Raw genomic sequence first — 57671 nt, forward strand, 5'->3', positions numbered from 1 at the left:
CCTGTCCGGCCTGCTGGCCCTGCCCGGGCTCTCGGCAGCGCAGCTTGTCGTCACCACCCCGGAGGACGTCGGCCCCGGCAGCCTTCGCGAGGCCCTGCAGGCGGCCAACGCCCATCCCGATCTCTCGACGATCCGCTTCGACATCGACCGCGCCCGTTTCGGGCCGGGGCCATGGACGATCCAGCTCGCGACCGAGCTGCCCGAGATCCGCACGCCCACGCGCGTGCTCGGCTTCACCCAGCCGGGCAGCGTCGCCGGCCCCACGCCGCTCGATGGCGATTACCGAGTCCAGATCGACGACTCGGCGGTGGCCGATAGCGTGGACAACCTGGGCGCGGCGCTGGCTGTGGTGCGCGGCGGCGAAGGCAGTGAGATCAGCGGCCTGGTCTTCCTGGGTGGGCGTGCGGGCAAAACCAGCGTGCTGCTGGCCGCCGATGAGGCTGCGGTGGTGCTCTGCCGGGTCGGCGTTGATGCCGCCCGCCGGGCCGAGCCGGTCGCGGGCGCGGCGATCTCGGCGATCCACGCCGACCGCATGCGGGTCGAGCGCAACCTGATCGGCGGCTCCGGCAGTTCAGCGATCCAGCTCACCGGCACGGGCCACAGGATCAGCGGCAACTGGGTGGGCTACGACGGCTACGGCAGCTCCAGCCTGGCCAACTTCGTGGCCGGCTCCGGCATCGTCGGCGGGTTGATCGCCTTCAACCCGCCACCGCGGCTGCTTACGGCGTATTCGGTCGCGGTGCAACAGGGCTACCTGGGCTTGCGTGACAGCACGATCAGCGACAACTGGGTCTCGCAGACGCAGGGCAGCGCCATTGGCCTGAGCGGCAGCGCGGTCGGCACCCGCGGCAACCGCGTGCAGGGCAATCGTATCGGCATCGACCTGTGGAACGGCGCGGGCGCCTGGGTCGACGCCGGAGTCCGCATCAGTTCCGGGGCCGACAACAACCGGGTGATCGACAACCGCATCGGTCGCGCCAACGCCGGCATCCTGCTCGGCGACAACCGCGGCGCCACTCCTCAGCTCGCAGGCGAACGCAACACCTTGAGCGGCAATCTGTTCACTGAAATCGCCCAGCGCAGCATCGGGCTGGATCCGGCCCGCGCCTTTGCTCCGCCCGCCAATGACCCGGGCGATGCCGACAGCGGTCCCAACCGCCTGCAGAACCACCCCGTACTCAGCTTCGCCAGCAGCCGCGGTGGCGTCGAGGGACAGCTGGATTCGGCCGCCCATGCCAGCTACCGCATCGATCTCTACAGTGCGCGTCGCTGCCATCCCAGTGGGCGCGACAGCGCCGAGTTCCACTTGGGCTTCGGCACGGTGCAGACCGATGCCGCAGGACGCGCGCGCTTCGTCCTGCAGGCCCAGGTCCTGCCCGGCGGTGGTCTGCGCGCGGGGGATGTGATCTCGGCCACCGCCACCGATGCCGATGGCAACACCTCGGAGCTTTCGCCCTGCCTTCCGGCAACCGCCGCACCGACGCCGCAGGTGCAGGCGCCGGCCTTGCCCTCGCCGCTGCCAGCGCATGGCGGTCCCCGCCAGCTCGCGGTGGAGCTGCGTTCGAGCTTGGCGAGACTGCCGGAGGGCCGCGTCGAACTGCGTGCGGTGAGCGCCACCGGCGAGGCGATCCTCGGCAGTGGCCTGCTGAGCGCGGGGCGACTGCGGATCGATGCGCCGCTCAGCGGATTCTTTCCCTTCGCAGGGCGCTATGCGATCGAACTCGACTACGCGGGCGACGGCTTCCATGCGCCGCTGCGGACCTCGCTGGGCGACGTGGTGGTGTTCCGTCCCGCGCTGGCGCTGGAGTCGATCGAGGCCAGCAGCCTGGTGCGACGCGATGTCTCCAGCGGCGACTACGAGTACCTCTCGGTCGCTTCGGCAAGCTGGATCAAACTGCCGCTGGATTCGCGCCTGCCCTGGATCGACGGCGAACGCATCGCCAACGCTGCGGGCGATCCCCTGGATCGGGCGCTTGCGGGTGAACGCAGCCAGTATCAGGTGGGCGACGGACGCGGCGGCGTCGCGGCGATCGGCAGCGCCCTGCTGGGCCCCGATGTCGAGGTGCTGGATCTCGTGCAGATCGATGCCGATCCGCGCGCCGATGCCGTGGTGCGCGACCGCGGCACGGGGCGCTACGGCACGGTGCTGTGTGTCTTTGTCAGCGAGGGCTGCGAGCGCAGCGGCGAACTCGACGTGCCGGCGGAGCATCGCTACGTGCTGAGCGGGGACTTCAACGGCGATGGCCAGCAGGATCTGGTGTTCCGCGACCCCGCCAACGGCAAGCTGCTGCTGCTGTTCATGCAGTTCGGCAAGCCCCTGTCCGTCGACAGCCTGGCGCCGCTGGCCGACGAGCAGCCGGTCGCGGCGGTCGACCTCGATGGCGATGGCTACGAGGACCTGGTCTGGCTGGATGCCCCCGGCAACTCGCTGCTCGTGTCGATGATGAAGGCCGGGCGCGTCGTCGACCTCGTCCGCGAACCGCTGCCTGCGGGCGACTGGACCAGCCCCGGCAGCGCACATCTGGCCAAGCCCACGGACCCGGACTATGGGCACGGCCACCTGCTGCTTGCCGAGCGCAACACCGGCGAGGTGATCGCGTGGCGCGAGGTCAGCGTCGGCGGCGGCCGGATCCGCGCGCGCATCGATGGCGTGCTGTTCGACCCCGGCTACGCGGTCCAGCGCACGCGTTGAAGCGGCGGGCGAGGGAGTCGAGTCGCCGCAGCGGCGCAGTGAGCCCTCGCGGCTTCAGTCGCGTTCCGCGGCGGCAGTCGCGTCTGTCGTCGCGGTCTGGCTGCGCTCGCGCTGCTGCAGCCGCCACATCTGCGCGTAGTGCCCGTCGGCCGCCAGCAGTTCGGCATGCGTGCCCTGCTCGATGATGTGGCCGGCGTCCATCACCAGGATGCGGTCGGCATTCATGATGGTCGACAGCCTATGCGCGATCACCAGCGTGGTGCGGCCCTGCTGGATGCGGTCGAGCTCGGCCTGGATGGCGCGCTCGGATTTCGAATCGAGCGCCGAGGTGGCTTCGTCGAAGATCAGGATGGCGGGGTTCTTGAGCAGCGCGCGGGCAATCGCCACGCGCTGCTTCTCGCCGCCGCTGAGCTTCAGGCCACGCTCGCCGACCGGGCTGTCGTAGCCTTCCGGCAGGGCGGCGATGAAGTCGTGGATGTGCGCTGCGCGGGCAGCGTCCTCGACCTCGGCATCGCTGGCGTCGACGCGGCCGTAGCGGATGTTGTAGCGGATGCTGTCATTGAACAGCACGGTATCCTGCGGAACGATGCCGATCGCTGCGCGCAGGCTGTCTTGGGTGTAGTCGCGCAGGTCGAGTCCGTCGATGCGGATATGGCCGGATCCCACGTCGTAGAAGCGGTAGAGCAGGCGCGCCAGCGTGCTCTTGCCGCTGCCCGAATGGCCGACCACCGCGACCGTGCCGCCGGCCGGGATCCGGAAAGAGATCCCGTGCAGGATCTCGCGGCGCTCGTCGTAGGCGAAGCGCACGTCCTCGAACTCGAGCACCGGCCGCGTCGCCTGCAGCACGCGGGCGTCGGCGCGGTCCTGCACCTCGCGGTTCTCGTCGAGCAGGTTCCACAGCTTCTCGATATTGGTCAGCGCCTGCTTGACCTCGCGGTACATCATGCCGAGGAAGTTCAGCGGCGCCGCCAGCTGCAGTAGATAGGCGTTGACCAGCACCAGATCACCGACCGTGAGCTCGCCGGACACCACGCCCGAAGCGGCGCGCCACATGAGCGCAGTGACGCCGAGCGAGATGATCGCGTTCTGGCCGATGTTGAGCACGGCCAGGGTCTTGTAGCTGCGCACCTCGGCCTCTTCCTTGGTGCGCAGGCTTGTATCGAAGCGCTGGGCTTCGTGTTCCTCGTTGTTGAAGTACTTGACCGTCTCGTAGTTCAACAGGGAATCCACGGCCGAAGCGCTGGCCGCTGTGTCGGCTTCGACGGACGCGCGGTAGAACTTGGTGCGCCACTCGGTGACGCGGATGGTCCAGACGATGTAGGCGACCAGTGTCAGCCCGGTGATGACCGCGAATCCGGTGTCGTAGAGCACCACCAGAACGATGGTGACGAGCGTGACTTCGATGATCGTCGGGAAGATCGTGTACAGCGTCCAGTCGAGCAGGTCGGAGATCGAACTGCCGCCGCGCTCGACGTCGCGGCTGACGCCGCCGGTCTTGCGGTTCAGATGGAAGCGCAGGCTGAGCGCATGCAGGTGGCGAAACACCTTCAGCATCACCGTGCGTGCGCTGCGCGCCATCACCCGCGCGAACACGATCTGCCGCAGCTCGGTGAACACCCGCTCGGACAGGCGTGCGGCGCCGTAGGCCAGCAGCAGGCCGACCGGCAGCACCAGCATCAGGCTGGTGGCGTCGGAGGGCAGATTCAGTCCGTCGACCAGGTTCTTCAGGATCATCGGCACGGTCAGGCCGGCCAGCTTGGCCGCCATCAGGCAGGCGAGCGCCAGGGCGATGCGGCCGCGGTAGGGCTTCAAAAAGGGCAGCAGGGTGGCCACCACCGCGCGGGTGGTGCGGCGGTGGTCGACGGCGGGGGCAGGGCTATTCATGGCGGCAAGGTGAGGGCGTTGTGCATCGCACGCAAGCCATGAACGCGAAACGGGCGCCTCAAGGCGCCCGTTTCGTCGGGATCAGCGCGGGCGCCGGACGCCCGGGCCGGCTTCAGGCCTCGAGCGCGGCGAGGATCGATTCGGCCGAGGACACCTTGAACTCGCCCGGGGCTTCGACGTGCAGCAGCTTGACCACGCCGTCTTCGGCATACAGGGCGAAGCGCTTGCTGCGCAGGCCCATGCCGAAGGCGGTGGCGTCGAGTTCAAGGCCCAGCGCCTGGGTGAAGGCACCGTTGCCGTCGGCCAGCATCATCAGACCGTCAGGGGTGTTCTGGCTCTTGCCCCAGGCACCCATCACGAAGGCGTCATTGACCGCCATGCAGGCGACGTCGATGCCGCGGCGCTGGAACTCTTCGAATTTCTCGACGTAGCCCGGCAAGTGCTTGGCCGAGCAGGTCGGGGTGAATGCGCCCGGCACCGAGAACAGCACCACCTTCTTGCCCTTGAAGATGTCCGACGTGGTCACGGCCTGTACGCCGTCGCGCAGCAGGTTCAAGGTGGCTTCGGGGATGGAGTCGCCGATCTGGATGCTCATGGGCTGCGCCTGTGCGGGGTGGAAAGGGCGCACAGGTTAGCCGGAAAACGTGAAGACCCGGCGAGGAGGCCGCGCGGAGGGCGCGTGGGCTACCCTTGGCGCCCTCGTCCAGCCCGGAAGCTGCCCATGATCGTCGTCCATCATCTGGAAAAGTCGCGCTCCCAGCGCGTGCTATGGCTGCTGGAGGAGCTGGGCCAGCCCTACGAGGTCAAGGTCTACAAGCGCGATCCCAAGACGATCCTGGCGCCGAAGTCGCTGATGAAGGTGCATCCCCTCGGCAAATCGCCGGTGATCACCGATGGCGAGGTCACGGTCGCCGAGTCCGGGGCGATCCTCGAGTATCTGGTGGAGCGCTACGACAGCGCCGGCCGCTTCAAGCCCAAAGCCGGCGCGCAGGCGGCGCTCGACTACCGCTACTGGCTGCACTACGCCGAAGGCTCGCTGATGACCCCGCTGATCCTGGCCCTGGTGTTCTCGCGCTTGCCGACCCAGCCCATGCCCTTCTTCGTCAGGCCCGTTGTGAAGGGCTTGTCTGCGAAAGTGATCGCCAACTACATCCGCCCCCAGCTGCAGACCCACTTCCGCTTTGTCGAGCAGCAACTCGCCAAGTCCGATTGGTTCGCCGGCGATGCCTTCTCCGCCGCCGACATCCAGATGAGCTACCCGCTGATGGCCGCGGTGGAGCGCAGCGGTTTGGAGCTGCCGCGTGTGCGTGATTTCGTGGCCCGGGTCAAGGCGCGGCCGGCCTGGCAGCGCGCCGAATCCGCCCATGGGCCCTTCGAACTGCCGGGGAGCGACTGATGTCCTTCGACTTTCCCTTCACGCTCGGTTTCATCCTGCTCACCGGCCTGGTCAGCTGGCAGTGTTTTGAACGGCCCGGCCTGCTGGATCGCCTGCTGCTGTGGACGCCGGCGGTGCAGCGCGGCCAGTACGAGCGCCTGTTCACCTATGGGCTGGTGCATGCCGATGTCGGCCACCTGCTGTTCAACATGATCACGCTGTTCTTCTTCGGGCGATTGATCGAGGGTTTCATGGCCGAGCGCTTCGGCCTGTGGGCGTTTCCCTTCTTCTATCTCTCCGCGCTGCTGGTGTCGGTGTTGCCGGGCTACTTCCGCCACGCCCGCGACCCGCACTACCGCACGCTGGGCGCCTCGGGCGCGGTCTCGGCGGTCCTGTTCGCCTTCATCCTGCTGGCGCCCTGGAACCTGATCTTCGTGTTCTTCCTGCCGGTGCCTGCAGTGATCTACGGCGCGCTCTACATCGGCTACAGCGTCTATATGGACCGCAGGGGCGATGACCGCATCAACCACAGCGCGCACCTCTGGGGTGCGGTCTATGGCCTGGTCTTCATGCTGATCGCCGAGCCGCGGGTGCTGGGGCATTTCCTTGCCCAGCTGCTCAGTCCGATGGGTTAGAAGCCGGGATTCGGGAGTGGGGATTCGGGATTCGTTGAAGAGCGCGAAGCATTGCGCCAGTTCCGGGGTTTTCCAGTTGTGAGCTCTTCGTGAGGGCGGTGCTGCGGTGTGGCGCAGGCCTCACGGCCGCAAGTGCCGGCTCAACGAATCCCGAATCCCCACTCCCGAATCCCGGCCTGCGGCTGGCCGCGGGCTATAATGCCCGGTCATTTCGCCCAGACCGAGGCGGGCCGCGCGGCCCCACGCATGCAGCACATCCGCAATTTCTCCATCATCGCCCACGTCGACCACGGCAAGTCCACGCTCGCTGACCGCATCATCCAGATCTGCGGTGGCCTGGCCGAACGCGAGATGGAAGCCCAGGTGCTTGACTCGAATCCGATCGAGCGCGAGCGCGGCATCACCATCAAGGCGCAGTCGGTCTCGCTGCCGTATACGGCGCTCGATGGCAAGACCTACCAGCTCAATTTCATCGATACCCCGGGTCACGTCGATTTCAGCTACGAGGTGAGCCGCTCGCTGTCGGCCTGCGAAGGCGCTCTGCTGGTCGTGGATGCGGCCCAGGGTGTGGAGGCGCAGTCGGTCGCCAACTGCTACACCGCGGTCGAGCAGGGTCTGGAAGTGATTCCCGTGCTGAACAAGATCGATCTGCCCACCGCCGACTGCGAGCGGGTGAAGGCCGAGATCGAGGCGGTGATCGGGCTGGACGCCACCGACGCCCTGCAGGTCAGCGCCAAGACGGGCCTGAACGTGCGCGATGTGCTCGAAGCCATCGTCCAGCGCATCCCGCCGCCCAAGGTCGGCGACACCGATCGCCTGCAGGCGCTGATCATCGACTCCTGGTTCGACAACTACCTGGGCGTGGTCTCGCTGGTGCGCGTGGTGCAGGGCGACCTCATCCCCGGCGAGAAGATCCAGGTGATGTCGACCGGCCGCGTGCACCAGATCGACCAGGTCGGCGTGTTCACGCCCAAGCGCCTGGTGAAGAACAAGCTGGGTCCGGGCGAGGTTGGCTGGATGTGCGCGTCCATCAAAGACGTCCACGGCGCGCCCGTCGGCGACACCATCACGCTCGCGGCCAAGCCCGCGGCGCAGCCGCTGCCGGGCTTCCAGGAAATGCAGCCGCGCGTGTTCGCCGGCCTGTTCCCGGTCGATGCCGAGGATTTCCCGGCCCTGCGCGAGGCGCTGGAGAAGCTGCGCCTGAACGACGCCGCCCTGCGCTTCGAGCCGGAAAGCTCCGAGGCCATGGGCTTCGGCTTCCGCTGCGGCTTCCTTGGCATGCTGCACCTCGAAATCGTGCAGGAACGCCTGGAGCGCGAGTACAACCTAGATCTGGTCACCACGGCACCCACGGTGGTCTACGAGGTCCTGACCACCGACGGCGAGACGCTGACCCTCGACAACCCGGCCAAGCTGCCGCCGGTCAACAAGATCGACGAGATCCGCGAGCCGATCATCCTCGCCAATGTGCTGACGCCGCCCGACTACGTCGGCAACGTCATCAAGCTGTGCGAAGAGAAGCGCGGCGTGCAGAAGAATATCCACTACATGGGCAGCCAGGTGCAGATCAGCTACGAGCTGCCGATGGCCGAGGTGGTCCTGGACTTCTTCGACCGCCTGAAGTCGGTGAGCCGCGGCTATGCCTCGCTCGACTACCACTTCCAGCGCTTCGAGCCGGGCCCCTTCGTGCGCCTCGACGTGCTGATCAACGGCGACCGCGTCGACGCGCTCTCGATGATCTGTCACCGCATGCATGCCGACCGGCGCGGCCGCGACATCTGCGAGCGCATGCGCGAGCTGATTCCGCGGCAGATGTTCGATGTCGCCATCCAGGCCGCGATCGGCGCGCAGATCATCTCGCGCTCCACGGTCAAGGCCCTGCGCAAGAACGTGCTGGCCAAGTGCTACGGCGGTGACGTCAGCCGCAAGCGCAAGCTGTTGGAGAAGCAGAAGGAAGGCAAGAAGCGCATGAAGCAGGTCGGCAGCGTGGACATTCCGCAGGAAGCCTTCCTCGCGGTGCTTCAGGTCGACAACAAGTAAGACCCGGTTTCCGCTTCGATCCCACTCTCAATCTCCTGGAACGCCCCCACGTGAACTTCGACTTCGCTGCCCTGCTGGTTGGTCTGGCCGCATTCACCGGCATCGTCTGGGGCATTGACGCCCTGTTCTTCGCCAAGGCCCGCGCCGAGCGCGCGCAGGCGGGGTCGAGCCTGGGCACCGAGGTGGTGCGCGAGCCGGTGATCGTCGAGTACTCCCGCTCGTTCTTCCCGGTCATCCTGATCGTGCTGATCGTGCGCAGCTTCCTGGCCGAGCCCTTCCGCATTCCTTCAAGTTCGATGATGCCGAACCTGCAGGACGGCGATTTCATCCTCGTCAACAAGTTCACCTATGGGCTGCGTCTGCCGGTGCTGGACACCAAGATCGTCGAGCTCGGCGAGCCGCAGCGCGGCGATGTGGTGGTGTTCCGCTACCCGGTGAACCCCAAGGAGAACTACATCAAGCGCGTGATCGGCCTGCCGGGCGACGAGGTCGTCTACCGCAACAAGACTCTGTTCATCAATGGCGAGCCGCAGCCGCAGGAGCGCATCGGCCGCTACATCGGCGTGGGGGCCGGGCGCGAGATGGATGGGGCGGACCACCTTCGCGAAACCCTCGGTGAGCGCGAGCACGAGATCCTGATGCGTCCGACCCAACTTGGACGTCAGGGCGAGGGCCGCTGGGTGGTGCCAGAGGGCCATTACTTCGTGATGGGTGACAACCGCGACAACAGTCTCGACAGCCGCGCCTGGGGCTTCGTGCCCGAGCGCAACCTGGTCGGCCGCGCCTTTCTGATCTGGTTCAACAGCGACTTCGAGTTCGGCCGCATCGGCCAGGGCATCGAGTAAGGCCGGTGCATTCGGACTGGCGCCCCGGTGCCGGCATCGAGGCCCTGCGCCTGCGGGCGCGACTGAACCACTGCATCCGTGCCTTCTTCGCGGCGCGCGGCGTGCTCGAAGTGGAGACGCCGCTGATGTCGGCGGCCGGCAACACCGAGCCGAATATCCGCAGCTTCGCGCTGGACTACAGCGGCCCGAACGCCGGCGCCTCGCGCCGACGCTATCTGCGCACCTCCCCCGAGTTCCCCCTGAAACGTCTGTTGTCGGCCGGCGTGGGCGATTGCTACGAGCTGGGGCGGGTGTTCCGCGATGGCGAGTGCGGCGGCCGCCACAATCCCGAGTTCACGATGCTCGAGTGGTACCGGCTGGGCATCGACCACTACCGGCTGATGGACGAGGTCGCCGAGCTGCTGCTGTCGGCCTTCGCCCTTGTGGGCCGCACGCTGGAAGTTCGGCGTTCGAGCTACCGTGCGCTGTTCCGCGAGCACACGGGAATCGACCCGGCCCTGGCCAGCGAAGCTGAATTGCGCGTGGCGCTGGCCGGCCATGACATCGACGCCGACGGCCTGGAGCGCGATGACTGGCTGGACCTGCTGCTGACCCATCGCATCGAGCCGGTACTGCCGCGCGACGAGCTGTTGTTGCTCTACGACTTTCCGGCCAGCCAGTGCGCGCTGGCGCGGGTGGCGGGCGCGGGCGCCGAGGCGCATGCCTGCCGCTTCGAGGTCTACGTCGGCGGGGTCGAGCTGGCCAACGGCTACCACGAGCTGAGCGACGCGGGTGAGCAGCGTGCGCGCTTCGAACGCGACAACCAGCGTCGCCGCGCGCGCGGGGATGCCGAGCTGCCGATCGACGAGCACCTGCTGGCGGCCCTGCAGCATGGCCTGCCTGACTGTGCCGGCGTGGCGTTGGGCGTGGATCGGCTGATGATGTTGCTCACCGGCAGCGAGCGGATCGATCAGGTCATCGCCTTTGCCGGGCCGCGCGCCTGATCCGATCTCCCGCTTGGCCTCAGAGCGTCCTGCAGCCCAGCGCTTCCAACACACCATGCACTGCCGGGATCTGCGCCAGCCAGGGCGCGGCCAGGGTCAGCAGGCCCGAGGCGATGACGAGTGCGGCGGCGGCGCGGCGGGCGCCGGGGCGCTGCAGCCAGCGCAGGGCGCGGGCGCCGCTGTAGGTCAGCGGCAGCATCAGCGGCAGGGTGCCGAGGCCGAAGCTGGCCATGATCAGTGCCCCCTGCAGGGCATCGGCGCTCAGCCAGGCGGCCGACAGCAGGGTCAGGCTGAGACCGCAGGGCAGCCAGCCCCAAAGCAGGCCCATCGCGAACTGTCGCGCCGCGGTGTTGGCCGGCAGCAGGCGCTGCTGCAGCGGCGCCAGTCGCGCCCACAGCGCAGCGCCGGGTCTGGCGAACAGGTTGAAGCCGGCGCCGGGAAACAGCATGCGCAGGCCGACCAGCACCAGCACCGCACCCACCGCCATGCGCGCGCCCAGCAGCAGGGCATCGCTGCGCGCGAGTGCGATCAGACCCGCGCCGAAGCCACCTACGAGCAGACCCGCCAGCGTGTAGCCGGTGATACGCCCGAGGTTGCTGCGCCAGGCCATGCGCCAGGCCTCGCCCGGCGTCTGCGCGCGCGCGCTGACCGCGATGCCGGCGGCGACGCCGCCGCACATGGCCACGCAGTGCACGCCACCGAGCAGTCCGGCGATCAGTGCGGCGCCCAGGCTCAGCCAGTCGATCGGCATGGGGTGTCGAGCCCTTTCACGGCTGCTCGCGCTCGGCCTGCGCGCGCGCTTCGGCGGTGTTCTTCAGATCGCGGTCCTTGCTGTCCTCGGCGAGGATGTCGATGGCCGGGGTGTCGAGGTCGTCGAACTGGCCGCGCTTGACCGCCCACCAGAAGGCCCAGACCGCGAGCCCCAGCAGCACCAGGCTGACCGGCACCAGATAGATCAGCACGCTCATCGAGGGGACTCGGGCAAGGTCGGAGGCGACATTCTGGCCGTATCCGGAAGCGTCCACGCAGCGCTGCGCCCGAGCCGCAGGGCATTGAGCGTCACCAGCAGGGACGAGCCCGCCATGCCCAGCGCAGCGATCCAGGGGGTGACCCAGCCGGCGGCGGCAAAGGGCAGGGCGATGGCGTTGTAGACCAGCGCCCAGGCCAGGTTCTCACGGATCATCCGGCGCGTGCGCCGGGCCAGCTGCACCACCTGCGGCAGGCGCATCAGGCGTTCGCCCGAGAGCACGATGTCGGCCGCACGATGCGCCATCGGCGCGCCGCAGGCCAGCGCGAACGAGACATCGGCGCCGCCCAGCACCGGCGCGTCGTTGATGCCGTCGCCCAGCATCAGCACGCGATGGCCCTGCGCCTGCAGTTCGCGCAGGCGGGCCAGCTTCGATTCTGGCGTGGCCCGCGCCGACCAGCGCTCGATGCCGAGCGTGCGCGCCGTGGCCTCGACCGCCTCGGGCGCATCGCCGCTCAGCACCTCGACGCGCAGGCCCTGGGTACGGAGCGCGGCGATCGCTTCATGCGCATCGCTGCGCGGGGCATCGACCAACTCGAACCGGGCGATGGCGCGAGCGCCGTCGCCCAGCCAGATGCCCGGCAAATCGTGGTCGAGACCGGCGGCGAAGCCGGCGTGGCCGATGCGCCAGCGCCGGCCTTCGACCTCGCCCGCAACGCCCGCGCCGGCGCTGACTTCGATCGCTTCTGCGCGCGGTGCCGCGATGCCCGCGAAAGCGCGCGCCAACGGGTGGCCAGCGTCGCGTTCGAGCGCCGCGGCAATGCGGGTGACGGCCTCGGCATCTAGTTCGGCCAGCGCCTCGACGCGCGCGATCTGAGGGCTGCCGGTGGTGAGCGTGCCGGTCTTGTCCAGCAGCACGGTGTCGACGTCGGCCAGATCACTCAGCGCATCGCCGCGCAGGGGCAGGGCACCGAGCTTGGTCAGGGTGTTGCCGGCGGTGGCGAGTGCGGCCGGAATCGCCAGCGACAGGGCGCAGGGACAGCTCACCACCAGCACCGCCAGCATCACCTCGAAGGCGCGCTCAGGGTTGAATTGCCACCACACCGCGAAGGTCAGCGCCGCCGACACCATCAGCGCGGCAACAAAGTGGCCGGCCACGCGATCGGCGATCTGCGCCACCCGCGGCCGCGCGTTCTGCGCGCGTTCGACCAGCTGGGTCAGATGCGAGAGGCGGGTGTCCTGGCCGGTGCGGGTGATGCGCAGGCGCAGCGGCTGCAGGCGGGCGACGCTGCCGGCATAGACCTCGTCGCCGGCGCGCTTGGTCACTGGCGTCGATTCGCCGCTGAGCAGGGCTTCGTCGACTTCGGCGGCAGGCATGTCGAGCACACCATCGGCCGGCAGCGCCTCGCCCACCGGCACCCGCACGCGGTCGCCCACCGCCAGCGCGGCCACCGGCACCTGTACGGCTTCGTCGCTGGCATCCAGCCTCCAGGCCAGCGCCGGCCGCGCCTGCGCCAGCGCATCCACTGCGGCATTCGCGCGCTGCCGCGCCATGCGTTCGAGATAGCGCGCCACCAGCAGGAAGAACACGAACATCACCGCCGCGTCGAACCAGACGTGAGCGCCGCCGCGCAGGGTTTCGACGAGGCTTGCGAAGTACGCCAGCAATACCGAGCTGCCGATCAGCGTGTCCATGCCCAGGCGACGCTGGCGGAGCTCCTTGACCATGCCGGCGAGGAAGGGCCAGCCGGCGTAGAACACCACCGGCGCCGACACCGCGAAGGTGATCCAGCGGAAAAAGTCACGCGTGGCCGGCGCCATCTGGTTGGCGAAGTCGAGGTACAGCGCCTCGGCGAACATCATCGCCTGCAGGCTGCCCAGGCCCGCCACGCCGAGACGCAGCAGCAGCTGCCGGCGTTCGGCGGCGCGCGCGCGCTCCAGCCCTTCGCCCGGCGACAGGTGAGCGGCATAGCCCAGCCCCGCGAGGCGTTCGAGTGCCGATGACAGGCGCAGCCGCGCCGGTCGCCAGCGCAGGCGCACGCGCCCGCTGATCGCGTTCGACTGCACGTCCTCCACGCCGTCCAGCGAGCCCAGCGCACGGTCGATCAGCCAGGAACAGGCCGCGCAGCGCATGCCGTCGACGATCAGGGTCAACTCGCGGCAGTCCGGCGCCTCGGCCGGCACGCGGCTGTGCTCGGCCAGCACGTCCTCGCGATCGAAGGCGCTGTAGTCCTGCGCGTCCTCGCCGACGCGGCGGCCCTGCTCCTCGCGCAGCTTGTAGTAGTCGCCGAGACCCGCCTGCTCGATGAAGCGCGCGGCGCCCGCGCAGCCGCCGCAGCAGAACGCGCGCTGCGCGCCCTTGAACTCGGTTAGCACGGGGGCGGCCGGCAGCGGCTCGCCGCAGTGGTGGCAGGCGGGGCTGCGCATGTCCATGGCCGGGTTCAACCGCCCGACAGCATGGGCATCAGTTCGCTGCGGGTCGCGCCGGGGTCCAGCCGGCCGCCGACGCGCCAGCTGTGGTCCGGCGAAGAAAGCTCGATGTTCCAGGCCTGGCCGGCGGCGCCGTCGACACGGCCGTGCCAAGCCTCGCCCGACTGGATCAGGCGGATCTCCAGATCGCGGCTGGCGCGGCCGGCATGCAGCAGGCGCAAGGTGAGAGACGGCACGCCGTCGCTCAGACCCTGCATCCGCGCGGCGATGGCGCCCGTCTCCAGGTCGATGCTCAGCTCGCCGCGCAGGCCCAGCTCGATGGCGCGGCGGTCAGCGGCGATGTCGGCGTCCTGGATCTGCAGGGTGCGGCGCACCACATCGGGCACCGCGTCGTTGCTGCCGGAGCGGATGGCGATCGCCAGGGTGCTGAGTCCAGCGACGACGGCGGTCAGGGGCAGGGCGATGACCAGCCAGACCATGGGTTCGCGGAACCAGGGACGGGCGTTGATGCTGGAGCTCATGGGGCGGATCGACAGCGGGGCGGGCAGGGCCGCGAAGTCGACAGGGTAATCGCCGGGGGCAGGCCGGGCTTGAGATCGATCAATCCGCGGCGCGGGTTGCCGTCGGCCCAGAACAAACACACCGCGGCGCCATCCTTGGCGGCCACGGTGCTCCGGGGGGACACGGGGTTTGCAGCAGATCGACAGTTCGATGAAACCTGTCGATCGGGGAGATCCGCAGCGGACGGGGAGGACCGCTGCGGAGGCCGGACCGTCTCCCGCCGCTTGCGCATGCGGGAGCCGGGAAAGGTCCGGCTTCAAGCACTTCTCGAAAAACGGCGCTCGGATCGATCACCGAGCGTGCCGCGATCCTCAGGCCGCGGCGGCGGTCGTGCGGCCGATGGCGGCATGCGCCGCCGCCAGGCCCTGCTGGCGATTCTCAGGCGAGAGGTTCAGCCCTTCGGCGCGCAGGACCTCGATGCTCGAAATGCCTAGGAAGGCGAACACCTGGCGCAGGTAGGCCTCCTGGAAGTCGGCCGGGCTGGCGTCGCCGTAGATGCCGCCGCGGGTGCTGGCGACGATCACGCGCTTGCTGCCGGCCAGGCCCTCGGGGCCGTTGGCGGTGTAGCGGAAGGTGACGCCGGCGACCGCGATGCGGTCGATCCAGGCCTTCAGCGTCGAGGGCAGGCTGAAGTTGTACATCGGCGCGCCGATCACCACGACGTCGGCGGCGAGGAACTCCTCCAGAACGGTCTTGGCCAGCTCGGCTTCGGCGGGATCGCTCTTCGCCAGGGTGGCACCGGTGAAGTGCGGCAGCGGCTGGGCGTCGAGGTCGCGATAGCTCACTTCCACATGCGGGCTGTCGGCGCGCAGCTGGCGCACCACCGCGGCGGTGAGTTCACGGCTGGCTGAGGCGCTGCCAAGCGCGCTCGAATCGATATGCAGGACCTTCATGGCGGTGCTCCGTGGGTGGACGACGGTGCACAGCTTGATTGCCAACGCTGTTGCGATAAATCCAGCGCAGGAGCACGCTGCGTTGCGCTGCTGGAACGAACGCTCCGGGAGCCTCGACAGCCCAGCGACCTCAGTGCTGCCGCCGCCCGCTCTTCCGATTCCCCATTCCCGTTTCCCGATTCCCGGCTCCCAAATGCACGACCTCAACGATCTGCAGTACTTCGCCCTGGTCGTCGAACACGGCGGCTTCTCCAAGGCCGAGCGCGCCAGCGGCATGCCGAAGTCGCGCCTGTCACGGCGCATCACCGCGCTCGAGGACTCGCTGGGCGCGCGCCTGCTGCAGCGCTCGACGCGGCGTTTCGCGGTCACCGATCTCGGTCAGAGCGTGTATCGCCATGCCCGCGCCATGCTCGACGAGGCCCAGGCCGCGCGCGAGGTGGTGGAGCGTCAGTCGGCGGTGCCGCGCGGGCTGGTGCGGCTCAGCGCGCCGGTGGCGATCGCGCAGCGCCAGCTGGCCCTGCTGCTCCCCGAGTTCCTGGAGCGCTACCCGGAGGTGCGGGTGCAGCTGCACGTCAGCAACCGCCGGGTCGACCTCATCAACGAGGGCATCGATGTCGCCCTGCGCGTGCGCACTCGGCTCAACGACGATGGCAGCCTGATCCTGCGCAGCTTCGCCCAGATCAACGAGTTCCTGGTCGCCAGCCCGCGCTACCTCGACCGCAGCGGCCGCCCGCGTCATCCGGTCGATCTGGCCGCCCACGCTTGTCTGTCGATGAGCGAGGAGCCTGGCCAGCAGCGCTGGGAACTGCATGGCCCGGAGGGCGCGATCGAGCGCGTCGACTTCCAGCCGCGCTTGATGGCGCATGACTTCCCGGTGCTGCGCGAGGTGGCCGCGGCCGGCCACGGCATCGCCCTGCTGCCGGAGACGGTCTGCGCCGATCTGCTGGGCAACGGTGCGCTGGAACGCGTGCTGCCCGACTGGAGCCTGCCGCAGGGCATCTTCCACGCGGTCTTCCCCTCCCGCAGCGGCCTGCTGCCCTCGATCCGCGCGCTGATCGACTTCCTGGCCGAGCGCCTGCCGCAGCTGATCGACGACCAGCGCCGGCACAGCGGCAGCGCGCGCGCCGACGACGTCGAAGCCGCGGGCAGCGCCTCCGTTCCCGCACGGTCGCGCTTGCGGGGGCGCGCAGCACGATAGGGATCGCGCTTGAAATCGGCCTGCGTGCCTCAACATGGCGGGATCCGTCGCAGATTCCGCAGGCAGCGACGGCAGTCCCCGCCACCCGAGGTCCTCCCGTGAGTCTTCTGATGTTTGCTGCAGGCCTGGTCCTGCTCGTGCTTGGTGCCGACGTCCTGGTGCGTGGCGCCAGCCGGCTTTCGCTGTCGCTGGGGATCTCGCCGCTGGTGGTTGGGCTGACCGTGGTCGCCTTCGGCACCAGCGCGCCCGAGCTCGCCGTTTCCCTGCAGGGGGCGGTCAGTGGCCAGGGTGACATCGCCGTGGGCAACGTGGTCGGCAGCAACATCTTCAATGTGCTGGTCATCCTTGGCCTGTCAGCAATGATCACGCCTTTGGTGGTGCACCGTCAGATCGTGCGCAAGGAAGTGCCAATCATGATCGGTGCCTGCCTGTTGATGTGGGTTCTGTCCTTGGACGGCGCCTTGGGCCGTCTGGATGGTCTGCTGCTGACGTCCCTGCTTGTCGTCTACGTGGGCACCCTCTACTGGCAGAGCCGCGGCGCGCCCGCTGAAGAGCAGGGCGGTGAGCTTCCCGAGGGCGGGCCTTGGCTGGACCGGACGTGGGTGCAATTGCTGATGATTGCCGTGGGGCTGGCGCTGCTTGTGCTGGGCTCGCGTTGGCTGGTCGCCGCAGCCATCGATTTCGCGCAGCGTCTTGGCATCAGCGAGCTGGTGGTTGGATTGACCATCGTTGCCGCGGGGACCTCGTTGCCGGAAGTCGCCACGTCCGTCATCGCCGCACTCAAGGGGCAGCGAGATATCGCGGTCGGCAACGTGGTCGGCAGCAGCATCTTCAATATCCTTGCGGTGCTCGGACTCACTGTGCTGGTGGCGCCCGGCGATATCACTGTTGCCGCTTCCGCCTTGCGCTTCGACATCCCGATCATGATTGCGGTCGCCGCGGCCTGCCTGCCGGTGATGTTCCACGGTTACCGGATCGAGCGCTGGGAAGGCGTTTTCTTCTTCCTGTTCTATGTGGCCTACACCGCCTGGCTGGTGATGTACGCGCAGGAGCACGCGCTGCTCGATGAGTACCGCACCGCCATGGTCTACGGCGTGTTGCCACTGACCGCGCTGACCTTGTTCGTGATGGCTTGGCGCGGCTGGCAGCTGCGCCACACCCGCTGAGGACCCCGTAAAGGTCCACGAGCGCGAGGGGGCTTCACGCCGCGCGGGCATGCGCGGCCTCGGGGAATCGTAGAATCGGGGGCTTTCCACCGCCCGGAGCCCCCATCATGAAAACCCGCGCCGCCGTCGCCTTCGAAGCCGGCAAGCCGCTCAGCATCGAAACCGTCGATCTCGAGGGCCCGCGCGCCGGTGAGGTGCTGGTCGAGATCAAGGCCACGGGTGTCTGCCACACCGACGAATTCACGCTGTCCGGCGCCGACCCCGAGGGCCTGTTCCCGGCCATCCTCGGCCACGAGGGCGCGGGCGTGGTGGTCGAAGTCGGCGCGGGCGTGAAGTCGCTCAAGCCCGGCGACCACGTGATTCCGCTGTACACGCCCGAATGTCGCGAGTGCGAGTACTGCCTGAACCCCAAGACCAACCTCTGCCAGGCGATCCGCAGCACCCAGGGGCAGGGCCTGATGCCCGACGGCAGCAGCCGCTTCTCGCTGGACGGCCGGCCGATCCGCCACTACATGGGCACCTCGACCTTCTCGAACTTCACGGTCGCGCCCGAGATCGCGCTCGCCAAGATCCGCGAGGACGCGCCCTTCGACAAGGTCTGCTACATCGGCTGCGGCGTCACCACCGGCATCGGCGCGGTGATCTACACCGCCAAGGTCGAGGTCGGCTCGAAGGCGGTGGTGTTTGGCCTCGGCGGCATCGGCCTGAACGTGATCCAGGGCCTGCGTCTGGCCGGCGCCGACATGATCGTCGGCGTGGATCTGAACCCTGCGCGCGAGGCCATGGCGAGGAAGTTCGGCATGACCCACTTCGTCAATCCGAAGGAGGTCGAGGGCGATCTTGTCCCCTATCTGGTGTCGCTCACCAAGGGTGGCGCGGACTATACGTTCGAGTGCATCGGCAATGTCCAGGTGATGCGCCAGGCCCTGGAGTGCGCGCACAAGGGCTGGGGCACCAGCGTCATCATCGGCGTCGCACCTGCCGGAGCTGAGATCAGCACGCGGCCCTTCCAGCTGGTCACCGGTCGCAACTGGCGCGGCAGCGCCTTCGGCGGTGCGCGCGGCCGTACCGACGTGCCGAAGATCGTCGACTGGTACATGGAGGGCAAGATCGACATCGACTCGCTGATCACCCACACGCTGCCGCTGGAGCGGATCAACGACGCCTTCGACCTGATGCATCGCGGCGAGTCGATCCGCTCGGTGGTGGTGTACTGATGGGCCTCGAAACGCTCTCGGCCCAGCGCTGCTTCGGCGGCGTGCAGGGCTTCTACCGGCATGAGTCGACGGCCTGCGGCGGGCCGATGCAGTTCGGTGTCTACACCCCACCGCAGCCGGGCCCGTGGCCGGTGCTGTTTTACCTGGCCGGGCTGACCTGCTCGCCCGAGACCTTCGCGATCAAGGCCGGCGCCCAGCGCGTCGCCGCCGAGCTGGGGCTGGTGCTGGTGATGCCCGACACCAGCCCGCGCGACACCGGCATCGAAGGCGCCACCGGAGACTGGGAGTTCGGCGAGGCGGCCGGCTTCTACCTCGACGCCACGCGGGCGCCATGGAGCGCGTGCTTCAACATGCAGCGCTATCTGCTCGACGAGCTGCTGCCTGCGGTGGCCGCGAATTTTGCGGTCGACCTGCAGCGCTGCGGCGTGTTCGGACATTCAATGGGCGGGCATGGCGCGCTGACGCTCGCGCTGAAGAATCCAACCCGCTTCCGCAGCTGCTCGGCCTTCGCGCCGATCGTCGCGCCGAGCCAGGTGCCCTGGGGGCAGAAGGCGTTTCCGCGCTACCTCGGCGAGGATCGCGCCGCCTGGCGCGCCTATGACGCCACGGCGCTGGTCGAGGATGGTCATCGTTTCGAGGGTGAACTTCTGATCGATCAGGGTCTCGATGACAAGTTCCTCGAGTCCCAGCTCAAGCCCGAGCTGTTCGAGGCCGCCTGCGCACAGGCTGGCCAGGCACTGCGGGTGCGCCGGCACGCCGGCTACGACCACAGCTACTGGTTCATCCAGAGCTTTGTCGAGGACCACCTGCGGCACCATGCGGCGACCTTGAGCTCGAAGGCTTGATCCTGCTTTCGCGGGGTTTTCCTCGATTTCGCAGGGCGGGGCTCGATGTGGTCCGCGCATGCGGCGCTTGCGAAAGATTGCAGGCGTCGTCGCGTGACAGCCTGATGGCGTGGGGACGTGAGAGCGGGGCGGCGTTCAGGCCATGGTGGGCCAGGGCCCACCCTATAAATGCATGTGCCTCGCAAGTCACAGGCCGGCCGCGGTGCGTGACACGCGCTCTCTCACAGGGTGGGCCCTGGCCCACCATGGCCTTGAGGCTTGCCCTGCGCCCGGATCCCTTGCCTTTCCCGCGAACGCGGACCTGGCTTCGCTCCACGCCCGTCTGATGCAGAGTGGCGCTGGCCTGCGACGCCGTGATCGGCCTTCGGTAAGGTTTGGCCAGATGAGCACCAACGGGCACTGCGAGTGCGGCATTCAAGCGCCCTCAGCCCGTCGGTTGTCGAGCCTCGGTTAGCGCTTGCGGATCATTCCGATGGCGTCGAGGCCTTCGTCTCTCGCACACGCATCGGCATCGAGTCGACCGCGTCGATCAACTCGGAAAGCTGATCCACCTCGCCGCGGCTGGCCTTCAGACCGCCGTCCAGTCCAAACAGGTGCAGGCCGGGTCGCAGCGGCGCGCGCGCCAGTGCCCGACGCAGGCCCTCGGTCGAGGCGCCGCTGGCGACCTCCTCGGCGAGGGCAGGCATGCCGCCCATCCATTCAAGCCTCGGGTCGTTCCAGCGCCATACCGATACGCGGCGTTCGCGGAGCGCCGCCGCCTGCCGCGCCAGCGGGGCCTCTGTCGCTGGCGCGATTGCCTCGTCCACCACGATCAGGCGCCGCTGCCACTGCTGCGCGGCCAGCCAGTCCTCTGCCATCGCCGGGGCGGTGAGGCAGGCGAGGGTGAAGAAAAGGCATCCCAAACATCGCATGAGGCCCAGCCTGAAGCTGCAGGGGTCGAAGCCGCGTGTGCGCGAGCGCGGCACCAACGGGTCCCGGCCGACCGCCCTCGCGGTGCAGCGTTTGCAAACGGGCCCCGTGGGCGGCGTGCCGGACCGCGGTCGAGCTGCGCGCCGCGGGCGCGCAGGCCGCGTGATGCGTCGCACAGATCGTGAGGCCACCGCTGTTCTCCTACCCCCGGCTGCGAGGAAGTCCGACTGACAGTCGGGCCACGCGCCGACTGCGGGGGATTGCGCCGAAGCGGAGCCTGTGTCGGCCGCAGCGTGAATCGATGGGCACCGCAACTCGCCTGGAATCGGCAGGGGCGCTTCAGCTCTCCGCCCGCTGCGCGTTCGCCACTCAATGCACCCCGCGCCTCCCGGGATCGACCGCGTCATCCCTGCGCGCCTTTTTGGAGAACCCCATGAACCCTCTGCAGATCCGCGACCTCGCGATTGTCGACATCAACCCGGACCTTCTGCTGGCCCGGCTGCGCCTGTGCCGGCCGCGCATCCTGATCGTCACCGAACCGGACCTGAGCTACGGCAGCAACGGCTTCGGCCTGCTGCGCGTGCTCGAAGCCCTGACCACCGACAGCGGCGTCACCAACAAGCCCTTCCTCACGCTGGCCTACCGCGGCGTGCACGCCAACCCGGTGACCGTCGGCGGCGACAGCTATACGGTGCTGAACAATTTCAACTTCGCCACGGCAGCGACGCCAGTGACGACTGCCAACTATGACCAGATCTGGCTGTTCGGCCGCAGCAGCGGCAACGGTGCGCTGCCGAACAACGAGATCCAGGTGATCGCCAACTTCATGAACGCGGGCGGCGGCGTCTTCGCCACCGGCGACCACGGCAGCATCGGCAAGCCGCTGTGCGGCAGCCTGCCGCGCATCCGCCATATGCGCGAGTGGAGCAGCATCCCGATGGGCGGCGAAAACAACATCGATCTCGCCGTGCAGCGCATCGACACCGTGGTCGACCCCGGCGCGAATGGCCTCTACGACTTCAGCGACCAGGGCGACAGCATCCCGCAGCGGATCTTTCCGCACTACACCGTCACCCCGGACGCGACCACGCGTTGGCAGGCGCGCGTGCATCCGCTGCTGATGCTGCCGGGGGCGCCGGTGGTTCGCGATGGCAACACCGGCAACGTCAATTTCAATCGCGATATCGACGTGCTGCCCGACCACCCGCACGAAAGCGTCTGCTACGCCGTCACCAGCGCGGCCGTGCTGGGCGCCAACTACACGCTGGCGGGCCTCAACTTCGCCGAGTTCCCGGCGCAGTCGGCCAATCCGGCCCAGCGCGTGCGCGCTGAGCTGGTCGCTTCAGGCGTATCGGGTGGCCGCGCGGTGCAGAACGGGGTGTGGAAGCCGCCGGTACAGCCGCGCATGTTCGGCCTGATCAGCGCCTGGGACGGCCGCCTTGCCACGGCCTACACGGGCCAGAGCCAGCGTCCGGGGCGCATCGTCTGCGACTCGACCTGGCACCACTACGTCAACGTCAATCTGAACGGCATGCGCCCGGGCGGCGTCCCCGATGCCAACCTGCAGAAGATCTACGCCTACTACCGCAACATCCAGAGCTGGCTGCAGCCCGCCAACCGCGTCTGGTGCCGGCTGTGGTGGGACCTGATCGTGCTGCGCCTGCATCCGCGCTTCCTCGAAGAGCTCAGCCTGCCGCAGGACCTCAAGCCCTGGCCGGTGCAGGTCGGGCTGGGGCGCGAGGCTCTGGCCCTGCTGCGCGAAGAGGGCGGCGCCGATGCCGCCGACGAGTTCATCGATGCGGTGCTGCAATCCGACGAGGAAAGCGCCCGCATGCTTGATCTGCTGGCGCACGAGCGGATCGGCGAGACCGTGCTGGATGCCGAAACCCTGCGCGCTGGTGCGCTGGGCGCCATGCTGGCGAGCGTGGCCGAAGCGCTGCCGACCGATCAGCCGGAGGCCCTGCTGAAGCGTATCGAGGCCGGTCCGGAGCGCGACATTGCCGAGCTGACGCGTTCAGCACGCACGGCGCTGCGCGAGGGACTGAGCGCAGCCGCACTCCGTGCCGAGGCGACTCTCGGCTTGGTGCGCGCCGTGCGCGGCAAGGCGGAGATCGGCGCCGATTGAGCGCAAACCTGCGCGCTTGACGCGGGGACACATTGAGCGCGTTTGCCCGGCTTCGCCTCGGTGCGAATCCGGGCATCGCCTCGATGCACGGTGGACTGCCTCAGTCTGCGGCCGTACGGCGAACGCTCGCACCGTTCTCGGCGTCGCCGCGCACCGCGGCGATGGCAGCCGCATAGGCGGGCTCCAGATCCTCGGGGCCATCCACACCGAAGCCGAGTTCGCGGATGCGGCCGTCCATCAGGCCGTAGATCCAGGCGTGCACGCTCAGCGCCTGTCCCCGCGCCCAAGCATCCCGGACGATCGTGGTCTGGCAGACGTTGATGACCTGTTCGATTGCGTTGAGCTCGCACAGGCGGGCGTGGCGCAGGCTGTCGAGTTCGGCTTCGGCCAACAGCGCGCTGTGCCTGTGGGCGACATCCCCGACATGGCGAAGCCAGTAGTCCGCCAGGCCCACGCGCGTCTTCGCCATCGCCGCATGCACGCCGGAGCAGCCGTAGTGCCCGCAGACGATGATGTGTTCGACGTGGAGGACGTCCACTGCGAACTGGATGGTCGACAGGCAATTGAGGTCGGTATGCACCACCACGTTGGCGATGTTGCGGTGGACGAAGACCTCGCCCGGTGCGAGACCGGTGACCTGATTGGCCGGAACTCGTGAGTCCGAGCAGCCGATCCACAGGTACTTGGGTGCCTGCTGCGCGGACAGCCGCTTGAAGAAGCCGGGATCCTCGGCGCGCACGGCCTCCGCCCACTGGCGGTTCTTGTCGAGCAGTTCGCGCAGCTGGGTCATGAGACGTGAAGGCAAAGTCAAAGGCGCCGCATTGTAGGCGCCGCACTCGCAGAAGCGGAATGCCGGCACGGCGCGCCAGCGCCGTGCCCGTGGGCAAGGTCGCGAATGGCTCTGCACCGCGCGCGGGCGCATCCGGCCTGCGCGGGCTTTCCCAGCCTGCAACCGGCGCCGCGGAGGGGCTTCACATCCTGCCGCGGCACTTGCGGCCAGCGCGGTCCGCGATCAGGTCTCCGACTGCGAATCGCGCGGCCGACTCCCCAGCGGTCCACCGCCCATCGAGATCACATTGCCCGAGCGCGTCGAAGGCGGCGCAGCGGGCGGCGCCAGCTCGCTCTGCAGCGGCGCCGGCGGCGGCTCGCGGCCGGGCAGGTGGCTGGTCATGCGGTCGAGGGTGCGGTCGAGCATCTGGATGCGGAAGTGGGTGCGCATGGCTTCCAGATCGCGCACGAAGCCGCGGGCATCGTGGCGCTCGCCGAACTTCACCCGCAGCTTGACCCGGCCTTCCTCCGATTCCGGCAGGCCCTGCAGCACGTTCAGATCGCGCACCCGCAGCTCGATGACCGGCATCAGCCACAGGAAGCCCGCCGAGAACCGAACGCTGAGCAGGGTGTCGAGTGGAATGCGCAGGCTGCGCATCTCGCTCTTGATCACCCCGAACACCGCATCGCGCGTACTGAACTGCAGTTCGAGCCCGAACTCATCCAGCCGCGCCAGCCCTTTGACCTCGCCAAAGCCGCCGTGGGATTCGAATCGAAAAGGAATGGTGTCCATGGGCGAGCTCGATGCGTTGGGACCTGGCGCGGGCAGACTGCGCTGTCCCCGGCGATGTGACAAGGCCGGTGTGCACGGGTGAGTCCTTCGGATCGCGGCACGGTGCTGCGTTCGTTAGGGCAACGCTGAAGAATTCAACGTTGTCGCGCGCCATGGAGGGCGCGCCCGTGGATCGAGCACGCGATGCTTGATCCAGCGAAAGCGAGTCCGGACCTCGGCCGGACTCGCGACCACGGATCAAGGCCAGGCGGGACTTGATCCGTATTGCTTTAACCTCAAGCGTTTGCTGACTCCGCCACCGGCGGTGTGCGGTTCCCTCTGAACATGGACCTGATCGCGTGAATCCTGTTGTGCACCGTGAGTTTCCTTTCCTGATGCCTGTCACTGCTTCGCGAGGCCGAGGGGAACGCGCACACCCATCGCGGCGGCGGCCCGGCGTGGAGGACTGCAAGGCTTGAATTCCAAGGCTGAAGGGCGGCTCGCAAGGCAGGGGGCGCGTGGCATTGCGCGCGGCCTCGTGCTCGCCGCGGCAGCTCTCGTGTTGGTCTGCGCCATCGTGCTGGTGGTTGTCTGGCACGTGCGCCGTGCGCCGCCCGATTCGGCGATCGCGGGTCTGATCGCGCGCTGGCAGGCCCCTTCGCAGGCTTTGGGCGCCAATGCCTTCAAGCACCTGTGGCAGATCGAATGGGACATTCCCGAGTCCGAGCGTGCGGCTGTTCTCGCTGAGGATCGGCGCCGCGCGCTCGCGCATGCGGAGGCCTTGCTGCGTGCCGCTGTGGAGTCGGCACCGCCACCCGTCCTGACCCGCAGCGCGGATGCCCGCTACCCGCGCTGGCCGCTGGAAGATCTCCCGCAGTTGGACTGCGGCGGCAGAGAGGCCGAGTGCCTCGATGGATTTGCCGCGATCGACGCCGAAGCCTGGCGCCGTGTGGACAGTGCGCCCTTGCTGAGCGCTCGTTTGGCCGCCGTGCACGAGTTCGGGCATCTGCGCGTGGATGACGCGCTGCATTTCGCCACCTACCTGGCCGTCGCGCAGGAGCGAACGGGCGCCTCGCGGGTGTGGCTGGCGATGGCGGCGCGCGCGTTTCGCGCGGGTTCGACGCAGCAGGGATTGGGTATGGCCTGTCGCGAACTCGCCACCGCGCGACGCTTCGCCGAAGGCAGCACCCACCTGATCACTCGCTTGATCGAGTCAAGCCGGATACTCGCGGCGGCACACCTCGCCGCCGATGTTCTGGCCGAGCTTCCCGCCGAGGCGCCGCTTCCGGCCGAGTGCGAGGTGCTGACTGCGCCCCTGCAGGCTCCATCGGTGTCCCTCTGCGCGGCGGTCGGGGGCGAATATCGCTGGTTGCGGCATTCGCTGGAGTCCGCGTTCAACGGCGGTGTCTCGGACCTCTGGCCTGCGGCGTCGGGCGAGCCCTCCCGCCTGCTGTTCGATGGTGAATTGAGTCTGCAGTGGCGAGCCCGCGCGATGTCCTGGGCCTGCGATCAGGACGTGTTGGCGCAGATGCTGCGCGGCGACCCGGCGGTCATCCGACGCGTACGCGAGTGGCCCGCGGACCCCCCTGTGCTGCAATGCATGGCGAACCCGATGGGCTGCACCCTCGATCGCGTCTCGCGACCGGATTTGAGCGTCTACGTCGAGCGGATCCTGGAGGAAGCGGCAGCGTTGAGGATGCTGGCCGTGCTGGTCGAGCTACGGCCGAAGCTGGCCGACGGTCTCTCCATCGAAGAGGCGCTGGCTCAGCGCAAGCCTCCGGAGACGGTCATCGAGCCGCGTCTGGGCCTGCAGGATCAGGCCTTGATCTGGCAGGGGCCGCCGCCCAAGCGCGCCCTTGGGCTGTGGCCGGTGCCGGCAAGTCGACTGTCGAGTGAACCCGCTGCAGGCGAGTCGCCGCCCTGAGTTTGCGGGCCTTCGTCCTCCCCGGGCTGCGACTGCGAAGCTCAGCTTGGATCGTTCCCGGGCCAGTGCGCAGCCCCTGCGCGGCGCGGGTCCAGCCTGCTAAGGTGCCGGGCCCTGACGCCGCCGGACCCCGGATGAAAGCCCCTGCCGCCCTGCTGGAACTGATCGAAGACGGCATTCTCGATGCCGTGATCCGGCCGCTGAAGAGCGGCAAGGAGGCGGCGGTCTATGTCGTGCGTCGCGGTGAGGAGATCTGCTGCGCCAAGGTTTACAAGGACATGGCGCAGCGCAGCTTCCAGAATCGCGTGCAGTACCAGGAGGGCCGCAAGGCGCGCGGCAGCCGCGAGGCCCGCGCAATGGGCAAGGCCACAAAGTTCGGCAAGCGCGAGGCCGAGGCCGCCTGGAAGACCGCGGAGGTCGATGCGCTCTACCGCTTCTTCGATGCTGGCGTGCGCGTGCCGCGTCCTTACGGCTTCTACAGCGGGGTGCTGGTGATGGAGCTGGTGGCCGATGCAGACGGCCACAACGCGCCGCGGCTGGGCGAGGTACAGCTCGCGCCCGAGGTCGCCCGCGACTATCACGCGCGGCTGATCCGCGAGGTGGTGCGCATGCTCTGCTGTGGACTGATCCACGGCGACCTGTCCGAGTACAACGTGCTGGTCGACGCCCAAGGCCCGGTGGTGATCGATTTCCCGCAGGTGGTCGATGCCGCCGGCAACAACGCCGCCCGCGACCTGCTGCGTCGCGACGTGAACAATCTCAGCATCAGCCTCGGCCGCTTCGCGCCCGAGCTGATGCAGACGCGCTACGCGGAAGAGATGTGGGCCCTGTTCGAGGCCGGCGAGCTGACGCCGGACACGCCGCTGACCGGCGTGTTCGAAGAGCAGTTGGCCGAGGTCGACCTCGACGCCATCGAGTGGGCCATCCGCGACGCTCGCGAAGAAGCCTTGATCCGTGAGCAAGGACGGCTGGCGGCAGAGCAGGACGACTAGCGACGACTGCAGGCCTTTGCGTCCTGCCCTCGCCGCGTTCGCGTCGGTGGCGACCCTGCGAGACGCTGGGTTCTCAGCGATGGCCCTGGCGTGCATCCCGCAGTTCGATGCGAGCACTCGGCAAGGCCCGGGTGTCCGTGTGCGGCGTCCGAACGCGCGGCCGAGTCGCCCTCAAGCAGCGCCCGCGCGGCCGCGCGCAAGGCTTCCCAGCCCGCTACAGCAGCGCGTGCGGAATGTCGTCGTAGCGCTTGGAGTAGGCCAGGCGCTCGGCGCGGCAGAAGCCGCTGCCCATGGTGAAGCTGCGGCAGATGCTGGGCCGTTGGCTGTAGATGCTGCAGCACATCTGCATGCGGTCGACCGCCACGCACCAGCCATCCTCGTCGCGCGCCATCACTTCCAGGCCTTCCGGCGTGTGTTCGGTCAGGTGCCGCGGCACGACGTCGTCGGGCATGACCACCACGGTGAGACGGCAGCACACGGCTTCGCAGTCGTCGCACTGCACCTTGGGGTCGACCAGATGGTCGTCGGGGAGAATCTCGAAGGGCACGCGCGGCTCCGACAGGGGGGAACGCACTCGGCGCGGGCCGAACACGGCGTGCAGGGTCGCATGTTCGGCGCGGGCGTGCGTGAATCGATGCCTCCTGCAAGCTCGCCCGGGTTCCTGTTCAGATCGCTGCGGTCGCCGTCGATCGCCTCGTCGTCATTGCGTGTGCGAATCGCAGTCGCCGCAGCCGGCGGGTGATGCTCACAGGTTCATCGGCACTCGCGCGGCACGACCCGGCGGAGCACCCGCCGCGAGTGCTCAAGACCGGGCAGGCTGGGTCTTATGTCGACCTCGACACGGTTGCAGTCCAGCCAGTTCAGTTCAAAGGCGCCGAACGGAGTGATCTGCACCTGCTCGGGCCGGAAGTCACGACCGAATTCGCCGCCGCGAGCGATCACCGCATTGCGGACCTCGAGGCGCTCGCCATTGAGCGCGCCGGCGCCGACGGCCCAAAGCTGGGCCCCATCGCGGTAGGTGTACCAGGCGAGCGTCGCAAGCTCACCGCCGCCCTCCACCGCGATTTGTACGCCTTCGCCGGAGCGCTCGGGATCGTAGTAGCTCCCCGAGAGGCTGCGATCGGGCAGGGCGTGGCTCAAGGTCTGGCAGTCGCTGGTCACGATCTTGCGCAGGGGCACCTGGAAGGGCGCGAATCCGCTCTGCTCGGGCCAGACATCGAGAACCGCGTGGTTGCAGTCGGACAGGCTCAGGCGGAGACGGCCAAAAGCCTCGCGCACCACCGCTGACGGGTCGAAGGCGCTGCCGTAGCCGGTGCCGCGGGTGATCTGCACGGCGCCGAAATCGAGCGCCTCGCCGCGCAGCTCGGCGGCGCCCAGCACCCAGATCGGCTCGCCCTGGTGGTGGAAGTAGCAGCTCAAGGCAAACAGGCTGTCGTTGCCCTCCAGACTGAGTACGCAGCCTTCGCCTGAGCGCGTCGGCTGGTACCAGGCCCCCACGTACATTGAGCGGCGCGCTTCGGGACGGGGCCAGCCGATGTCGTAGAGCGCGTCGGCGCTGAGGTCGGTGAAGCCGAAGCGGCTGCCTCCGAAGATGCGCGGACTCATCAGCGTCACCGCTTCGGTTTCGATGGCGAAGTGACCCCGATCGAACATGCGTGGACGACCCGCCACGGTTCCGCGCGGCACCGAGCCGGTGTCGAAGCCCAGCTCGACCCGGGGCCGCTGCTCGGCGGCGGCAAGCAGCTGCGCCGCATCGGGCGGCGACAGCATCCACAGCGGAATCGGCCAGTGGGCGCTCGCGGCAACCCCCGCGCGTGCCGTCGTGCGCGGGTCTTCGATATCTCGCACGTCTTCCAGCAGCAGGGCCAGTGCGCCGGCCTCGCTGGCGTGGCGCCATTTGAGGTCGGGACTGCAGCCGCCGCTGGACGCAATCAGCACCGCCCGCTCAGGCAGGGGGCCGCGCTGCGCTTCGCAGGCATCCGTCGCGCTGCGTGCTGTTCCCGCGGTCGCGGCCGCCCCGGTCGCATTGTCCGCGCGCACCAAGGTGCCGACGATTCCCGGTGCGGGTAAGGTCGGCTCCAGCTGCACGCTCGCCGCGGGGTACTCCGTCTGCGGCTCGGAGTCGAGCAGGCGTACGCGCCGACGCTGACCCAGCACCTCGATCAGCCGCGCACGCACGCTGGGGCTGTCCAACAGCAGATCGCCGGGCTCGGCGAGTGATTGCGCGCGATCCGCTGCATTCATCTCGGCGAAGGGGCGCTGCAGCCGATCGCTGTACAGCAGCCTCGAAAACGCATCCAGGTGCGGCGAGCCGGGCTCGGGTTGACCGTTTGCCTGGATCGCGCCCGCGAAGCCGAGCGCGTGACCAATCTCGTGCAGTGCGAAGGCGTAGAACGGGTAGGCGGTGGGCGGGGCGGGCTGGTAGCGATCCAGCCCGTACCAGAAGCCGTCCGGAACGATGGACCTGAAGCATTCCAGTTCTCCCAGGCGGCTGTTGAAAACCACCTGCAGATCCACGGCGTGCGACGCGCGACGCTCACCGGTGCGCGCAATGACGGTGGGCAGGGGATAGCGCGTGTCGGGCGCTGGCATGCCGGCGGCATCATCGACCCAGGCCGCCGGGCCGCCATACCCCGCTGCGGCGCAGCCGAGGTCGGCGAATGCGGCGCCGATCCGCAGATGGGTGCGGCTGTCCAGGCGCATGGCCCAGATGCCGAGAGCGGCATCCAGCGCGGCCTTGCGCTGATTGCCGAGCGTGCTGGCCGCGTTGCCGGGCAGCGCCTCGGCCGGGCGCTTATCCAGAAAGCCTGTGCCCGGCGGATCCAGATAGACCACTTCGAACATGCGTTGAGAGCTTGTGGCCTTCGCTTCGGCCGCAGCATCGGCAGGATGCCGTGGCGGCGGCTGCAGCCGCGGTGCGAATTCGCGCAGCGCGCCGGGGCCGGCGAGGTCGCACTGCAGCACCGGCTGTCCCTGTGCGTCGAGCGCCAGCAGGGTGAGTGTGGCGGCTGCCGGAAGCCGTGTTCCGGCCTCAGGTGCTGCCAGGGCGGGGGCGGGCAGGCCCGTGCCGAGCAGGAGCGTCAGCGCAGCGCCTGCGGCGCAGAAGGCGTTCGGAACCATGGCAGTTCACCGGGGCGAATGTCCGGTAACCCTAGTCGGGCCGTGCCGACTCCGCAACGTCCGCGACGCCTGCCGCTTGAAGCCTTGGCCCTCTCCCGCCGAGCGGCAGCGCAAGTGCCCGGAAGTCCGGGCGACGAGCGCGCCCTGCGGCCAAGGCCAGGCAGTGGCGGCGAACTCAAGGGACTGTCCAGCCCGCGCCCGCCGAACTCGCTGCGCGACGTCCTCACGCGGCGCGTTGGCCTTGGCTGGCGATGGCGGAAGGCAGGTCCCCAGAGCGTATGAAAAAACCATCGGCCTACTGCGGCCGCCTGTGGCCGCCCGCGGCGGCAGCGCGCTACGCGAATTCCGCGGTCACTAGTTCGCCAGACTCCCTTGAATTCACGTGCCGCGCTTTGCCGCGAACGCCCAGAGACGCCCTCGCCACGGCGTTTGGGTTTCTTCATGCGCTCTCAGCGCATGACGGCCCACAGGGCGATGCCGAGCGGAAGCGACCAGAACAACAGCGTTAGCCGCCGCTGCCCCCGTGTCAGGCTGCGCGGCGGCGCGAAATTGAAGAGCACGCTGCCGAGCAGCCACAGGGGCGGAAGCACGACATCGCACGCCCAGCACTCGCCTCGCGATGCGCCCTGCTTCTCCTCGGGCGTCATCCGCGAGTTCTGTCGATGTTGGCCGCCTGCATCGACACCTGCTTGCCGTTGGCCCTCTGACGGCCGATCTCGACAAAGCCGAAGCGCGCGTGGAAGGCGGCCGAGACCGGGTTGGGTGGATCGAGGTCGTACTCGCAGACCAGCGAGTCGACGCCGGACGTACGGGCGAAGTCGAACAGCGCCTCGTACAGCCGGCGGCCGCAGCCCCGGCCCTGGGCGGACGCCGCGACCACGACGCGGTCGATGTAGAGGAAGCGTCCGCCGCGCGCGTCGAACCAGCGGTAGTTGGGGCTGTCGTAGTCGGCGCCGGGTGCCACGGCCAGCAGGAAGGCACAGACGCCGGCTTCGTTTTCGATCACCTGATGCCAGTTCGCCTGGGCGTGCAGGTGCGCCAGCTTCGCTGACTCCAAGGGGCTCAGGTACTGCACCTGTTCGGCGTTGAGTGAGAGCAGGCGGGGGAAATCCTGGGGCGTGGCGTCGCGTAGATGCATGTCTTCGCCGATGAGCGTCGTTCAGGCCGCCAAGACTGGGACTGCGTCGCCACGCCTTCAAGTGGCCAAGGCCTGTCTTGAAGAAAGGGCGGTCCGGGCGCGAACCCGGGCCGCCCTCAAGGCAGGCGAAGCTGCGATCAGAGCGTGTGAGAACACGTACGCCGCAGTGGGCGGAGGGGTCTCACGGGCTCTCAGTCGGTCAGCTGTTTGAAGTAGCGGGTCCAGCCGCGCACGCCGCCGCTGTCGCCGATGCGCTCGAAGCGGGCGCGGCGATCGCGGGCGACGCCGTCCTTCCAGCTGGCCCAGCTGCTGACCGTGTTGCTGCCCTGTTCGGCGCTGAACTGCTGGTGCCAGCCGCCGATCACCGCGTAGCTGTGCTTGACCACGGCCGAGGTGCTGCAGGACGCCATGCGCGTGTAGGTGTGGCGCATGGTGGCGCTGCTGGTGCGCTGGATCCAGCTCGACAGTCCGGCGTCGCAGTCGGTTTCAGTGACGCCGTAGCCGCCCGGACCCATCGTGCCGCAGTGGTTCTCGGTGAAGTAGGCCATGCCGTCCGAGCCGCAGGAGCCGGCCCCCGCCTTCGCCTGGCTGAGCTCGAACAGCGGGGGCGCGTCGGCGAGCTGCACCGGCGCATCCAGCGCTTCCACCACGCCGCGCAGGGCGACCTGGTCGGCGATCGCGCGGTCCTTCTGCGCGTACTTCGGCGCCGGTGCCCGCCCTTCGCGCAGGCCCTCGAGGCTGGGGCTGGCGCCGTCACTGGCGTAGGTCTTGGCTTCGCTGAACACGCCTTCCAGTTCGACCAGCAGTCGCGGCACGGGCACGTGGTCCGGCGTCATCAGCAGGAACATCTCCAGCGGCGTGGCGCCGGCTTCGCTGTCCAGCGCGCCCTCAGCCCTGCCGGCGGGCGCGGTCTGGCCGACGACGATCTCGCGGGTGTCTGGAAACGACAGGAACTGGACGTGGCGTCCGTCCTTCAGGGCCAGCTCGGCGAGCGTGTCCATGCGCACGCCCTTGGCGGGCTCGACGCGGGGGAACTCGGCGGCCGCAGTGGTGCTGATGAGTGCGGCGACGGCGAGGGTGAGCAGGCGCGTGGCGCCCAAGGGCTTGGATGTCGCGATGTTCATGGGAATCTCCTGGCGATGCAGATCGGTCTGCATGGACAGTTGCGAGATTCGATGGGCAAAACGACATGGGCGAGCGCACGGCGCCGTCGCCGACGCCGATGCGACTTCGCTCTGCAGACTTACTTCACCTGCGCGCCGGCCTTGGCACCCGCATCCGCGTCGAGCAGGAACAGATCGTCGCCGCCGGTGCCGGCCGACAGGATCATTCCTTCGCTGATGCCGAAGCGCATCTTGCGCGGGGCCAGGTTGGCGATGAACACCACGCTGCGGCCGACGAGCTTCTCCGGCTCGGCGTAGGCGGCGCGGATGCCGCTGAAGATCTGGCGTTCGCCCAGATCACCGGCATCGAGCTTGAAGCGCAGCAGCTTGTCGCTGCCTTCGACAAAGCCGCACTCCAGCACCTTGCCGATGCGCAGGTCGAGCTTGGCGAAGTCGTCGATGGAGATGGGATTGGGGAGTGGGGATTCGGCATTCGCAGCCGGCGGTGCGGAGGCCGCAGGCGTGGCCGCAGCCTCGGGCTTGGCCGCGGGCTTGGTGGCGTCCGCTGCGGGGGCGAGGCTTTCCTTGCTGTTCTCGATCATGGTCTCGATGTGCTTGGGGTCGATGCGGGTGGCGAGTGCGGCATAGGGCGCAATCGCGTGATTGAGCAGGGGCTGCGCCAGGGTCTCGAAGGCGGCCAGCGGGCTCTGCAGGAAGGTTTCGATCCGGGCGACCGTCGCCGGCAGCACGGGCGCGAGGAAGCCGGCCAGCAGGCGGAGCATGTTGATCGCCAGCGTGCAGATCGCATGCAGCTCGGCCTCGCGGCCTTCCTGCTTGGCCAGCGCCCACGGCGCTTGGGCGGCGATGAGCTCGTTGGTGGCGTCGGCCTCGGCCATGATCCGGCGCAGTGCGCCGTTGAAGTCGCCGCTGGCGAAGGCGCCGCGCTCACCCAGGCAGGCCTGCGACAGCCGATCCCAGGCGCCGAGGTAGTGCTCGAGGTTGGCATCGCTCAGGGCCTCGGCCAGCTGGCCGGCAAAGCGCTTCTCGATGAAGCCCGCGCAGCGGCTGGCGATATTGACGAACTTGCCGACGATGTCGGCGTTGACGCGCTGGGCGAAGTCCTCGAGGTTCAGGTCGAGGTCGTCGACGCCGCCCGAGCTCTTGGCCGCGAAGTAGTAGCGCAGGAATTCCGGGTTGAGGCCTGCATCCAGATAGGTTCTCGCCTGAACGAAGGTGCCGCGCGACTTCGACATCTTGGCGCCGTTGACGGTCAGATAGCCGTTGACGTGCAGCTGGGCCGGCACGTTCATGCCCGCGCCCTTCAGCATCGCCGGCCAGAACAGGCCGTGGAAGTTGATGATGTCCTTGCCGATGAAGTGGTGCATGCGCACCCCGCTGCCGGCGGCCGTGAGCGCGTCGAAATCCATGCCGCGCGCAGCGCACAGGGCCTTGAAGCTGGCGAGGTAGCCGATCGGGGCGTCCAGCCAGACGTAGAAGAACTTGCCGGGCGCATCGGGAATGGCGAAGCCGAAATAGGGCGCGTCGCGCGAGATGTCCCAGTCGCGCAGGCCGCCGTCGAGCCACTCGGCGAGCTTGGCGCGCACGCCCGCATGCGCGACATCGCCGGCCAGCCACTCGCGCAGGAAGGCCTCGAACTTCGGCAGCTCGAAGAAGTAGTGCTCGCTCTCGCGCAGCTCGGGCACGGCCCCGGAGACCACCGAGCGCGGGTTCTTGAGATCGGTCGGCGCGTAGGTGGCGCCGCAGACTTCGCAGTTGTCGCCGTACTGGTCGGTCGAGCCGCACTTGGGGCAGTCGCCCTTGATGTAGCGGTCGGGCAGGAACATCTGCCGCTCGGGGTCGAACAGCTGCTGGATGCTGCGGCGGGCGATGTAATCGCCCTTGATGCGGCCGTAGATCAGCTCGGCGAGGGCGCGGTTCTCGTCCGAATGCGTGCTGTGGTAGTGGTCGAAGGCCACGCCGAAGTCGGCGAAGTCGCGCTCATGGCTCTGCTGGATGCCGCGGATGAAGTCTTCCGGCGCCAGGCCGGCCTTTTCGGCGGCCAGCATGATCGGCGTGCCGTGGGCATCGTCGGCGCAGACGAACCAGGCTTCGCGGCCCTGCATGCGCTGCGCGCGCACCCAGATGTCGGCCTGGATGTAGCCGACCAGATGGCCAAGATGCAGGTGGCCATTGGCATAGGGCAGGGCGCAGGTGACGAGCAGCGGGGCGTGGTCGGACATGATCGGGATGCGGCCAGGACAAACGGCCGCGGATTATCCCATGCGAGGGTAGGGAGCAGAGAAAGGAGGAATGCGACGGTGTGCACGGGCGGTCGCCTGCAGCCAGGCCGCTGGATGGAGCGGCGCACGGGCGGCCGCAGCGCTACAGGCGTGGGACCGTGCTCTTTTGGAGTCTCGCATCCCGCATCGACCGGGGCGAGGGCGCAGCTCATGGTGGGCCAGGGCCCACCCTATGCGGGTTCGATGTTGGGGGGCGAGCAGCGCGCGGCCGCAGCGCGCCAGACCTTGGTCCACACTCGTTCCGAATCCCGAATCCCGAATCCCGAATCCCGAATCCCGAATCCCGAATCCCGAATCCCGAATCCCGAATCCCGAATCCCGAATCCCCAATCCCGAATCCCCAATCCCGGCTCTCCCCTCGACGCCCGCAAATCGCCAGAACCCGCGCGCTGCGCTGCCACGGCGCTGCCGCTCAATGCAGGCTCCCTCTTCCGTGGAGCGCGCCATGCGACTCGGTTTCAAGATCCCCCTGATCGGTTTCACCATGTTCGTGCTGCTGGTGCCGATCCTGCTGTTGAACGGCTTGGTGTACGAGCGCAAACAGCGCGCCGCGGAAGTGCGTGCCGAAGTCGCGCAGAGCAGCAGCCGGGCACAGCGCATCGTCGGCCCGCTGCTGCGCGTCGAGCTTGAACGGGTCCTGCCTGAGCGGCGACTGGTCACCGAAGACGGCGTGCAGCGTGAGGTGATCGAGACCAAGACCGTTCGCGAGGCGCGCCTCGTGCTGCCGGCGCGCCTGAGTTACGAAGCGGGGTTCACCAGCGAGCGCCGCGGTCGATCCCTGTTCCTCGCCCTGCTGTATCACCTGCAGCTGAGGGCCAAGGCGGAATTCGATGTCCAAGGCCTGATCGGCGAGGGCGAACGCGCGATCCGTGCCGACCTGGTGTTGGGGCTCGGCGACAACCGTGGCATCCGCAGTCTCGCCCTCAGCGCAGGCGGCAAAGCGCTGAATGTCGAACCCGGGGCTCGCTTGCCCTGGCTTGAAGCCGGCGTGCAGGCCGCGCTGCCCCTGGCCCAGCTCGATGCCCCGGCGGTCAGCGTCCAGCTTGAGGCCGAAATCAGCGGCACCGAGGCGCTGGACTTCGTGCCCGTCGGTGCCGATACCGAAGTGCGCCTGGCGGGCGACTGGCCGCACCCCTCCTTTGGCGGTGACCTGCTGCCGCAGGCGCCCGAGCTGCGTGAGGACGGCTTCAGCGCGCAGTGGAAGGTCTCGCGCCTGGCCAGCCAGGCCCAGCAGGCGGTGCGCCAGTGCGGACTGGAGAACACGCACTGCGCGGGTGCGGCCACCCACGCCTTCGGGCTGCGACTGGTCGATCCGGTCGACCGCTATCTGATGACCGAGCGCGCCATGAAATACGCCCTGCTGGTGCTGGTGCTGGTGTTCGGCGCGGTGTTCTTCGTCGAAGTGGTCGGCGGCGATGAGCTGCACCCGCTGCACTACGGCCTGATCGGGCTGGCGCTGGCGATGTTCTTCCTGCTGCTGCTGGCGCTCAGCGAGCACATCGGCTTCGGTCCGGCGTATCTGCTGGCCGCCCTGGCCTGCATCGCGCTGATCGCGGCCTATCTCGCCGGCGTGCTCGAAAGCCGCGCCAAGGGCTGGGCCAGCGCCGGTCTGCTGGCGGGTCTGTATGCGCTGCTCTACGCGCTGCTGAAAGCCGAGGACTACGCCCTGCTGGGCGGCGCGCTGGTGCTGTTCGGCTGTCTGGCGGTGTTCATGCTGGCGACCCGGCGGGTGCGCTGGGCGGCGCTGGGTCGCAAGTCCGCCTGAGACGGCAGCGGAGGGTGCGGTCCGCCTTGGCGGGCCGCGTCCTCAGTCGCTGACACTGCTGCTGGCGTCGCGCTTCTCGCGGGCTTCGAGCGGCGTCTCGCCGTGCTCGATGAACCAGACGTTCTCGGCGATGTTGGTGGCGTGGTCGCCGATGCGCTCGATGTTCTTGGCGATGAACAGCAGGTGCGTGCCGGCACCGATGTGCGCGCTGTCCTCGGCCATCCAGCCCAGCAGGGCACGGAACAGCTCGGTGTGCAGACGGTCGAGCTCGGCATCGCGCTCGCGCACGGCAATCGCCAGCGCCACATCGCGCTGCACGTAGGCGCGCAGCACGTCGCGCAGCTGGCGCCGGGCGAATTCGGCGAGCGGGCGCAGGCCGGCCGCGGCCGGCACCGCCGGCTGCGTGTTGAGCACGCGGCAGCGCTTGGCGAGGTTGGCGGCAAGGTCGCCGACACGCTCGATGTCGCTGGCGATGCGCAGGGCGGCCAGCACCTCGCGCAGGTCGCGGGCCACCGGCTGGCGCAGCGCGAGCAGGCGCAGCACGTCGTGGCTGACTTCGCTCTCGCGGCGATCAATCGCGAGGTCGCCCGCCACCACGCGCTCGGCCGCGGCGTCGTCGCGCTGTTCCAGCGCAACGAGGGCGGCTTCGAGCTGCTGCGCCGCGGCTGCGCCCATGGCTTCGAGTTCCTGGCCCAGGCGGGCCAGCTCGGCGTCGTAGTTCTTGTGGATGTGCGATTCGTGCATGGCGCGCTCCGATCAGCCGAAGCGGCCGGTGATGTAGCCCTCGGTCTGCGGGTTCGAGGGGTTGGTGAAGATGCGCTCGGTCTCGCCGTGCTCGATCAGCTGGCCCAGGTACATGAAGGCGGTGTGGTCGGAGCAGCGTCCGGCCTGCTGCATGTTGTGGGTGACGATGACGATGGTGAACTGCTGCTTCAGCTCGGCGATCAGCTGCTCGATCTTGCCGGTGGCGATCGGGTCGAGCGCCGAGGTCGGTTCGTCGAGCAGGATCACCTCGGGCCGCAGCGCCACCGCGCGAGCGATGCACAGGCGCTGCTGCTGGCCGCCGGACAGGCCCAGCGCATTTTGCTTGAGCTTGTCCTTGACCTCCTCCCACAGCGCCGCCTGACGCAGCGCGGCCTCGACGCGGTCGTCGAGCTCGGAGCGCGACAGCGTCTCGTGGTGCTGGATTGCCCAAGCCACGTTCTGGTGGATGCTCATCGGGAACGGCACGGGCTTCTGGAAGACCATGCCGACCTTGCTGCGCAGGCGGTTCAGCGGGTACTTCGGGTCGAGGATGTTCTCGCCGTCCAAGCGCACCTCACCGCTGGCCACCAGACCCGGGTACAGCGAGTAGATCCGGTTCAGGCAGCGCAGCAGGGTGGACTTGCCGCAGCCCGAGGGGCCGATCAACGCGGTCACCTGACGCTCGGGAATCGGCAGGTGGATGTCGCGCAGCGCGTGGTAGCCGTTGTAGTGGAAGTTCAGGCCGCGCACGTCCATCTTGAGCGCGGGTGCCGCTGCGGGGCTGTCAGTCATGGCCTTGGGACTTGCGGAGCAGGAAGGTACGCGCCGCCAGACTCAGCAGCAGCACGAACAGGGTGATGACCAGCGCGCCGGACCAGGCCAACGCCTGCCAGGCGGGGAAGGGGCTCATCGCGAACTGGAACACCACCACCGGCACGTTCGCCATGGCGCCCGTGAGGTCGGTGCTCCAGTACTGGTTGGAGAAGGCGGTGAACAGCAGCGGTGCGGTTTCGCCGGAGATGCGGGCGAGCGCCAGCAGCACGCCGGTGAGAATGCCGGGAGCAGCCGCGCGGTAGAGCACGTGCACGGTCACCTTCCACTGCGGGATACCGAGGCTGAGCGCGGCCTCGCGCATCTGCGAGGGCACCAGGCGCAGCATCTCGTCGGTGGTGCGCACCACCACCGGCAGCACGATGAAGGCCAGCGCCAGCGCACCGGCCAGCGCCGAGAAGCGCGTGTGCTGCACCACCAGTGCGTAGACGAACAGGCCGATCACGATCGACGGCGCCGACAGCAGGATGTCGTTGACGAAGCGGATCACCTCGCCCAGCGCCCGGCGGTTGACGTACTCGGCCAGGAAGGTGCCGGCGGCGATGCCGACCGGCGCGCCGATCAGGATGGCCAGCAGGCTCATCACCACGCTGCCGAACAGGGCATTGGCCATGCCGCCGTCCTGACCCGGCGGCGGCGTCATCTGGGTGAACAGGTTCAGATCCAGCGCAGCGATGCCGCGGCCCAGCGTGGTCCACAGGATCCAGACCAGGAAGAACAGGCCGAACAGGGTGGCCGCACCGGCGAGGATCAGGGCCGCGGTGTTGCGCAGGCGACGGCGCAGGTACAGGGCGTTGGACATCACTGGCCCTCCCGGCGCTTCAGGCTGAGCAGCATCAGCTTGGCGATGCTGAGCACCACGAAGGTGATCAGGAACAGGGTGAAGCCGAGCATGAGCAGCGAACCCAGATGCAGCGGATCGCGCGCCTCGGCGAATTCGTTGGCCACCGTCGCGGTGATCGAATTGCCGGGCTCCAGCAGGCTGGCGCTGATGCGGTTGGCGTTGCCCAGCACGAAGGTCACCGCCATGGTCTCGCCGAGCGCGCGGCCCAGGCCCAGGAAGATGCCGCCGATCACCGCCGAACGCGTGTACGGAAGCACGATGTGCCAGGCAACTTCCCAGGTGGTCGAACCGAGCGCGTAGGCCGATTCCTTCAGCCGGGTCGGCACGGTCAGGAAGACCTCGCGCATGACCGAGCTGATGAAGGGGATGATCATGATCGCCAGCACCAGACCGGCGGTCAGCGTGCCCAGGCCGAGCGGCGGGCCGGAGAACAGATGCCCGATCAGCGGCAGCTCGCCGAGCGTGGCATCCAGCCAGGGATTGACGTATTTCGACATCACCGGCACCAGCACGAACAGGCCCCACATGCCGTAGATGATCGAGGGGATGCCAGCCAGCAGCTCGATCGCCGAGGACACCGGCGCGCGAAGCCAGGCGGGTGCCACCTCGGTCAGGAACAGGGCGATGCCGAAGCTGACGGGCACCGCGATCAGGATCGCGATGCCCGAAGTCACCAGGGTGCCGTAGATCGCCACGCCGGCGCCGAACTGGCGCTCGACGGGGTTCCATTCGGTCGAGGTGAAGAAGCCCGGCCCGAAGGTCTGCAGGGCGTTCAGCCCGCCCCACAGCATGGAAGCGGCGATGCCGATCAGGGCCAGCAGCACGAAGCCGCCGGCGGCCGCCATGCTCCAGCGGAACAGGCGGTCATAGCGCGCATCCGCGCGGGCACGCTGTTCAACCGCGTGCCCGGCGGAGGAAGCCAGTGGGGTTTGCATTGGCGTGGGCTCGGACGGCCTCGATCAACCTTCGCTGGTCGGGAACTGCGCCTGCCAGTAGGCCTTGACCTGCTCGGCCAGCGGCTGCGGCAGGGGCACGTAGTCCAGCTCGGTCGCCATCGGCTGGCCGTTGTCGAGCACCCAGCCGAAAAACTCGAGCACGCCCTGGCGCGCTTCCGGCTTGCCGTTCTTCGGCATCAGCACGAACACCGAGGCGGCGATCGGCCAGGCGGCCTCGCCAGGCGCGTTGGTGATCACCAGGTTGAAGTCCTGGGCATTGGTCCAGTCGGCGCTGGCGGCGGCGGCCTGGAAGCTCTCGGCGTTCGGCTGCACGAACTGGCCGGCGGCATTCTGCACGGCGCCGTAAACGCCGCCGGTCTGCAGGGCATAGCTCAGTTCGACGTAGCCGATCGAATTCGGCAGCTGCTGGATGAAGGCGGCGACGCCCTCGTTGCCGCGGCCGCCCACACCCTTCGGCCAGGACAGGGCGGTGCCTTCACCGACCTTGGCAGCCCAGTCCGGACTGACCTTGTTGAGGAAGCTGCTGAAATTGAAGGTGGTACCCGAACCGTCGCTGCGGTAGACGACCTGGATTTCGGCCTCAGGCAGGCTGAGCTCGGGGTTGATCTCGGCGATGCGCGGGTCGTTCCACTGGGTGATGTTGCCCAGGTAGATGTCGGCCAGCAGGGCGCCGGTGAACTTGATCTGACCCGGCTGCACGCCCTCGAGGTTGACCACCGGCACCACGCCGCCGATCACGATCGGGAACTGCACCAGGTTCGATTCAGTGAGCTCGGCGGTAGCCAGCGGCTTGTCGCTGGCGCCGAAATCGACCGTGCCTGCCTTGACCTGGGCAATGCCGCCGCCCGAGCCGATCGACTGGTAATTGACCTGGGCGCCGGTCAGGCGGTTGTGCTCGGCCGACCAGCGCGACAGCACCGGAAAGACGAAGGTCGAGCCCGCGCCGGTGAGCTGCTGGGCTTTTGTCGCGGGTGCTGCGGCAGGGGCGTCGCTGGCGCCGCTGGCAGCGCCGGTCGCCGGCGGCTGGGAGCCGCCGCAGGCGGCGAGCAGGGCGGTAGCGAGGGACAGGGTCAGCAGGCGGGGCAGGGCGTGGCGGCGCATGGGGTCGACTCGTTCAGGTGGTCGGAGAAAAATGCTGCATTTTCGTGACAGCTGTATGACAGCCTGCTCCCGCAGGGGCGATGAAGGTCTTTCGCGGCGGCAAAGTGTGCGCTTGGGCTGGGTTCCGCGCGACCGACGACGGCTGCCGCAGGCTCAGCTTGGACTGGACAACGCCGCCTTGTGGCGGAACTGGCACAGGTCCCGCACCACGCACAGCCCGCAGTCCGGCTTCTGCGCCTTGCAGACATAGCGCCCATGCAGGATCAGCCAGTGGTGGGCGTCCATCAGGAACTCGGCCGGCACGCGCTTCATCAGGGCGTCCTCGACCACACGCACGTCCTTGCCCGGCGCCAGGCCGGTCCGGTTGGCGACCCGGAAGATATGGGTATCGACCGCCATCGCCGGCTGCCGGAACCAGGTGTTCAGCACCACATTGGCGGTTTTGCGCCCCACCCCCGGCAGCGCTTCGAGGAATTCACGGTCGCCGGGCACCTCGCCGCCGTGGCGTTCGAGCAGCAGCCGGCAGGTGGCGATTGTATTGGCGGCCTTGGCCTTGTACAGGCCGATGGTCGAGATCCGCTCGCGTAGGCCGTCCTCGCCGAGATCCAGCAGGGCCTGCGGGGTGTTGGCGATCGGGAAGAGCTTGCGGGTGGCCTTGTTGACGCTGACGTCGGTGGCCTGCGCCGAGAGCAGCACCGCGATCAGCAGCTCGAAGGCGCTGCTGTATTCGAGCTCGGTCTTGGGTTCGGGGTTGAGCTCGCGCAGGCGGCGGAAGAACTCGAAGCGCGCTGTCGGCGCCATCGGCCGGCTGGGTGGGGTCTCGGCGGTCTTGGGCAGAGCCGGCTTCTTCGCGGCTTTCGTCACCATCTTGGTTTTGCCCGCGCGGGTTGATGTCTTCTTCGAGTTGGGCGCGCGGTGCTTCGCGTTCTTGGGGGGCAGAGTCATGGGCGGTCGGGGCGTGGGGCGAGTGCGGAGCTCACGGTGGGCCAGGGCCCACCCTATGCGTCAGCGCGGCCGGGCGCTCGGCGAATGAGGATGCGGTTGAGGGTCAGGCGAGCGAAGCCGGCATCGGGAACAGGGGCGAGCGTGGAGCTCATGGTGGGCCGGGGCCCACCCTATGAGCGGTCGGGGATATCGGAACCTATCGTCGGTTGAGCGAGGCCTGGCGGGCGGCGATCAGCAGGCCGAGCAGGACGAAGGCGCCGGGCGGCAGCGCAGCGATGAGGAAGCGGTGGCTGCTGAAGTCCAGTTCCAGCCGGGGCAGGCCGAGCAGGCGGCCGGCGTCGGCGAACAGGCTGCCCTGGCCGATGCCCTCGCGCAGCAGGCCGAGAATCAGCAGCACGCCCAAGAACCCGAGTCCCATGGCGAATCCATCGAGGGCGGCGCGGGCGGGATCGGTGCGGCTGGCCAGTGCTTCGGCGCGGCCCAGGATGGCGCAGTTGGTGACGATCAGCGGCAGGAAGATGCCCAGCACCGCGTGCAGGGCCGGCAGGAAGGCGTGCATGGCCAGTTCGATCGAAGTCACCACCGCGGCGATGACCATCACGAAGGCGGGGATGCGCACTTCCGCGGAAGTGAGCCGGCGGATCAGCGCGATCGCAGTGTTGGTCGCGGTCAGTGCCAGAAGCGTCGCAAGACCGAGGCCGAGGGCGTTGACTGCGGTGCTGCTGACCGCCAGCAGCGGGCACAGGCCCAGCAGCTGGACCAGGCCGACGTTCTGGCTCCACAGGCCGGCTTCGAGCGTGGCGGCGGCTTCGGCGCGGTCGGGCAGGGTGAAGGGTGACGAGTCCAGCGGCACGGCACTCATGGACCCAAACGGCACGGAAGGCGCTGTGGCCTGCGCGGGAGCGCTGGCTACGGGCGCTGTGCCCAGGGCCGCGATGGATGTTGCCCTTGTCGACGCAGTCGCCGTCGAAACGGTCCCGGCATCTGAGCCTCCGGCGTCAGTCGCGCGCATCTGGGGCATCCTCGAAGTGCAGGCGTGCGCCGGGCTCGGCGGCCCAGATCGCCTCGCCATGGCGCTGCAGGAAAGCGAGCGTGCGGCCCAGGCCGCGGGCGATCGCGCGCGGGGTGAGGGTGGCGCCGCTGAAACTGTCGAAGTCGCCACCCTCGCGGCGCACGGTCCAGCGCGGCAGCGGCGTGTCGCCAAGGCTGCGACCGTTGTAGCTCTCGATCCAGTCGCTGCGCTCGCGCTCGATGGGGTCGCCGAGCCCCGGCGTTTCCGCATGGCGGGTGACGCGCGCGGCGATCACGGTACCCGCAGCGTCCACGCCCAGCAGCAGTTCGATGTCGCCGCTGTAGCCCTCGGGGGCGGTGGTTTCCATGGCCAGCGCGCTGGGCCTGTCGCCCAAACGCCCGCGCCAGATCCGCGCCGGCGCTTCGCGGCCCAGCCACTGCGGCGCGCGCACCCAGACCGAATCGGCGATCGGGTCGTTGTTGTAGCGCGTCGGCGGCAGCACGACAGCGAGTGCTGCGCGTTCGGCGGCGGCGCGGGCGTTCTCGATGCGCTCGCGAGTCAGGCGTTCGACCACGCTCAGCGCGCCGATCGCGATCAGCGCGCAGGCGCCCAGCAGCAGGGCCGCGCGACGCAGGCCGGCGCCGCTCATCGTGGCGCTCCATAGACCCGTGGCCGGGTATGGCGGTCAATGAAGGGCGCAGCGCAGTTCATCAGCAGCACGGCAAACGCGATCGCATCGGGATAGCTGCCCCAACGGCGGATGGCGAGCGTCAGCACGCCGACACCGGCGCCGAAAATCAAGCGACCGCGCGGGGTGCTGCAGCCTGAGACCGGGTCGGTGACGATGAAGAAGGCCGCCAGCACCAGCGCGCCCGAGAACACGTGCTGCAGCGGAAACGGATGCACGTCGGGCTCCATCGCCCAGAACGGCAGGCTGAGCAGGATCACGCTGCCCAGGGTTGCCACCGGCGTCTGCCAGGGGATTTTGCGGCGGATCAGCAGCCACAGCCCGCCCAGTGCGAAGAAGTTGGCCACCCACTCCCAGCCGCGGCCGCCGAAATCGCCGAAGCGCGGATCGCTGCGGATCTCGACCAGGGTCTGACCTTGCAAGGAGAGCTGGCGCACGGTGTCCAGCGGCGTGGCCATGCTGATCGCGTCCCAGCCGGCGGCCGGCGTGGACCCGCGGAAAATGATCTGCAGGCTTTCAATCAGGCCGGGGGCCTCGGCGGCCAGGCCGCGCGGCGCCAGCCACTGGCTGAGTTCCAGCGGAAAGCTGACCAGCACCACGGCATAGCCGGCCATGGCCGGATTGAACAGGTTGTAGCCCAGCCCGCCATAAGCGTGTTTGGCCAGGCCAATTCCCACCGCCATGCCCAGCGCCGACACCCACCAGGGCGCCAGTGGCGGTAGGCAGAGCGCGAACAGCACGGCCGCGAGTGCGGCGCTGCCGTCGCCCAGGAAGGGCGCAAGCGCGCGCCCGCGCAGCTTCAGGCAGACGGCTTCGACAACCAGCGCGAACGACACCGCCAGCGCGATCTGCACCAGCAGGCCGGGGCCGAAAAAGTAGACATGGGCCAGCACGCCGGGGACCAGGGCGACCAGCACTTCGAGCATCAGCGCGCGCACGCTGCCGCGCGCTGGCAGGTGCGGGGCGGGCGCGGTGTCGAAGGTCTTCACGGCGCCTCGTCCTCGCGCGCCGACTCGGCGGACTTGCCCGCGCTGCGCGCCTTGGCCTTGGCAATCGCGGCCGCGATCGCGGCCCGGCTGGCGGCCTGCTTGCCGGCCTCGGCGCGACGTGCGGCGAGTTCCTGCTTCTCGCGCTCCAAGCGCACTGCGCGGGCCTCGTAGCGCGCGCGCGCTTGATGCGCGTCGATGGCTTTGCGACGGGCCAGCTTCAGTCGCGTCTTGCCCGAGCGGAAGCCCTGCACCAGGGGAATGTGCGAAGGGCAGGCCAGGTCGCAGAGCCCGCATTCGATGCAGGCCTCCAAGCCCAGCTGCGCGGCGTCTTCGATGTCCTCCGAGCGAAGACTCTCATGCAGCAGCTGCGGCAGCAGGCGCGGCGGGCAGACCTCGGCGCAGTCGCCGCAGCGGATGCAGGGCAGGGCGGCTTCGACCGGACGCGCGCTCGCGCTGTCCAGCACCAGCACGCAGGTGCTGGCTTTGACGATGGGAAAGCCGTCGTCCGGCAGGCTGACGCCCATCATTCCGCCTCCCATGACCAGGCGTTGTGCACGCTCGGTGTAGCCGCCGCTGGCCGCGACCAGATCGGCGATCGACGTGCCCAGGGCCACCCGCCAGTTGGCGGGCTCGACCACGCCGGGGCCAGTGACGCTGACGATCCGCTCGACCAGGGCCTCGCCGTGCACCACCGCGCGCCAGGCGGCTGCTGCCGTGCCGACGTTGTGGACGACGATGCCGAGGTCTTGCGGCAGGCCGCCGATGGGCACCTCGCGGCCGGTCAGCACCTCGATCAGCTGGCGCTCGCCGCCCTGCGGGTAGCGGGTCGGCACTTCGACAAGCTGCAGTGTGTCGACGTTGATGCGGGTCAGCGCCGCCATCAGCGCCTCGCGCGCCGGCGCCATGCTGTCCTCGATGGCGACCAGCACGCGCTGCGCCCCCAGCACATGCCGCAGCAGCAGGCCGCCGCGCAGCACCTCTTCGGCGCGTTCGGCCAGCAGACGCTCATCGCAGGCGATGTAGGGCTCGCATTCGGCGCCGTTCAGGATCAGGGTGTCGCACGCCTGCATGAGTTTGTCGGCGGTCGGAAACACGGCGCCGCCCAGGCCCGCCACACCGGCTTCGACGAGGCGTGCGCGCAGCTCGGCCGGACCGCGTTCGGGCCAGTCTTCGATGGGCGCGAAGGGCAGGGCGTCGAAGGGTGAATCCGCGTCAACGCGCAGGACAAGGGCGAGATCGATGTCGCCGGGCGCATGCGGCAGGCCGCGTGGCTCGATGGCTTCGATCACGCCCGCCGTGGGCGCATTCAGGCACGCGCCGCCGCTGTCCTCGGGCCGTGCCAGCACCTCGAAGCGATGCACGCGCTGGCCGGCCACCACGCAGGGCGCGAGCCGGCCACGTGCGTGCATGCGCAGCGGCAGGCACAGGCGCGCAGGCAGCGGGGCTGTGCGGATCGGCTCGATCGGCAGCCGGCCCTTGCGGCCGTCCAGCGGCAGCCCACCGTGGAAGCGGTAGAGCTGCGCCATGGCTTAGGCGTCGCGCGCCCAGCCCAGCCGCTGGCCGACCCGCACCGGATTCTCGGGGAACAGGCCGTCGTCGAGCTCGAAGCCCTGCTTCGGCAGGCAGACGATCACGGTCGAACCCATGTTGAAGCGCGCCATCTCGGCGAAGCGTTCGAGCGTGATGTTCCTGTCACGCAGGTCACGGCGGACGATGCCCGAGCCGTAGGGCGGAATCTCGACCCCGCCCCAGACCGTTTCCACGCCAGACACCAGCATGGCGCCGACCATCACCACCGCCATCGGCCCGCGATCGGTCTCGAAGCGGCAGACCAGGCGCTCGTTGCGCGCGAACAGACGCGGAATGCCGGCCACCGCGAAGGGCGCGACGCTGAACAGTCGGCCCGGGATGTGCACGGTTTCGATCAACCGCCCGGTCCAGGGCATGTGGGCGCGGTGGTAGTCGCGCGGCGACAGGTAGACGGTGATGAACCAGCCATCGGCAAACGGAGCGGCGGCCTCATCGCTGCCCAGCAGCTCGGCGGCGGTGAAGCTCTGGCCCTTGGCCTGGAAGATCCGTCCGCGCTCGATCCGGCCAAGCTGGCTGATGCGGCCGTCAGCGGGCATCAGCAGGCTGTCGGCGGCCGGGTCGGGCTGGCGCGCGCCGGCTTTCAGGCGTCGGGTGAAGAAGGCATTGAAGTGCGGGTAGTCGTCGAGATTGGCCGAGTCGGCCTCGTCCCAATTCACCGCAAAGCGCGTGCTGATCTGGCGGATCAGGAAGTTCTTCCAGGCGCGGATGCGCACGCGCGTCGCCCACATCACCAGGCGCGACAGAAAGCGATGGGGCAGCAGGTACTGCAGCAGCAGGGAGGGCGACATCCGCTCAGCTCCCGGCGACGCGATGCGCGGCCAGCGCGCGCAGGTCGGCAGCGATCTTGGCCGGATCCAGCGGCGGTCGCACCAGACCCACTTGCAGGCCCTCGGGATTGATGATCGCCACGGAGGCGCTGTGGTCGACCGTGTAGCCGCCTTCCTCCAGCGGGCTCTGCATGTAGACCATGCCGAGGCTGCGGGTGAAGGGCTGCAGGGCGCTGTGGTCTGCGGTCACGCCGCGGGCGGTCGGGTCGAAGTACTTGGCGTAGTCGCCGGCCAGCTTGGGGCTGTCGCGCTCGGGGTCGACGCTGACGAAGACGATCTGCGGACGATCGATCTCGGGCAGGTCTTCCATCGCCTTGCGCGCCTTGGCGAGGTCGGCCAGCGTGGTCGGGCAGATGTCCGGGCAGTGGGTGAAGCCGATGAAGACCAGGCTCCAGCGCCCCTTGAGGTCGGCGAGTGTGAAGGCGCGGCCGTCCTCGGCGGTCAGGCTGAAGTCGGGGATTTCTTTGAACTGCGGATACAGCAGGCTGTTCTGCATCTGCGGCAGGTCGGCAGGTGCGAAGAAGCGCTGGCCGGCGTAGAGGCCGACGCCGGCGGCGAGCGCGGCGATCAGCACGGCGAGGACGGGCAGCTTGCCGCTGCTGGCGGGGGCGGACGTATTCATGGGGCCGAAGTATACGGCGGGGCCGATGGCGCCCGGATTCGGAAGCACCGAACGGAGGCGATGACTGCAGGCGAAAGCTCGCCTTGTGGACGTCTCATCACGCAGGCTTCGCAAAAGCTGCATCGGCGCTTCATCGGCCTGCGCGCACCCTGCGCGCCCCTCACACAGGTCAAGGCTCCCATGCAGGGCACCTACGAGACGCCGCTGGTCGTGCTGTCCGTTTTCATCGCTGCGCTGGCCAGCTATGTGGCCATCGAGTTCGCCGGGCGCGTGGACGGCGTCGCCGGGCGTCGTCGCGGCTGGCTGTTGGCCGGTGCCTTGGCCATGGGCAGCGGCATCTGGTCCATGCATTTCGTCGGCATGACGGCGTTCGAGCTGCCGGTGGCGATCAGCTTCGACCTGGGCATCACCGTGCTGTCCTGGGTCGCTGCGGTCGCCGTGTCGGCGCTGGCCCTGGTGCTGGTGACCGGCAGCGGACTCAATCGCGCGCGCATCGCCTACGGTGCATTGGCCATGGGCGCGGGCATCTGCCTCATGCACTACGGTGGGATGTGGGCCATGCGCATGGAGCCGGGCATCGGCTACGACCCCGTCTGGTTCACGGTCTCGGTCCTGATCGCCGTATCGGCCTCGGCAGCGGCGCTGTTCGTGGTTGCCCAGCTCAAGGTGGTGGCGAGCTGGCGCGACATCGGCCTGCGCCTGGGCGCCGCCGGCATCATGGGGCTGGCCGTGGCCGGCATGCACTACAGCGGCATGGCGGCGGCGCGCTTCGATGCCAACGCCTTCTGCGCCAGCTCGAACGCACTCAGCGCCGAATTCATGAGCACGCCGGTGGTGATCCTGAGCCTCCTCGGTCTGGCCATCGCAATCGCTTTTGCGGTGGCCGACGCGCGCGAGGTCCTGCGGCGCGAGCGTGAAGCCCGGGCCGAGGCTGCACGGGTCAAGGACCTGGCTTTCATCGACGGGATCACCGGGCTGGCGAACCGCCCGCGCCTCGGCCAGTGGGTGACGGCCCGGCTCGCGCGCGGCGCGCGCTTCAGCCTGCTCAGCATCGGCATCGAGGCCGGCTCGGGCCGTGGCGACGAGGATCTCAAGACGCTGGCCTTGGCGCTCCAGCGCGGCCTCAGGAACATCGGACCGCTGGCCCGCAGCGGCAGCGAGCAGCTCACCTTGGTGCTGGACACGGACGACACCGCGGCGCTGCTGACCTGGAGTCGGTCCGAACTCATGCCGCTTCTGGCGCCTCTGTCAGCCGCCGGGCTGGGCTTCGAGTTCGGCCTCGCGATCGCGCCCGCCGACGGCGGCAATGCGCAGATGCTGCTGCTGCGCGCGGGCGCACGCGCAGGATCGCTGGAGTGGCTGATCGAGCAGGCCGCCGAGGCAGACGGCCTGGGCGCTGCCGCTTGAGCCGGCTTGTGCCCGGGCGGGACCCATCCGGCCGCCCGGGCTGAGCAGGGGGTAGCCGCTATACTTCGCGGCCGTTCTCCCGTCGCCGTGACCCATGCCCGCCGAACTCCGCAGCCTCATCGACTTCATCCGCTATGGCGCGACGCGCTTTGGCCAGGCGGGCCTCACCTTCGGCCACAGCTACGACAACGCGCTGGACGAAGCGACGCAGCTGGTGCTGCACGCCCTGCATCTGCCGCACGACCTGTCCCCGGCCTACGGCGCCGCACGCCTGACCGCGGAAGAGCGCGATCTGGTCCTGAGCCTGTTCGAACGGCGCATCCGCGAGCGCATCCCCGCCTGCTACATCACCGGCGAGGCCTGGTTCGCGCAGCTGGCCTTCAAGACCGACCCGCGTGCCCTGGTGCCACGCTCGCCGATCGCCGAGCTGATCGAGGCCGGCTTCGAGCCCTGGCTGGGCGGCCGCTGGGTGCAGCGCGCGCTCGACCTCTGCACGGGCTCGGGCTGCATCGGCATCGCCACCGCTGTGCACAACCCGGAGTGGCAGGTCGACCTGGTCGACATCAGTGAGGACGCACTGGATCTGGCGCGCGAGAACATCGCCCGCTTCGACGTCGGCGATCGCGTGCGCGCGATCCGCAGCGACCTGTTTGCCGGGCTGGCAGGTGAGCAGTACGACCTGATCGTCAGCAACCCGCCGTATGTCACCCACGCCGAGGTCGACGCGCTGCCGGCCGAGTACGCGCACGAGCCCGAGCTGGGTCTGCGCGCCGGTGACGATGGCCTGGACCTCGCGCTGAAGATCCTGCGCGACGCGCCCGAGCACCTCACCGAGAACGGTCTGCTGATCGTCGAAGTGGGCGAGAGCGAACGCGCGCTCGTGCACCTGCTGCCCGAAGTGCCTTTCGCCTGGGTCGAGTTCAAGGTAGGACAGATGGGCGTTTTCGTGGTCGAGCGCGGCGACCTCGTGGCCCACGCCGCTACGATCAAGGCGCTGGCGGACGCGCGTTGAGGCGTTCGGTTTCCGTGAGCTCATAGGGTGGGCTCTGGCCCACCGGAGCATGACGCTGCTTTGGCGCCGCTGGTTTTTGCTTTCGAAAGCTGCCGGCGCTGTGCCTGAAATTGCCTCGGGCGTGCAGTCGCACAGTGCGTTGGAGGCATCGGCATTCAGACGCCTCCCTTCACCGAGGCGCGTTCGCGGCCACGGTGGGCCAGGGCCCACCCGATTTGCGCGCGATGCCCGCCAAGTACACGAGTCGTGGGTCAACACCCACCTGATGGGATAGCGATGTCGCACAACACCTTCGGCCATCTTCTGCGCGTCACCACTTTCGGCGAGAGCCATGGCCCCGCGATCGGCTGCGTCATTGACGGACTGCCGCCCGGCATCGCGATCGCGCCCGAGGACTTCCGCCACGACATCGAGCGCCGCGCCACCGGCAAGTCCCGCCACACCTCGCAGCGACGCGAGGCTGACGAGGTGGAGATCCTGTCCGGCGTGTTCGAAGGCGTCACCACCGGCACTTCGCTGGCGCTCTTGATCCGCAATGTCGATGCCCGCAGCAAGGACTACGGCAACCTGGTCGACGTGTTCCGGCCGGCGCATGCCGACTACACCTACCTGCAGAAGTACGGCGTTCGCGATCACCGCGGCGGCGGCCGCTCCTCGGCGCGCGAGACCACCGTGCGCGTCGCGGCCGGCGTGATCGCCAAGAAGTGGCTGGCCGAACGCTTCGGCGTGCGCGTGCGCGGCTATGTCTCGAAGCTCGGCCCGCACCTGCCGGCCAAGCTCGACTGGGACGCGGTCGAGGGCAATCCCTTCTTCTGGCCCGATGCCGAGCACGTGCCGACGCTGGAGGCCTACATGGACGCCCTGCGCAAGGCCGGCGATTCGGTCGGCGCGCGCGTCACCGTCGTGGCCGAAGGCGTGCCCCCCGGCTGGGGCGCGCCGCTGTACGCCAAGCTCGATGCAGAGCTGGCCTCTGCGCTGATGGGCATCAATGCGGTCAAGGGTGTGGAGATTGGCGACGGCATGGCGGTGGCCGGACAGCTCGGCACCGAGCATCGCGATGAGATGACGCCCGAAGGATTTCTCAGCAACCACGCCGGCGGTGTGCTCGGCGGCATCAGCACGGGTCAGGACCTGATCTGCCATCTGGCGCTGAAGCCCACTTCCAGCCTTCGCCTGCCGGGCCGCAGTGTGGATCGCCACGGCAACGCTGCTGAGGTCGTGACCCACGGCCGCCACGATCCCTGCGTGGGCATCCGCGCCACACCGATCGCCGAGGCCATGGTGGCTCTGGTGCTGATGGACCAGGCCCTGCTGCATCGCGCCCAGTGCGGCGATGTCGAGGCCCCGCCGCGGGTGCCCGGGCAGGTCGGGGAGCCGCCGCACTGACTTGCCCGATCGGGCGCGTGATTCGCCCGTGAATCGCCCGCCCGCGACATGAACATCTGTCAGCGCAGCGCGTGCTGCGTTGCATCAGCTGCGGCGCACGCTAGAGTGCGCGGCCTGCGACTCCCACCCCCGAGCACGGAAACCCTCGATGTCCAAGAGCCTGAAGATCGCGATGGTCGGCGCCACCGGCGCCGTAGGTGAGACCCTTCTGGAGATCCTGGCCGAGCGCAAATTTCCCTTCACCGAGCTGATTCCACTGGCCTCCGAGCGCTCTGCGGGCGACCTGGTCCGCTGCGGTGAGCGCAGCTACACCGTGCGTGATCTCGCGAACTTCGACTTCGCCGGCGTCGACATCGCCTTCTTCTCCGCCGGTGGCAGCGTGTCTGCCGAGCACGCGCCGCGCGCCGCGGCGGCGGGTGCCGTGGTGATCGACAACACCTCGCACTTCAGGCGCGATGCCGACGTGCCGCTAGTGGTCAGCGAAGTCAATCCGGAAGCGATCAGAAACCGCCCGCGCGGCATCATCGCCAATCCGAACTGCTCGACCATGCAGATGCTGGTGGCCCTGGCGCCGATCCATCGCAGCTACGGCATCACCCGCATCAACGTCGCGACCTATCAATCCGTGTCAGGGGCAGGGCGCTCGGCGCTGGAGGAGCTCGGCAAGCAAACGGCGGCGCTGCTGGCCTTCCAGGACCCGAATCCGCAGCGTTTCCCGGTGCAGATCGCTTTCAACCTGATCCCGCACATCGACGACTTTCTCGACAACGGCTACACCAAGGAAGAAATGAAGCTGGTGTGGGAAACCCGCAAGATCCTCGGCGACGACAGCATCGAGGTGAACCCGACCGCCGTCCGTGTGCCGGTGTTTTTCGGTCATTCCGAGGCGGTACACATCGAAACCCGCGAGAAGGTCACGGCCGAAGCGGCGCGTGCGCTGCTGGAACAGAGCCCGGGCGTGGTGGTGGTGGACGAGCGCGCCAAGGGCGGCTACCCGACGCCGGTGACGCACGCGGCGGGCAAGGATCCGGTCTTTGTCGGCCGCATCCGCGAGGACATCAGTCACCCGCGCGGCCTCGACCTCTGGATCGTCGCCGACAACATCCGCAAGGGAGCTGCGCTCAACGCCGTGCAGATCGCCGAGCTGCTGCTGGCCGAACGGGGCTGATGCCTGGCTTCCAAGGGCGGGTGCGGCACCTTGTCGCCGCACCAATGTCACGAAATGTGATTGCGTTCACCCTCGGGTCCGTGCCTGCGCTCGCAGGTGCGGCCTTAATTGTTGGTGAAATGTCACCGTTGACCTATAGTTAGCGCGCCGTTGTCATGTCGTTTCTAGGATTGGTCCGTTCAGCCGGAGTACGGTCGGGGCGGATCAGGGGTGCGCGGAGGGGCCCGGTTCGGGTCGTGCGCAGCCCAAAGCGGCCAACACCAGACATCCGCCGCGGATGGGGGACAGAGTTCAATGAACAAGATGCTCAGATTGCCGGTGGCGCTCGCTTTCGCGCTCGGTGCCTCCAATGCCTTTGCGCTCGGCCTGGGCCAGGTGCAGGTGAAGTCCAGCCTGAATCAGCCGCTGCTGGCGGAGATTCCCGTGCTGGAGAATGCGCCCGGTGAGGCCGCGGACCTGCAGGTCCGCCTGGCGTCGTCCGAGGCCTTCGCCCGCATCGGGCTCGAACGCCCCAGTGCTTCGCTGCTGACCTCGCTCAGCTTCGAGATCGTGCAGGGCGAGGGCGGCAAGACGGTCATCCGGATCAGCACGCCCAACCGCGTCAGCGATCCCTTCGTCAGCCTGCTGATCGAGGCTGAATGGGCCCGCGGCAAGCTGCTGCGTGAATACACCCTGCTGCTGGATCCGCCGCTGGCCGTGCCCTCTCGCGCGAATCCGTCGCAGACCCAGGCTTTGCCGCAGGGCGATGTCCGCCCGGCGCCGTCCGAGTCGCTGGCCACGCCGCCGCCCTTGGCGGCGGCGGGCACGGCGGCCGCTGCCGCGCCGACCTATGCGCCAGGCGAGAGTTACGGCCCGGTCAACTCCGGCGACTCGCTGTGGAAGATCGCCAGCCAGTCGATCCCCGACGGCTCGGTCAACATCAACCAGATGATGGTGGCGATCCAGCGCGCCAACCCCGAGGCCTTCGTTGGCGGCAACATGAACCGTCTGCGCACCGGCGCGGTGCTGCGTATCCCCTCGCGCGAGGAGATCGCCGCGGTGGGGGCGCGTGAAGCCTCGCAGCTGGTGCGCGAGCAGACCAGCGGCGACACCGCCCTACAGCCGATCGAGACCGATCGCACGCCTGTGGCGGCGGCCTCCACCCAGACTCCGCGCGCGGATTCGCGGCTGGCGATCGTTCCGCCGCGCGGCGAGCAACCCGCCTCGGCGGCGCAGACCGGGGCCGTCGCAGGTGGCGATGGCAGCGAGTTGCGTGCCGATCTGGCGCGTGCCCGCGAACAGAGCGAAGCCCTGAGCCAGGAGAACCGCGAGCTGAAGTCGCGGGTGGAGCAGCTGGAAAAGATGCGCGGCGACAGCGAGCGCCTGCTTGAGTTGCGCAGCAGCGAGCTGCGGGCGCTGCAGCAGCGACTGGCCGAAATCGAAGCGCAGCAGGCTGCCGCCGGCGCTACCGAGGCCGCTGCCACGCCCGCGGTCGAAGCTCCGGCAGCCGAACCTGCGGCCACCGAACCTGCGGCCAGCGAGTTGGCCGCGCCGGCTATCGATGAGGTTCCGCCGACCGCGCCAGCCTCCGAGGCGTCGGCGAGTGCCGCTGACTCCGCCGAAGCCGCGGCGCCGGCGACCGAAACCGAAACCGCGCCCATCGAAGAGCCCGCTGCGCCAGCCGCGCCGCCGGTGACCGAGCCGGCCGCCAGCGAGACCCCGGCGCCCGCCGAGACCCTGCCGCCGCGCCCGCCGCGCCAGGAGTGGTACGAGAATCCGCTGGTGCTGGGCGGTGGCGGTGCCTTGGTGATCGGCCTGCTGGCCCTTCTCGGCCTGCGCGGGCGCGGCAAGAAGAAGGCGGCCGCAGCGGCTGCGGCTGCGCCCTCTCGCTTCGAAGGTGCCGATTTCGGCATGCCTGGCGCCAGCGCCAGCGCGGCGACCGGCTTCGAGGAGCACGAGGACGAGGAAGAGCGCGAACTGCTCGACCGCGTGGCCGAACAGCCCGACGACCTGGAGCGCCACATCGACCTGGTCCGCCACTACTTCGGCATCAACGACGCCGCCCGCTTCGAGGGTGCGGTCGAGGCCATGTACGCCCAGGTCTACGATCCGGACGACGCCAACTGGCAGCTGGCCCTGCAGATGGGCCGCGAGATGCTGCCCGACCACCCGCTGTTCATGGAACTGCCCTCGCAGGACGCGCCGGTCAGCGGCTGGGAGCCCGCCCCCGCAGCCAGCCCCGAGCCTTCTGCCTACGACACCTCGGGCTACCGCGCCGACAACGGCTTTGCCAGCACGGTGCAGGCCACGGCGGATGAGCCCGAGTTCCGCATCGATCTGTCGGAGCCGGAACTGGTCGTGCCGGAGATCGAGCGTCCCAACCTGACCCAGCCCGAGGCGCCGCTGGAGTTCGAGTTCGATTCGACGCCCGCCAAGACGGCACCTGCACCCGCGCCGGTGCCGCCGCCCGTGGCCTCGCCGATCCAGGACGATGCTGGACTGAGTGCAGACGCGATCGAAGCGGCGGCGACCAAGCTCGAGCTGGCCCGTGCCTACCTCGACATGGGCGATGTCGAGGGCGCCCGCGGCATGCTGGAGGAGGTCACCCAGGAAGGCACGGCGGAACAGCGGCAGGATGCGCGCCGACTGCTCGACGAAATCCGCTGATCGCTCCCAGACTGTGATCGAACAAGGGCCGGCTCGCCGGCCCTTGTTCGTTTTCCGGCCCGTGAACGCGCAGATGTGACCGATCCCCGTTACTTTTGCGCGCTCAGCGCACGCGAGCTGCCCGGCTTTGAATCCCCAATCCCCAATCCCCAATCCCGAAGCGCCACCCACCACCCGCTACGCCGCGGCCGTGGAGTACGACGGCGGCGCCTTTCTGGGCTGGCAGCGTCTGTCGCACGGACGCACCGTGCAGGCGGCGGTCGAAGAGGCCCTGAGCTATGTCTGCGACTCGCCGGTCGAGGTCACCTGCGCGGGCCGCACCGACAGTGGTGTGCACGGCCGTGGCCAGATCATCCACTTCGACATCGCCGCCGAGCGCAGCCCGCGCGCCCTGATGATGGGCAGCACCTCGCGCCTGCCGCCGGCCGCGGCCCTGCTCTGGGTGCAGCCGGTAGCGAGCGACTTCCACGCGCGCTACTCGGCCCTGGCGCGGCGCTACCGCTACCGCATCCTCAACCGCCCAGTGCGGCCGGCGCTGGATCGCCAGCAGGCGGCGTGGGAGCGCCTGCCGCTGGATGCCGAGGCCATGCACCGCGCGGCCCAGGCCCTGGTGGGCGAGCACGATTTCAGCGCCTTCCGCACCGCCGCCTGCCAGGCCAAGCATCCGAATCGCCACCTGCATCGCATCGAGGTCGTGCGGTCAGGCCAGTGGGTGGAGATCCGAGTGCAGGCCAACGCCTTCCTGCACCACATGGTGCGCAACATCGTCGGCAGCCTGCTGCCTATCGGTCGCGGCGAGCGGCCCGAGGACTGGTTGGGCGAGCTGCTCGCCGGCCGCGATCGCAGCGTCGCCGGGCCCACCGCTGTGCCGCAGGGGCTGGTATTCGAGGGCCCGCTCTATCCGGCGCGCTTCGCGCTACCGCCAGAATTCACATGGTCGGATCTGTCCTGACACACACCTTGGATGCGCGCTGTTGACGTGCCGGGCTGCGCGATGTCGCACACTACGCGCCTGATGACGGTTTCGATCCACCAGCGCACGCGAATCAAGTTCTGCGGCATGAAACGCGCCGCCGACATCCGCGCCGCGGTGCAGCTGGGCGTCGATGCGATCGGTCTGATTGTCGTACCGGGTACCCGGCGTGGACTTGCGATCGAAGAGGCTGCGGTGCTGCGGCGCGAAGTGCCTGCGCTGGCGAGCGCCGTGCTGCTGCTGATGGATGCCGAGCCCGATTTCGCGCGCGCCGCGGTGGAGGCGGTGCAGCCCGACCTGCTGCAGTTCCACGGCGCTGAAGCGCCCGCGTTCTGCGCGAGTCTGGGGCGGCCCTGGATCAAGGCGGTGCCGATGGGTGGCAACGAGGATCCGTTGGCCTACCAGCGCCGCTATGCGGGGGCGGCCGGGTTCGTGTTCGACAGCCACGGCGCGGGCGCGCAGGGCGGCAGTGGGCATGCCTTCGACTGGGCGAGGCTGCCGGCGGAGCGCCTGGCACCGCTGCTGCTGGCGGGTGGATTGAAGCCGGAAAACGTGTTCGAGGCCGTGTGCGCGGTGCGCCCGCATGCGGTCGATGTATCCAGTGGCATCGAGGATGCGCCGGGCGAGAAAAGCCTCGCGCGCATGCAGGCATTTGTAAGCGAGGTGGAACGTGCAGACCGCGGCCAAGCGAGTTGAAACCATCGAAGTCAGCGACTTCTCCCAGTACCCCGACGCCCGCGGCCACTTCGGCCAGTTCGGCGGCAGCTTCGTCAGCGAGACCCTGATCGAGCCCCTGCGCGAGCTGGAAGCCGCCTACGAACGCTACCGCAAGGATCCCGAGTTCATCGCCGAGCTCGAGTACGACCTCAAGCACTACGTCGGCCGGCCTTCGCCGATCTATTTCGCCGAGCGCCTGACCGCGCAGGTCGGCGGCGCGAAGATCCTGCTGAAGCGCGAGGACCTGAACCACACCGGCGCGCACAAGATCAACAACACCATCGGCCAGGCCATGCTGGCCAAGCGCATGGGCAAGACCCGGATCATCGCCGAGACCGGCGCCGGCCAGCACGGTGTGGCTTCAGCGACCGTCGCCGCGCGGCTGGGCCTGAAGTGCGTGGTCTACATGGGCGCCACCGACATCGAGCGCCAGGCCATCAACGTGTTCCGCATGAAGCTGCTGGGCGCGGAGGTGGTCGGCGTGACTTCGGGCTCCAAGACCCTGAAGGACGCGCTCAACGAGGCGATGCGCGACTGGGTCACCAACGTGCACGACACCTTCTACA

Annotated in this window: 50 protein-coding genes (2 of these 50 only partly in view); 22 read left to right on the top strand and 28 right to left on the bottom strand. The window is 68.8% G+C overall.

From position 1 onward, the window contains the following. Positions 1-2692, top strand: the 3' portion of a protein-coding gene (locus BLP83_RS02705) for an FG-GAP-like repeat-containing protein (RefSeq protein WP_091238501.1). The gene continues 32 nt to the left of window position 1, outside the view; the window shows 2692 of its 2724 coding nt (coding positions 33-2724); the start codon falls outside the window, past its left edge; it ends in the stop codon at positions 2690-2692. A 54-nt stretch (positions 2693-2746) separates the two neighbouring features. On the opposite strand, the gene BLP83_RS02710 is transcribed toward BLP83_RS02705, so the two are convergent. After that, positions 2747-4576 (bottom strand): ABCB family ABC transporter ATP-binding protein/permease, encoded by a 1830-nt coding sequence (locus BLP83_RS02710; RefSeq protein WP_091238502.1) that lies wholly within the window; start codon positions 4574-4576, stop codon positions 2747-2749. Between the two features lie 112 nt (positions 4577-4688). After that, positions 4689-5171, bottom strand: a complete 483-nt coding sequence (locus BLP83_RS02715; RefSeq protein ID WP_091238505.1) for a peroxiredoxin — start codon at positions 5169-5171, stop codon at positions 4689-4691. A gap of 126 nt (positions 5172-5297) precedes the next feature. Here BLP83_RS02715 and BLP83_RS02720 point away from each other — a divergent pair, with 126 nt between their 5' ends. The 5 genes from BLP83_RS02720 (at position 5298) to epmA (ending at position 10454) form a co-directional block, all read left to right on the top strand. After that, positions 5298-5972, top strand: coding sequence for a glutathione S-transferase (locus BLP83_RS02720; RefSeq protein ID WP_091238506.1), 675 nt, complete (start codon positions 5298-5300; stop codon positions 5970-5972). After that, entirely contained in the window at positions 5972-6586 is a 615-nt protein-coding gene (locus BLP83_RS02725; protein ID WP_091238509.1) for a rhomboid family intramembrane serine protease, read from the top strand. Before BLP83_RS02720 ends, BLP83_RS02725 begins: the two co-directional genes overlap by 1 nt. A 246-nt stretch (positions 6587-6832) precedes the next feature. Beyond that, complete coding sequence (gene lepA, locus BLP83_RS02730; RefSeq protein WP_091239420.1) at positions 6833-8626, top strand: translation elongation factor 4; 1794 nt, start codon at positions 6833-6835, stop codon at positions 8624-8626. Between the two features lie 50 nt (positions 8627-8676). After that, on the top strand, positions 8677-9471 hold the full coding sequence (lepB, locus tag BLP83_RS02735; RefSeq protein ID WP_091238511.1) for a signal peptidase I: 795 nt from the start codon (positions 8677-8679) through the stop codon (positions 9469-9471). Between the two features lie 5 nt (positions 9472-9476). Next, the gene (gene epmA, locus BLP83_RS02740) at positions 9477-10454 is read left to right on the top strand and encodes an EF-P lysine aminoacylase EpmA (protein ID WP_091238513.1); all 978 of its coding nucleotides are present in this window, start codon (positions 9477-9479) and stop codon (positions 10452-10454) included. A 19-nt stretch (positions 10455-10473) separates the two neighbouring features. Here the strand turns inward: epmA and BLP83_RS02745 are convergent, their stop codons facing one another. The 5 genes from BLP83_RS02745 to BLP83_RS02765 all read right to left on the bottom strand — a co-directional run bounded on the left by BLP83_RS02745 (position 10474) and on the right by BLP83_RS02765 (position 15305). After that, positions 10474-11205: a sulfite exporter TauE/SafE family protein gene (locus tag BLP83_RS02745; protein ID WP_091238515.1), complete on the bottom strand. Its 732-nt coding sequence runs from the start codon at positions 11203-11205 to the stop codon at positions 10474-10476. 16 nt (positions 11206-11221) lie between these two features. Beyond that, positions 11222-11422: a cbb3-type cytochrome oxidase assembly protein CcoS gene (gene ccoS / locus BLP83_RS02750; RefSeq protein WP_091238517.1), complete on the bottom strand. Its 201-nt coding sequence runs from the start codon at positions 11420-11422 to the stop codon at positions 11222-11224. Further along, positions 11419-13854, bottom strand: coding sequence for a heavy metal translocating P-type ATPase (locus BLP83_RS02755; RefSeq protein ID WP_091238520.1), 2436 nt, complete (start codon positions 13852-13854; stop codon positions 11419-11421). Before BLP83_RS02755 ends, ccoS begins: the two co-directional genes overlap by 4 nt. An 8-nt stretch (positions 13855-13862) precedes the next feature. Continuing rightward, a complete protein-coding gene (locus BLP83_RS02760) occupies positions 13863-14372 on the bottom strand; it encodes a FixH family protein (RefSeq protein ID WP_091238522.1) in 510 nt (169 codons plus the stop codon). A gap of 351 nt (positions 14373-14723) precedes the next feature. Beyond that, a complete protein-coding gene (locus BLP83_RS02765; protein WP_091238524.1) occupies positions 14724-15305 on the bottom strand; it encodes an FMN-dependent NADH-azoreductase in 582 nt (193 codons plus the stop codon). Positions 15306-15498: 193 nt separating this feature from the next. Here BLP83_RS02765 and BLP83_RS02770 point away from each other — a divergent pair, with 193 nt between their 5' ends. The 4 genes from BLP83_RS02770 (at position 15499) to fghA (ending at position 19731) form a co-directional block, all read left to right on the top strand. After that, on the top strand, positions 15499-16503 hold the full coding sequence (locus BLP83_RS02770) for a LysR substrate-binding domain-containing protein (RefSeq protein ID WP_091238526.1): 1005 nt from the start codon (positions 15499-15501) through the stop codon (positions 16501-16503). A 98-nt stretch (positions 16504-16601) separates the two neighbouring features. After that, positions 16602-17669, top strand: coding sequence for a calcium/sodium antiporter (locus BLP83_RS02775; RefSeq protein ID WP_091238529.1), 1068 nt, complete (start codon positions 16602-16604; stop codon positions 17667-17669). Between the two features lie 107 nt (positions 17670-17776). Then, positions 17777-18886, top strand: a complete 1110-nt coding sequence (locus BLP83_RS02780) for an S-(hydroxymethyl)glutathione dehydrogenase/class III alcohol dehydrogenase (RefSeq protein WP_091238530.1) — start codon at positions 17777-17779, stop codon at positions 18884-18886. Beyond that, entirely contained in the window at positions 18886-19731 is an 846-nt protein-coding gene (gene fghA / locus BLP83_RS02785; RefSeq protein WP_091238533.1) for an S-formylglutathione hydrolase, read from the top strand. The genes BLP83_RS02780 and fghA overlap by 1 nt, the downstream gene beginning before the upstream one ends. Before the next feature lie 464 nt (positions 19732-20195). Here fghA and BLP83_RS18560 read toward each other — a convergent pair whose 3' ends face one another. Continuing rightward, complete coding sequence (locus BLP83_RS18560; RefSeq protein ID WP_176763980.1) at positions 20196-20642, bottom strand: DUF4174 domain-containing protein; 447 nt, start codon at positions 20640-20642, stop codon at positions 20196-20198. 431 nt (positions 20643-21073) lie between these two features. Between BLP83_RS18560 and BLP83_RS02795 the strand changes: the two genes are divergently transcribed. Next, a complete protein-coding gene (locus BLP83_RS02795) occupies positions 21074-22765 on the top strand; it encodes a hypothetical protein (RefSeq protein WP_091238537.1) in 1692 nt (563 codons plus the stop codon). Between the two features lie 100 nt (positions 22766-22865). On the opposite strand, the gene can is transcribed toward BLP83_RS02795, so the two are convergent. Together can and BLP83_RS02805 are read right to left on the bottom strand one after the other, a co-directional pair. Beyond that, entirely contained in the window at positions 22866-23555 is a 690-nt protein-coding gene (can, locus tag BLP83_RS02800; protein ID WP_091238539.1) for a carbonate dehydratase, read from the bottom strand. A 222-nt stretch (positions 23556-23777) separates the two neighbouring features. Continuing rightward, positions 23778-24326 (bottom strand): hypothetical protein, encoded by a 549-nt coding sequence (locus BLP83_RS02805; protein WP_091238541.1) that lies wholly within the window; start codon positions 24324-24326, stop codon positions 23778-23780. Between the two features lie 454 nt (positions 24327-24780). Here BLP83_RS02805 and BLP83_RS02810 point away from each other — a divergent pair, with 454 nt between their 5' ends. Both BLP83_RS02810 and BLP83_RS02815 read left to right on the top strand, forming a co-directional pair. Next, positions 24781-26229, top strand: coding sequence for a hypothetical protein (locus tag BLP83_RS02810; protein WP_143006527.1), 1449 nt, complete (start codon positions 24781-24783; stop codon positions 26227-26229). 134 nt (positions 26230-26363) lie between these two features. Next, on the top strand, positions 26364-27221 hold the full coding sequence (locus BLP83_RS02815) for a PA4780 family RIO1-like protein kinase (RefSeq protein WP_091238547.1): 858 nt from the start codon (positions 26364-26366) through the stop codon (positions 27219-27221). Positions 27222-27435: 214 nt separating this feature from the next. On the opposite strand, the gene BLP83_RS02820 is transcribed toward BLP83_RS02815, so the two are convergent. From BLP83_RS02820 to metG, 6 genes are all read right to left on the bottom strand, one after another. Continuing rightward, positions 27436-27768 carry a YkgJ family cysteine cluster protein gene (locus tag BLP83_RS02820; RefSeq protein ID WP_245679935.1) on the bottom strand — a complete coding sequence of 111 codons (333 nt, stop codon included), beginning with the start codon at positions 27766-27768 and terminating at the stop codon, positions 27436-27438. 206 nt (positions 27769-27974) lie between these two features. Further along, positions 27975-30341: a hypothetical protein gene (locus tag BLP83_RS02825; RefSeq protein ID WP_091238550.1), complete on the bottom strand. Its 2367-nt coding sequence runs from the start codon at positions 30339-30341 to the stop codon at positions 27975-27977. 449 nt (positions 30342-30790) lie between these two features. Continuing rightward, a complete protein-coding gene (locus BLP83_RS02830; RefSeq protein ID WP_091238553.1) occupies positions 30791-30988 on the bottom strand; it encodes a hypothetical protein in 198 nt (65 codons plus the stop codon). Then, entirely contained in the window at positions 30985-31479 is a 495-nt protein-coding gene (locus BLP83_RS02835) for a GNAT family N-acetyltransferase (RefSeq protein WP_091238557.1), read from the bottom strand. Before BLP83_RS02835 ends, BLP83_RS02830 begins: the two co-directional genes overlap by 4 nt. A 191-nt stretch (positions 31480-31670) precedes the next feature. Then, entirely contained in the window at positions 31671-32603 is a 933-nt protein-coding gene (locus BLP83_RS18565; protein WP_176763981.1) for a hypothetical protein, read from the bottom strand. Between the two features lie 119 nt (positions 32604-32722). Further along, positions 32723-34822, bottom strand: coding sequence for a methionine--tRNA ligase (gene metG / locus BLP83_RS02845; RefSeq protein ID WP_091238563.1), 2100 nt, complete (start codon positions 34820-34822; stop codon positions 32723-32725). A gap of 505 nt (positions 34823-35327) precedes the next feature. Here metG and creD point away from each other — a divergent pair. Continuing rightward, on the top strand, positions 35328-36647 hold the full coding sequence (gene creD, locus BLP83_RS02855) for a cell envelope integrity protein CreD (RefSeq protein WP_176763982.1): 1320 nt from the start codon (positions 35328-35330) through the stop codon (positions 36645-36647). A gap of 42 nt (positions 36648-36689) precedes the next feature. Here creD and phoU read toward each other — a convergent pair whose 3' ends face one another. From phoU to BLP83_RS02920, 12 genes are all read right to left on the bottom strand, one after another. After that, the gene (gene phoU / locus BLP83_RS02860; RefSeq protein WP_091238574.1) at positions 36690-37391 is read right to left on the bottom strand and encodes a phosphate signaling complex protein PhoU; all 702 of its coding nucleotides are present in this window, start codon (positions 37389-37391) and stop codon (positions 36690-36692) included. 12 nt (positions 37392-37403) lie between these two features. Then, positions 37404-38183: a phosphate ABC transporter ATP-binding protein PstB gene (gene pstB, locus BLP83_RS02865; protein ID WP_091238578.1), complete on the bottom strand. Its 780-nt coding sequence runs from the start codon at positions 38181-38183 to the stop codon at positions 37404-37406. Further along, positions 38176-39024: a phosphate ABC transporter permease PstA gene (gene pstA / locus BLP83_RS02870; protein WP_091238582.1), complete on the bottom strand. Its 849-nt coding sequence runs from the start codon at positions 39022-39024 to the stop codon at positions 38176-38178. Before pstA ends, pstB begins: the two co-directional genes overlap by 8 nt. Continuing rightward, a complete protein-coding gene (gene pstC / locus BLP83_RS02875; protein ID WP_091238585.1) occupies positions 39024-40001 on the bottom strand; it encodes a phosphate ABC transporter permease subunit PstC in 978 nt (325 codons plus the stop codon). Before pstC ends, pstA begins: the two co-directional genes overlap by 1 nt. Before the next feature lie 24 nt (positions 40002-40025). Continuing rightward, positions 40026-41123, bottom strand: coding sequence for a phosphate ABC transporter substrate-binding protein PstS (pstS, locus tag BLP83_RS02880; RefSeq protein ID WP_091238588.1), 1098 nt, complete (start codon positions 41121-41123; stop codon positions 40026-40028). 153 nt (positions 41124-41276) lie between these two features. Next, positions 41277-41924, bottom strand: a complete 648-nt coding sequence (gene nth, locus BLP83_RS02885) for an endonuclease III (protein WP_091238592.1) — start codon at positions 41922-41924, stop codon at positions 41277-41279. A gap of 340 nt (positions 41925-42264) precedes the next feature. Beyond that, complete coding sequence (gene rsxE / locus BLP83_RS02895; RefSeq protein WP_091238598.1) at positions 42265-42930, bottom strand: electron transport complex subunit RsxE; 666 nt, start codon at positions 42928-42930, stop codon at positions 42265-42267. A 136-nt stretch (positions 42931-43066) separates the two neighbouring features. Continuing rightward, positions 43067-43729 carry an electron transport complex subunit RsxG gene (rsxG, locus tag BLP83_RS02900; protein ID WP_091238601.1) on the bottom strand — a complete coding sequence of 221 codons (663 nt, stop codon included), beginning with the start codon at positions 43727-43729 and terminating at the stop codon, positions 43067-43069. Further along, complete coding sequence (locus BLP83_RS02905; protein WP_091238605.1) at positions 43726-44757, bottom strand: RnfABCDGE type electron transport complex subunit D; 1032 nt, start codon at positions 44755-44757, stop codon at positions 43726-43728. Before BLP83_RS02905 ends, rsxG begins: the two co-directional genes overlap by 4 nt. Further along, positions 44754-46283, bottom strand: coding sequence for an electron transport complex subunit RsxC (gene rsxC, locus BLP83_RS02910; RefSeq protein ID WP_091238608.1), 1530 nt, complete (start codon positions 46281-46283; stop codon positions 44754-44756). The genes BLP83_RS02905 and rsxC overlap by 4 nt, the downstream gene beginning before the upstream one ends. A 3-nt stretch (positions 46284-46286) precedes the next feature. Beyond that, on the bottom strand, positions 46287-47135 hold the full coding sequence (gene asd, locus BLP83_RS02915) for an archaetidylserine decarboxylase (RefSeq protein WP_091238611.1): 849 nt from the start codon (positions 47133-47135) through the stop codon (positions 46287-46289). A 4-nt stretch (positions 47136-47139) separates the two neighbouring features. Next, complete coding sequence (locus BLP83_RS02920) at positions 47140-47796, bottom strand: SCO family protein (RefSeq protein ID WP_091238614.1); 657 nt, start codon at positions 47794-47796, stop codon at positions 47140-47142. Positions 47797-47976: 180 nt separating this feature from the next. On the opposite strand from BLP83_RS02920, the gene BLP83_RS02925 reads away from it, so the two are divergent. The 8 genes from BLP83_RS02925 to trpB form a co-directional block, all read left to right on the top strand. Then, complete coding sequence (locus tag BLP83_RS02925) at positions 47977-49203, top strand: MHYT domain-containing protein (protein WP_176763983.1); 1227 nt, start codon at positions 47977-47979, stop codon at positions 49201-49203. Positions 49204-49297: 94 nt separating this feature from the next. After that, the gene (gene prmB / locus BLP83_RS02930; RefSeq protein ID WP_091238618.1) at positions 49298-50215 is read left to right on the top strand and encodes a 50S ribosomal protein L3 N(5)-glutamine methyltransferase; all 918 of its coding nucleotides are present in this window, start codon (positions 49298-49300) and stop codon (positions 50213-50215) included. A 276-nt stretch (positions 50216-50491) separates the two neighbouring features. Continuing rightward, on the top strand, positions 50492-51601 hold the full coding sequence (aroC, locus tag BLP83_RS02935) for a chorismate synthase (RefSeq protein ID WP_091238621.1): 1110 nt from the start codon (positions 50492-50494) through the stop codon (positions 51599-51601). 148 nt (positions 51602-51749) lie between these two features. After that, complete coding sequence (locus tag BLP83_RS02940) at positions 51750-52769, top strand: aspartate-semialdehyde dehydrogenase (protein ID WP_091238623.1); 1020 nt, start codon at positions 51750-51752, stop codon at positions 52767-52769. Between the two features lie 294 nt (positions 52770-53063). Then, positions 53064-55415 (top strand): motility hub landmark protein FimV, encoded by a 2352-nt coding sequence (locus BLP83_RS02945; protein WP_091238626.1) that lies wholly within the window; start codon positions 53064-53066, stop codon positions 55413-55415. Between the two features lie 127 nt (positions 55416-55542). Then, positions 55543-56367, top strand: a complete 825-nt coding sequence (truA, locus tag BLP83_RS02950; protein WP_425388954.1) for a tRNA pseudouridine(38-40) synthase TruA — start codon at positions 55543-55545, stop codon at positions 56365-56367. Between the two features lie 42 nt (positions 56368-56409). Further along, on the top strand, positions 56410-57084 hold the full coding sequence (locus tag BLP83_RS02955; protein ID WP_245679936.1) for a phosphoribosylanthranilate isomerase: 675 nt from the start codon (positions 56410-56412) through the stop codon (positions 57082-57084). 4 nt (positions 57085-57088) lie between these two features. Then, positions 57089-57671, top strand: the 5' end (the start) of a protein-coding gene (gene trpB / locus BLP83_RS02960; RefSeq protein WP_091239430.1) for a tryptophan synthase subunit beta. 626 nt of this gene lie beyond the right edge of the window; the window shows 583 of its 1209 coding nt (coding positions 1-583); its start codon is at positions 57089-57091; the stop codon falls past the right edge of the window.

The organism is Aquimonas voraii (assembly GCF_900101825.1).
In the GTDB taxonomy this organism is placed as follows: Bacteria; Pseudomonadota; Gammaproteobacteria; order Xanthomonadales; family Xanthomonadaceae; genus Aquimonas; species Aquimonas voraii.

Coding starts and splice junctions, on each gene's coding strand:
- BLP83_RS02710 (WP_091238502.1), bottom strand. CDS start 4,576: ATGAATAGCCCTGCCCCCGCCGTCGACCACCGCCGCACCACCCGCGCG.
- BLP83_RS02715 (WP_091238505.1), bottom strand. CDS start 5,171: ATGAGCATCCAGATCGGCGACTCCATCCCCGAAGCCACCTTGAACCTG.
- BLP83_RS02720 (WP_091238506.1), top strand. CDS start 5,298: ATGATCGTCGTCCATCATCTGGAAAAGTCGCGCTCCCAGCGCGTGCTA.
- BLP83_RS02725 (WP_091238509.1), top strand. CDS start 5,972: ATGTCCTTCGACTTTCCCTTCACGCTCGGTTTCATCCTGCTCACCGGC.
- lepA (WP_091239420.1), top strand. CDS start 6,833: ATGCAGCACATCCGCAATTTCTCCATCATCGCCCACGTCGACCACGGC.
- BLP83_RS02745 (WP_091238515.1), bottom strand. CDS start 11,205: ATGCCGATCGACTGGCTGAGCCTGGGCGCCGCACTGATCGCCGGACTG.
- ccoS (WP_091238517.1), bottom strand. CDS start 11,422: ATGAGCGTGCTGATCTATCTGGTGCCGGTCAGCCTGGTGCTGCTGGGG.
- BLP83_RS02755 (WP_091238520.1), bottom strand. CDS start 13,854: ATGGACATGCGCAGCCCCGCCTGCCACCACTGCGGCGAGCCGCTGCCG.
- BLP83_RS02760 (WP_091238522.1), bottom strand. CDS start 14,372: ATGAGCTCCAGCATCAACGCCCGTCCCTGGTTCCGCGAACCCATGGTC.
- BLP83_RS02765 (WP_091238524.1), bottom strand. CDS start 15,305: ATGAAGGTCCTGCATATCGATTCGAGCGCGCTTGGCAGCGCCTCAGCC.
- BLP83_RS02770 (WP_091238526.1), top strand. CDS start 15,499: ATGCACGACCTCAACGATCTGCAGTACTTCGCCCTGGTCGTCGAACAC.
- BLP83_RS02780 (WP_091238530.1), top strand. CDS start 17,777: ATGAAAACCCGCGCCGCCGTCGCCTTCGAAGCCGGCAAGCCGCTCAGC.
- fghA (WP_091238533.1), top strand. CDS start 18,886: ATGGGCCTCGAAACGCTCTCGGCCCAGCGCTGCTTCGGCGGCGTGCAG.
- BLP83_RS18560 (WP_176763980.1), bottom strand. CDS start 20,642: ATGCGATGTTTGGGATGCCTTTTCTTCACCCTCGCCTGCCTCACCGCC.
- BLP83_RS02795 (WP_091238537.1), top strand. CDS start 21,074: ATGAACCCTCTGCAGATCCGCGACCTCGCGATTGTCGACATCAACCCG.
- can (WP_091238539.1), bottom strand. CDS start 23,555: ATGACCCAGCTGCGCGAACTGCTCGACAAGAACCGCCAGTGGGCGGAG.
- BLP83_RS02805 (WP_091238541.1), bottom strand. CDS start 24,326: ATGGACACCATTCCTTTTCGATTCGAATCCCACGGCGGCTTTGGCGAG.
- BLP83_RS02815 (WP_091238547.1), top strand. CDS start 26,364: ATGAAAGCCCCTGCCGCCCTGCTGGAACTGATCGAAGACGGCATTCTC.
- BLP83_RS02825 (WP_091238550.1), bottom strand. CDS start 30,341: ATGGTTCCGAACGCCTTCTGCGCCGCAGGCGCTGCGCTGACGCTCCTG.
- BLP83_RS02830 (WP_091238553.1), bottom strand. CDS start 30,988: ATGACGCCCGAGGAGAAGCAGGGCGCATCGCGAGGCGAGTGCTGGGCG.
- BLP83_RS02835 (WP_091238557.1), bottom strand. CDS start 31,479: ATGCATCTACGCGACGCCACGCCCCAGGATTTCCCCCGCCTGCTCTCA.
- BLP83_RS18565 (WP_176763981.1), bottom strand. CDS start 32,603: ATGAACATCGCGACATCCAAGCCCTTGGGCGCCACGCGCCTGCTCACC.
- metG (WP_091238563.1), bottom strand. CDS start 34,822: ATGTCCGACCACGCCCCGCTGCTCGTCACCTGCGCCCTGCCCTATGCC.
- creD (WP_176763982.1), top strand. CDS start 35,328: ATGCGACTCGGTTTCAAGATCCCCCTGATCGGTTTCACCATGTTCGTG.
- phoU (WP_091238574.1), bottom strand. CDS start 37,391: ATGCACGAATCGCACATCCACAAGAACTACGACGCCGAGCTGGCCCGC.
- pstB (WP_091238578.1), bottom strand. CDS start 38,183: ATGACTGACAGCCCCGCAGCGGCACCCGCGCTCAAGATGGACGTGCGC.
- pstA (WP_091238582.1), bottom strand. CDS start 39,024: ATGTCCAACGCCCTGTACCTGCGCCGTCGCCTGCGCAACACCGCGGCC.
- pstC (WP_091238585.1), bottom strand. CDS start 40,001: ATGCAAACCCCACTGGCTTCCTCCGCCGGGCACGCGGTTGAACAGCGT.
- pstS (WP_091238588.1), bottom strand. CDS start 41,123: ATGCGCCGCCACGCCCTGCCCCGCCTGCTGACCCTGTCCCTCGCTACC.
- nth (WP_091238592.1), bottom strand. CDS start 41,924: ATGGCGCCGACAGCGCGCTTCGAGTTCTTCCGCCGCCTGCGCGAGCTC.
- rsxE (WP_091238598.1), bottom strand. CDS start 42,930: ATGAGTGCCGTGCCGCTGGACTCGTCACCCTTCACCCTGCCCGACCGC.
- rsxG (WP_091238601.1), bottom strand. CDS start 43,729: ATGAGCGGCGCCGGCCTGCGTCGCGCGGCCCTGCTGCTGGGCGCCTGC.
- rsxC (WP_091238608.1), bottom strand. CDS start 46,283: ATGGCGCAGCTCTACCGCTTCCACGGTGGGCTGCCGCTGGACGGCCGC.
- asd (WP_091238611.1), bottom strand. CDS start 47,135: ATGTCGCCCTCCCTGCTGCTGCAGTACCTGCTGCCCCATCGCTTTCTG.
- BLP83_RS02920 (WP_091238614.1), bottom strand. CDS start 47,796: ATGAATACGTCCGCCCCCGCCAGCAGCGGCAAGCTGCCCGTCCTCGCC.
- BLP83_RS02925 (WP_176763983.1), top strand. CDS start 47,977: ATGCAGGGCACCTACGAGACGCCGCTGGTCGTGCTGTCCGTTTTCATC.
- prmB (WP_091238618.1), top strand. CDS start 49,298: ATGCCCGCCGAACTCCGCAGCCTCATCGACTTCATCCGCTATGGCGCG.
- aroC (WP_091238621.1), top strand. CDS start 50,492: ATGTCGCACAACACCTTCGGCCATCTTCTGCGCGTCACCACTTTCGGC.
- BLP83_RS02940 (WP_091238623.1), top strand. CDS start 51,750: ATGTCCAAGAGCCTGAAGATCGCGATGGTCGGCGCCACCGGCGCCGTA.
- BLP83_RS02945 (WP_091238626.1), top strand. CDS start 53,064: ATGAACAAGATGCTCAGATTGCCGGTGGCGCTCGCTTTCGCGCTCGGT.
- BLP83_RS02955 (WP_245679936.1), top strand. CDS start 56,410: ATGTCGCACACTACGCGCCTGATGACGGTTTCGATCCACCAGCGCACG.